Here is a 54,609-nt window from a genome sequence, read left to right as displayed (position 1 = left end):
GGCCACACGCTGTGACCCGCATCGACGGTGATCGCCGTCGTCACGATGATCGGCGGATAGGCCGGGATCGGAATGCCGCCCTGATCGAGGAACACGCTGACGAACACCACGAGCAATCCGTAGGCGGCAATCAGCTGCAGCAGCGTGTCCATGAACCTTCTTCACCGGCGTCGTTCGGGTGCAGCCATCTTAGGGAGCGCGCGTGCCGGCGAGGGAACCATTCGCGGCTCGCTGTGTTGCCCGGCTGAATGCGGACCACAGTGAAGCTGGATGGTTCCTGTACTAACGAGTTCTTTATTAAGCGGCGATTGTGACCGGGCTTGGATACTGGCCGCGACCGGATCTGGCGCCCTTGAGACATCGGATTCCCCAGTCAGCTCCGGACCCACAACAACATCAAAGGCTGAGACCTTCATGCACAAGAAACTGCTTGCCCTGACCCTGCTTGCTGCCCTGCCGTTCACCGCTTCCGCGACCGAGGGCCTGTCCTACAACTACGTCGAGGGCGGCTACGTCGCCACCAATACCGACGCCGGCGATGCCGACGGCTGGGGCATCAACGGTTCCGGCGCCATCTCCGACAACTTCCATATCTTCGGCGGCTTCACCAGCCAGAAGACGGACGACGAAACCATCGGCGGCGTGCGCTTCGACGGCATCGACGTCGACCAGTGGCGCGTCGGCCTTGGCTACAACTACCCGGTCGCGGGGAACACCGACCTGCTTGCCCGCGTCGCCTACGAGAGCTACGACGTGGAAGGCGACAACCTCGATGGCTTCAGCGCCGAAGTCGGCGTGCGCAGCGCGCTGGCCCCGAACTTCGAGGGCTACGTCACCGCCGGTTATGAAGACGGCGATGCCTTCGACGGCGACTTCTACGGTCGCGTCGGCGCGCAGGTGAAGTTCAACCAGAACTGGGGCGTGAGTGGCGACGTCAAGTTCGCCGACGGCGATACCCAGTACTTCATCGGTCCGCGCCTGACGTTCTAACCCGCCCGGGTGCAACGGGCCGGTCGTTCCCCTCCGGCCCGTTCTCTAGGTACCAGCGCCAGCTTCACAGCGCTAGACGCGACGTCTCTCTCTCCCCCGAAAACGTCGCGGATTGAAGCCCGGTCCTGCCGGGCTTCCTTTTGTCCAATGCGGTTCGATGGCTTGCAACAAACGCCGTGGAACTACGCAACTCGTGGATGGAAAAAAGCCCGGCTTCGGCCGGGCTTTTTTCTTGCGTGCTTGCAGCACGCGCGTGTCCGCAGCGGCGCGGCGGCGCCGTTGGTTTAGTCAGGGGTGACGACGATGGACCGCAGGGAATTCAGGATGTCGCGGATGCGGAACTGGCTCGCGCTGTTGCTGATGGCGATTGCGGCGATGGCGGCGGGAAAGACGCACGCGGTGGAACACCACGTCAGCGCAGAAGGTTCCACGCTGCGCATGCTGCGCTGAAGCTGAAGCCCGCCCGGCTCAGCCGAACAGGCCGGCCGGATATTCGGGCTTCTGCTCGCGCGCCAGCAGCTGGCGCAGGGCATCGGTGGGCGTGAGTTCGCCGTGCAACACGCGCTGCACGCCGCCGGAGATCGGCAGTTCTACGCCGTGCTTCGCGGCCTGGCGCATGACTTCGTCGGCGGTCTGCACCGACTCGACCACCTGGCCGATTTCACGCACCGCGTCGGCGATCGACTGGCCGCGGCCGAGCGCGAGGCCGAGGCGGCGGTTGCGCGAGAGGTCGCCGGTGCAGGTCAGCACCAGGTCGCCGAGGCCGGCGAGGCCCATCAGGGTCTCGGCCTTGCCGCCGATCGCCTGGTTGAGGCGCAGCATCTCGTTGAGGCCGCGGGTGATCAGGCCGGCGCGCGCGTTGAGGCCCAGCTGCATGCCGTCCGCCACGCCGGTCGCCACCGCGAGCACGTTTTTCATGGCGCCGCCGAGTTCGGCGCCAAGCATGTCGTCGCCGGTGTAGGCGCGGAACGCGGGGCCGTGCAGGACATCGGCCACCGCCTGCGCGAACGTGGCGTCGTCCGAATGCACGGTCAGCGCGGTGGGCAGGCCGAGGGCGACTTCCTTGGCGAAGGACGGGCCGGTGACCACGGCCAGCGGCACGTCCTCACCCAGTACTTCCGCCGCGACCTCGTGCAGGAAGCGGCCGCTGCCGGGCTCGAAGCCCTTGGTTGCCCAGGCCACGCCCGCACGCGCGGGCCGATGGGGCGCCACGGCCCGCAGGGTTTCGGCGAAGGCATGCGAAGGCACCACCACCAGCACCAGGTCGACGGCGCCGACGCAGGCGGCCAGGTCGGTGGTGGCGGTCAGCGTGTCCGGCAGGGCGATGCCCGGCAGGTAACGCGCGTTCTCGTGGTGGGCATTGATTGCCGCGATGCCGGCGGCATCGCGGCCCCACAGCACGGTCGTGCAACCGTGCCGGGCGATCAATGCGGCGAGTGCGGTGCCCCAGGAACCGGCACCGACCACCGCGACCGTTGCGGGCGCTGGCGCTACCACGCGGGGGCCGGAACCTGGGCCTGGATCAGGCGTTGCCGGCGGTCTCGGCGCCGGCCAGGTTGGAACCGTCGGTCGCCTGCTGGGCGGCGCGCTGGCGCAGGCCTTCGGCGTAGAGGGCTTCGAAGTTGATCGGCTGCAGGAAGAACGGCGGGAAGCCGCCGGACTGGATCAGGTCGCTGATCAGCTGGCGCGCGTACGGGTACAGCACGGTCGGGCAATGCACGCCGAGCATGCCGTCGAGCGTGGCGGCGTCGAAGCCGGACAGGCCGAACACGCCGGCCTGCTTCACTTCGGCGACGTAGATGGTCTTGTCGCCGACGGCGCAGGTCAGGTTGATGCCGAGAATGACCTCGTAGGCGTTCTCGTTGAGGCGCTGCACGGCCTGCTGCAGGTTCATCTGCAGCTGCGGCTGGGTCTGCTCGTTGTAGACGGCCGGGGCACCCGGGACTTCGAAGGAGACGTCCTTGGCGTAGATCTTCTCGACCGTGAACACCGGTCCGGTGGCTTCGGTGGCAGTGCCGTTGGCGATTTCTTCGGACATCGGTGTTACTCCAGCAGGAATTTCGGAAAAGACGGCGATTATGGCATGGCCGCATGGGACGGCCGTTTCAGCTCAGGCCGGGCAAGCACACGACTCGACGTGGGGCGGCCGCGGGCGGTTCGCAAGGGTTGCGCGCTCAGTTGCGCGCTCAGTGGCGACCCTTCACCAGCGGCAGGTCGGCCTGCTGCCAGGCGGCGATGCCGCCGTCGAGCCAGTGGACCTGCTCGAAGCCGGCCTTCTTCAGGCGCTTGGCGGCGTCCGCCGAGGCTTGGCCGGTGCGGCAGACGACCACGAGCGGCAGCGCCTTGGCAGCAGTCAGCAGCTTGTTCTCCGGATCGAACTGGCTGAGCTGGACCGACTTGCTGCCGGCGATGTGGCCCTTCTCGAAGTCGCCGCTCGGCGAGAGGTCGACCACCAGCGCGTTGTCGCGGTTGATCAGCGCGGTGAGCTCGGCCGGGCGCAACGCCTTGAAGCCGCGGAACAGGCGCGCGATCTCGGTGTAGATGATCGCCACGGTCAGGCCGACCAGGGCCAGCGACAACATCGGATTGCGTTCGGCGAACGCCAGCAGTTCTTGGAAGTCCACGGGAAGGCTCACTAAATTCCGCAGCCGGGTTCGAAAGGGGCGGCGATTGTCGCCCACGCGCTGCGGGGGCGCAAAAGCGCCCATCTGCCGGCCTCGGGAGTGCGCCTAGCGCGGGATCGCCAGTTGCGCGGCGGTCAACGGGGCGGCGGCCGGCGCGCTGTCGATCAGCGCATTGGCCGGCAACGGCTGGGCCGGATCGTCGAGGTGCGCGGCGACGCGGTCGAGCGCGGCGTACACGTACGGCAGCAGCGGCACGTAGCGCGCGCGGTAGTCGGGCAGCGCGAGGAAGGCGTCGAAGTGCTGGGCATGCCGCACCTGCCAGTAGCGCACGTCGCGGTCCGCGGCCCGTGCGGCCGCCACCCACGGCTGGCTGGTGAACGCCATCGGCACCAGGCCGTCGTCGACCCCATGGATCACCACGACCGGCAGCCCCGCACGCGGCAGGCCGGCCCGCAGTTCGGCGACGCCACGGCGCACGCGGTCGCCGTCGCCACCGGGCTGCGTCCACAACGCCCGCAGGCATTGCAAACCGGCAAGGGTGAAATCGGGCGCCGCGAGTTTGCCGTCGATGAGGCCGACCCCAGCGCCCGGCGGGATGCCGCTGCCATCGGACCACCAGGCCGCGCGTTCGCTGGCCGTCGCCGCGCGCGCGCTGAAGTCGGGATTCTGGGCGGCGAAGCCGTAGCCGCAGGGATGCTCGCCGGCGCCGTAGCGGCCGTAGGCGGAGGCATAGGTCGCCGCAACGGCGCGCCACAGGTCGAAGTCGACCGACAGCGCGCCCGCGCGCAACGCCGCCTCGCTCCAGCCGGAGGCGCGCAGCGCCTCGTGGGCCGCGCGCGCCTGCGCCTTTACTTCGCCTGCGGGCAGCACGCCGGCCGCGGCCAGCGCGGCGCACCGCACCGGCGCCATCGCGCGTGCCTGCGCCGACAGCGGCGAGGCTGGCAGGCCGTCGAGATCGAGCAGGGCGCAGGGCATCAGCAGCGCGGCTTCGGTGGTGAAGTCGTAGAGCGGTCGCGCGCCGGCGACGTTGACGTTGGGTTCGCCGGCGACGACCGCGTCGAGCCAGCCCTGATCGGCACCGCTGCCTTCCAGTTCCGCCGCGCGCAGTACCGCACCGCCGCCGTTGGAGATGCCGACCGCGATCACGCGCGTATTGGCGAAGGTGAAGCCGCGGTGCGGCAGTGCGTCGTTGAGGGCGAGCAGGGCGAATTCCGCCGCCTGCTTCACGTGCCGGCCCCAATCGGCCTCGGGATTGTCCTGCGAGTGCGCGTGCTTGAACGCGACGCCATGCGTGGCGGCTGTCGCCGGCTTGAACGCCAGCGCTGCAGCGGCGTCCGCGATCGTACCGTCGGGCGACACGCCCTGCCCGGCATCGAGATCGAAGTAATCGGTGCCCGCGCCCTTGTCGGTGTAGGCCACCGCGCAGCCCTTCGGCAGCGCCCATGGACCGGCCACGGCGATCGCGCCGTAGATGCCGCGCGAACCCGACGACGCGGCCACCACGATGCAGGGCCTGTCCGCATCGAAGGCATCGGGCAGTTGCAGCAGCACGCGGTGCGGCTGGCGCGCGCCGGGCACGGTGGCGAGCGCACTGAATTCGCGCCCCGGCACCGCGGCGGTGCTGCCATACCAGTCGCCGTACCCGCCGCCGGGCATGAGATCGGCGATGCCACGCCAGTTGCTCCAGATGGCGCGGCGGCGCAGTTCGGCCGCGGTGGGATGGGCGGGATCGGCGAAGGCGGGCGCCGTCGGCGCGCGCAGGCCGTCGCGGCCGAGCCCGGCGGTGAGCAGGTCGTCGCCACCACGGTGTTCGGTCACGCGCATGGCAGAGCTCAGCGTCGCAGTGGTCAGCATCGGTTCGCGCTCGCGATCGTGGCGGTTGGACGTGGCGCAGGCGGCCAGCAGCAGGCCGAGCGCCAGCACGGAAACCAGGTGGAAGCCGCGCGATGCGTCGCGGGCGTGCGGGTTCGATGGCACGGGCAGCATGGTCATGCCGCGACCCTAGCAAGCCGCACCGCTTGCGGCATCGTACTTTCGTACCACGTGGCCGCGGCAACCGCTTGCTAGTCTACGAGTCTCGCCGGCACCCAACTGAGTCGTCCCATGACCCCACGCTGCATCCTCATCACCGGTGCCGGCAGCGGCATCGGCGCCGGCATCGCCGCCGAACTCGCGCGCGCCGGCCACCACCTCGTCATCACCGACGTCAACCGCGACGCCGCCGAAGCTGTCGCCCAATCGCTGCGCGAGGCCGGCGGCTCCGCCGAGGCGCGTGCACTCGACGTCACCTCCGACGACAGCATCGCCGCCGCGCTGGCCGCGCTGTCGCGCCCGGTCGACGTGCTGGTGAACAACGCGGGCCTGCAGCATGTCGCGCCGCTGGAGGAATTCCCGATGGCGAAATGGGAATTCCTGGTCGACGTCATGCTGGTCGGTGTCGCCCGCCTGACCCGCGCGCTGTTGCCGGGCATGCGCGCGCGCGGCTTCGGCCGCATCGTCAACATCGGTTCGATCCATTCGCTGGTCGCCTCGCCGTACAAGAGCGCCTACGTCGCCGCCAAGCACGGCCTGCTCGGCTTCTCCAAGGTGATCGCACTGGAAACCAGCGATACCGACATCACCATCAACACCATCTGCCCGACCTACGTGAAGACGCCGCTGGTCGACATGCAGATCGCCGACCAGGCGCGCACGCGCGGCATCCCCGAATCGCAGGTGGTCAGCGAGGTGATGCTCAAGCCGATGCCGAAGGGCGTGTTCATCACCTTCGAGGAACTCGGCGGGATCACCACCTTCCTGCTGTCGGAGCACGCGCGCAACATCACCGGCCACACCATCGATGTGGATGGCGGGTGGACGGTGCAGTGACGGGATTCATGACGATCACGGGCTCGCCCCTACTCGTCATCCCGGCGAAAGCCGGGATCCATGTTGCTGTTGCCCCCGGCGCGTATCTGTTGGGCACTCGAACGTCAAAGTCAAAATGGATCCCGGCTTTCGCCGGGATGACGGCAAAAAAAAGACGCCTTCATGCCTTCTCTGTTAGTCGCTGACGACCACCCGCTGTTCCGCGCCGCGTTGCGCGGTGCCGCCGCCGATGCCGTCGCCGACCTGCGCGTGCGCGAGGCCGATTCGCTCGACGGCGTGCTCGCCGCGCTCGAGGCCGAACCCGACATCGACCTGGTGCTGCTCGACCTGCACATGCCGGGCAACCACGGCCTCGCCGGCCTCGCCGCGATCCGCGCCCAGCATCCTGGCGTCGCGGTGGTGGTGGTGTCGGCCAACGACGATCCGCGCGTGATCCGCCGCGCGCTCGACCACGGCGCCGCCGGATACCTGCCCAAGAGTTCGGGCCTGGACGAACTGCGCGAGGCGATCCGCAGCGTGCTCGCCTGCGAACAATGGCTGCCGGCCGCACTGCGCGCGACGGTGTCGCGCGCGCGGTCCTCGGCGCACGACGCCGACCTCGCCGCGCGCCTGGCCAGCCTGTCGCCACAGCAGTTCCGCGTGCTGGTGCTGGTGGCGCAGGGCCTGCTCAACAAACAGATCGCCGACCGCCTCGATGTGCAGGAACGCACCGTGAAGGCGCACCTCACCGCCATCTTCGATCGCCTCTGCGTACGCAACCGCACCCAGGCGGGCGTTGTGCTGCGCGAACTGGAACTGAGCGATCCGGCGCGGCAGATCGAGTAAGCGCAGGCGCGGCGTCAGGCGGGCACGGCCGCTTCCGCCAGCCAGTGCGATGCCGGCGCCGGGCGGGCGAACAGGAAGCCCTGCCCGTACACGCAACCCATCGCCTTCAGCACCTCGCACTGGTACTCGGTCTCGATGCCCTCGGCGACGATCTCCGCGCCGAGCGCGTTGCCCAGCGCCAGGATCGCCTCGATCACCGCCGAACTGCGTGGCGCCACGCCCGCCGCGAACGGCGTGATGAAGCTGCGATCGATCTTGATCATCTTCAGCGGGAACTGGTGCAGGTGGCCGAGCGATGAGTAACCGGTGCCGAAGTCGTCGAGCGCCGCTTCGATGCCGGTCTCGCGCAGGCGCTGCAGCGTGGCCGCCACGGCCATGGGATCGCTCAGCAGCGTGCCTTCGGTGACTTCCAGGCGCAGCCGACCTGGATCGAAGCCGACTTCGCGCGTCATCGCGAGCAGGCGGCGATCGAAATCGTTGTACTGGAACAGGCGCGGCGACACGTTGAGCGTGATGAAGCTGCCATCGCGCACCAGTTCGCGTCCCGCTTCCAGCGCCAGGCGGAACTGGCGCCAATCCATGGCCTCGATCAGGCCGCTGTCCTCGGCCACCTTGAGGAAATCGACCGGGGCCAGGATGCCGCGCTCCGGATGCCGCCAGCGCAGCAGGGCCTCGTAGCCGACGATGCATTCGTCGTCGAGCCGCACCAGCGGTTGGAAGTACGGCAGGAACTCGTCGCGGGCCAGTGCCCGGCGCAGCGCCTGCTCCATGTCGAGCACGCCCATCGCGGTCTGGTGCATGGCATCGTCGAAGAGGACGAAGCGGTTGCGGCCCAGGCTCTTGGCGCGGTACAGCGCCGCGTCGGCGTCGTGAAGGATGCGGTCGGCGGATTCGCAAGCGCCGTTGGCCAGCGCGATACCGACGCTCGCCGATACCCGCAACTCGCGTCCGGCGACCTGCATCGGCGCCGCCAGCGCTTCCAGCACGCGCTGCGCCACCTTGCACGCGGTTTCCGGCTGCGCCACGTGCTCGAGCAGGAGCACGAACTCGTCGCCGGCCAGGCGCGCCACCGTGTCGGGTTCGCGCACGCATGTGGCCAGACGGCTTGCGACCTCGGCCAGCATCTCGTCGCCGGCGCCATGGCCGAGGCTGTCGTTGACCACCTTGAAGCGATCGACGTCGATGTAGAGCAGGCCGAAGGCGTCGCGGCCGTCTCGGCGCACGCGGGCGATCGCGTGCTCGATGCGGTCACGCAGGTACACGCGATTCGGCAGGCGGGTGAGTGCATCGTGCATCACCTGGTGCTGCAGCTGGGCCTCGACCTGCTCGCGGACGCGGATCTGTTCGCGCAGCTCGAGGGTGCGGGCCTCGACGCGCTGCTCCAGCTCGGCATTGGCCTGCTGCAACAGTTCGGCCGAATGGCGGCGCTGCAGGCTGCTGGCGATCTGGTACGACACGAAGGTGAGCAACTCGGCATCGCGCTCGTCGTAGGTGCGGCCGGCTTCATAGCTCTGCACCGCGACGACGCCGATCGCCCCTTCCACGCCGAGCAGGGGCGCGCCCAGCCACACCTGGGTGGTCTCGTCCATCCGGGCGGGGTCGATCTCGCCTGCCTCGGCCAGCACACGCGCGCGCGGATGGTCGATCAGCTGCGGCCGGCCGCTGCGCAGCACGTATTCGGTCAGGCCGCGCCCCGCGCGCCGTGGCAGCCACTCGCCTTCGCGCTGGTCGGCGACGTACGGGAACCACACGCTCTCGCCATCGGGAGAACGCAGGGCGATGTAGAAATTCTGCGCATCGATCAGCTCGCCGACGATGGCATGCACGTGGCGGTAGAACGCCGCGCTGGTCTCGTCGAAGCTCGCCAGCGCGGCGATCCGGTACAGCGCGGCCTGCAGGCGTTCGCCGCGTTCGCGTTCGCCGACTTCGCGGCGCAGTTCCCCGTTGGCGCGTTCCAGCTGCTGGGTGCGCTCGACCACGCGCTGCTCGAGTTCGGCGCGGCCGCGCTTGCGCTCCAGCGCGGTGAGGATGTGTTCGGCAACGAACGCCAGCAGCGACATTTCCGCGGTGGTGTAGCAGCGTTCGCCCGTGTAGCTCTGCACGACCACGACGCCCTGGACCGCGCCGTCGCGCATCATCGGCACGCCGAGCCAATCGCTGCTGTCGGCGCCGTGCAGCACCAGTGGCCCCGACAACTGCCGGCGCACTTCCTCGGCCGATCCCATCACCGGGCGCTTGCCGTGGATCAGGTGCCAGGTCAGGCCGCGCTCGATGCGCGCCAGCGGGACCTCGTCGGCCTCCAGCGGCAGCGTGGCATCCATCACGTCGGCGAAGTAGAGGAAGCGCAGGCTGTCGCACTCGCGGTTGTAGAGCGCGATGTAGAAGTTTTCCGCATACATCAGGTCGGCGACGATGCGATGCAGGCCACGCAGCATGTCCGGCATGTCCAGGTCGGAACCGGCCATGTCGGCGATGGCGTAGAGCGAGCGCTGCAGTTTTTCCGCCTCTTCCAGCCGCACCAGGCTTTCGTGCATGCGCTGCAGCCGGAGCAGTTCGCCCAGGCGCGCGCAGATGCTCTCGTCGACCTCGGGGCACTCCGGCACGCCCTGCAGGACCGCGACGGTGCAGTCACCGTCGTCGTGTAGCACCCGCATCGAAGGCGAACTGGCACCCCAGCGCGCCTCGCGCAGGAAATCGATCGTCGCGGCCTCGACGCTGTCGGCGCCCGGGCGTTCCGGGTAGCTGCGGATGTCCAGCGGCCAGCGGGTCGACCAGTGCAGGCTGGCGCCGCGCTCGCACAGCAGGGGCACGTCTTCGAACAGGATCGTCGCCAGTTCCGCCGGCGTGGATGCGCGCAACAGGCGGCTGGCGAGGTCGGCCCGGTGCAGGCCGTCCTCGACGGTTCGGATGTTGCCGACCTGTGGCCCGGCCATTGGATTCCCCCTGATGCGCACGTTGGTTGCCCGTCTGGCAGCTCAGCGCACCAAAGATCGGGGCTGGCGCGAACGCCAACCAAGCGGCGCAGGCTAGGCGGTGCAGTATCGCCGTTCCGTGACCAGGTTCGCCAATTGCCCGCGTCGCCCGCTGCTGCAAACAAACCGTTTGCGCGACCCCCGCTAGCGCACCCGGCGCGCGGCCAGTACCCGGTCCAGCACGGATTTCAATGCCAGCGGCTTGAGCGGTTTGAGCAGCAGCGGAAGCCCGGCCTCGTGCACGGCGCGGCGCACGCCCTCGCCCGGGTCGGCACTGAGGATGACCGCCGGTCGGGCACCGTGGTGCGCGGCAAGGCGGCCGTGCAGGGCCACGCCGGTGTCGTCGTCATCGAGGTGGTAATCGAACAGCCAGGCATCGGCGGGATCGTGCTCGATCGTCGCCAGGGCACCGGTCCCGTGCCCGGCGACGCTCACGCGGCAACCCCAGCCTTCGAGCACGCGTCGCAGCGCTTCCATCGCCAACGGTTCGTTGTCGACGACCAGCACGTGCAGGCCCGGCAGGCTGGGTCGCTGCGGCAGCGACGCCAGCGCCTCGCGCACCTGCGCCGGCGCGACGGGCACGGTGATCGCGAACATCGTGCCGCGCCCGGAGTCGCTGCGCAGGGTCAGCGGCGCGCGCAGCAGCTCGGCGATGCGGTCTGCGATGGCGAGGCCCAGCCCCAGACCCTGGCCGGGCGCATCGCCGCCGCGGCGGAACTCCTCGAAGATCAATTCCTGCTGCTCGTGGGCGATGCCCGGACCGGTGTCGTGCACTTCGATGCGTGCACCCGCACCATCGCGACGCACGCCCAGCAGCACGCGACCGCTGGCGGTGTAGCGCACTGCGTTGGCGAGGAAGTTCTGCAGCACGCGGCGCAGCAGATGCGGATCGGTATCGATCCACAGCGTGTTCGGCACATGGCGGAATGCCAGCCCGCGCTCGGCGGCGAGAGCGCGGAACTCCGATACCAGCGGCTCGAGTACTTCGGCCAACGGCAGCGCACGCCGCTCCGGTACCAGGCCACCGGCTTCCAGCCGCGACATGTCGAGAAGGCCGGTTAGCAGGCCGGTGGTGGAATCCAGTGCGCCGCGGATCTGCGCGAGCGTGTCCTGGGCCTCCGCATCGCGCGGGGCGTGCTGCTCACCGAGCTGCTGCGCCAGCGCCTCGGTGAACAGATGCGCGGCGTGCAGCGGCTGCAACAGGTCGTGGCCGATCGCGGCGAGGAAGCGGCTCTTGGCGTCGTTGGCGGTTTCCGCCTCGCGCTTGGCCTGCTCGAGCAGCGTGGTGCGCTCGCCGACGCGCTGCTCCAGGGTTTCGTTGGCCTGCAGCAGTTCGGACTCGGCGCGGCGGAACGCGGTGACGTCGGTGAAGGTGGCGACGAAACCGCCGCCCGGCATCGGGTTGCCGCGGATTTCGATGACCTTGCCCTCGCCGATGCGGCCATCCGGGTGGTCATCGCCGTTGAAGAACACGCGCTCCGACAGGTGCGGCGAACCGGCACGCATGAACGCCAGCCGGCGCGCGAGTGCGTGCGGCAGGTTGCCCTTGTGCGCCATGCGCTGCAGCGCCCACGCCGACAGCTCCGCGATGGGAGTGCCCACGCGCAGCAGCGCGTCGGGGAAGCCGAACAGTTCGGCATAGCGGCGGTTCCATGCCACCAGGCGCAGCTGCGCGTCGACGACGCTGATGCCCTGGCTCATGTTCTGCAGCGCGGCTTCGAGCACGCGCTGGTTGAAGCGGAAATCCTGCGCAGCGGTATCGACGATCGCGGCGACGGTGTCGAGATCGTGGCCGTTGCCGCCTTCGCGCCGCGCAGCATCGAGCAACACCCGCGCCGAGGCCGAGCCCAGCACGGCGGCGAGTTCGCGCTCCATCGCGGCTTCCACCTCGTGCGGCACCGCGCCGGTGGCGGGCGCAGATACCAATAGTTCGGCGACGCGTTCGCGCGCCAGGAAGCGGCGGCCCGCCGTGCGCAGGGTGGCGGCATCGAGGCCGCGCGATTCGCGCCGCGCGGGCGTGGTGCGCCAGACGGCGACGAGGGCGGTGGTGAGCGTGCCGACGAACAGACTGGCGCCCACGGCGCGGCCGAGGCGGCTCCAGCCGGTCAGGCCGAACAGCGCATCCGGCGCCAGCCATTGCGCGTCGAACGGGCCCGCGCCGACCCAGGCCGGCGTCTGTCCGTGCGAAGTGGCCAGCACCGGCAACAGCAGGCACCACGCCCACACCACGAAGCCTGCAACGATCCCCGCGATCGCCGCGCGCGGCGGCGTGTGCGGCCGCCACACCGCGAAGGCCAGCGCCGGCGCCAGCGTCGCCAGGGCCGAGAAACTCACCGCGCCGACGTCGGCCAGCGCCGCGTTGCCGGCGACGATGCGGCCGTACATCCACGCCAGCAGCATGATCGCGACAATGCCAACGCGGCGCAGCAGCAGCACCGTGCCGCGCAGGTCGCCGCGGTCGCCACGTGTCCACGGCGTGCGCTTCCACGAGCGCCGCAGCAGCCCGGGTGCGAGCCAGTGGTTGCCGATCATCAGGCTCAGCGTGAGCGTGCTGACCACGACCATGCCGATCGCGGCACTCATGCCGCCGAGGAACGCGAACAGGCCGAGGCCCGCATGGCCCTGCGACAGCGGCAGTGCGAGCACGTACATGTCCGAGCTCACGCCACTGCCCAGCAACGCCTGGCCCGCGCGCGCCAGCGGCAGCACCGGCAGCGCGATCAGCACCAGGTAGAGCGGGAACAGCCAGCGCGCCGTGCGCACGTCGCGTTCGTCGCGGCACTCGACCACGGCGATGTGGAACTGGTGCGGCAGGATGAACATCGCGAACGCGCCGAGCAGCACCAGCGGCATGAAGCCGCCGCTGCTGGTCGGCGGCGGCACCGGCGCGGCGGCGGCGGGCAGATCGCCCAGCCCCCACCAGACGAATACGCCCAGCGCCAGCATCGCGCCGAGCTTGAGCAGCGATTCGAACGCCATCGCCAGCACCAGGCCGCGGTTGTGTTCGGCCGCGCTGACCCGGCGCGTGCCGAACAGCATCGCGAACAGCGCCATGGCCAGCGCCACGTACAGGGCGATGTCCTGCCACACCGGCACGGCCCCGCCGTTGCCGCCGCGCCCGGTCAGCACCGCGAAGCTCATCGCCATCGCCTTCAGCTGCAACGCGATGTACGGCACCAGCCCGAGCACGGCGACCAGCGTCACCGTCGCGGCCAGCCAGGTGTCCTTGCCCAGGCGCGTGGCGATGAGGTCGGCGATGGATGTGGCGTTGGTCTCGCGCGCCAGCTGCACCAGCCGCACCATCAGCGCCGCGGCGAGGGCGTACAGCAGGATCGCGCCGAGGAAGGTGGGCGGCAGCGGCCAGCCGTAGCGCGCGGCCTGCGTCACCGTGCCGTAGAAGGTCCACGAGGTGCAGTGCACCGCCAGCGACAGCGCGTACACATGGTTCCAGCGCGCGGCGAAGGCCTGCGGATGGCGTTCGCCGTATACGCCCGCCGCGAACAGCAGGCCCAGCCACAGCAGTGCGGCGAGGACGATCAGGCCCGCGCTCAGCATCGCGAAGCCAGGGTGGAGTCAGCGGCGGCGGACGGCACGGTCACGCGGCGAGGATAGCGTGGTCGCGCGGCGCGCCGGCCGCGATCGCACGCAGGGCGAGGCAAAAAGAAGCGCGGCGACGGAATCGCATCCGCCGCCGCGCAGTCCCGCCAGAGAGAGCAATCGTCAGAACTCGTAGCGCGCGGTCAGCGTGTATTGGCGCGGCGCCCCGTAGAAGCCGGTATACACACCGAGCGCCTGGTTGAGGTTGTAGCCGGTGGTGCGGTACTCCTCGTCGGCCAGGTTGCTGCCCTGCAGGGAGAACGACCAGGCATCGTTGAGCGTCCAGATGACGCCCGCATTGATCAGGCCGTAGGCGTCCTGGGTGATCGGCGGCCGCCCGAACGGCGCGATCGGCGGCGTGACCGTGCGGATGATCTCGGTGGTGGCCGTCACTTCGGTCTGGTAGCTGTAGCCGATGCGCGCGGACAGGTTGCCGCCGCCGGCCAGGTCGGTACGCCACTCGACGTTCAGCGCGCCGGAGAAATCCGGGGCGTTGGTGAATTCCTGCTCATCGGCGATGTCGATCGTGGTGCGCGTCAGCGGATCGAAGAATGCGAACTCGTCGTACTTCGCATCCAGCCAGGCCAGGTTGCCGGCGACGCGCCAGTGCTCGTTCGGCAGCCACTGGTACTCGGCCTCGAAGCCGTTGATCGTGCCCTTGCCGGCATTGGTGAAGTCGCCGAAGAAGCCGCCGGTCGGCAACGCAGTGAACACCGACAGCTGGATGTCCTTGTACTTGTTGTGGAACGCGGCCAGGTTGAGGAACAACGTCGAATCGAGGAAGGCCATCTTGCTGCCGACCTCGAAGCTGTCCACGACTTCGTCATCGAACGGCTCGGCCGAGCGCGGCACGGTCGTCGCCTGCGCACGGATGTTGAAACCGCCCGACTTGAAGCCGCGCGACGCCGATCCGTACACCATGATGTCCGGGGTGATCTCGTAGTCCAGCGAGATCTTCGGCGAGGTGTTCTTGAAGTTGATGGTCTTGTCGAAGTGCGCGGCGGCGGGGTCGTCGGTCGGATTGGCCGGCGTGCAATCGCGCTGGGTCGCGAACGTGGCGCTGGTGTAGCAGCGGTTGAGCACCTGGGCGCGCTTGTCCTCGTCGGTGTAGCGCGCGCCGACATCGAGCTTGAGTTGCTCGGTGAGGTCGAAGGTCCAGTCGGCATAGAACGCGACGCTCTCGGTGCGCACGATGCCCTGGGTATCGCCAAAGGACAGGTTGAAGAAGTTGTTGAGGACCTGCCCGCCGGCATCGCCGTTGAAGGCATAGATGCCCATCACGCCACGGGCGCGGCCGCCGGCGTCGTAGTTGGCCTGGACCTCGTGGCTGACCTGCTGGTCGCTATAGAACGCCTTGACGTCGGCGATCTTGGACTGGGTGGTATCGAAGTCGATGTTGGTCTCGGTGTCGGACTCGCGCTTGGCCAGCACGTACTTGAACGCCCAGTCCTCGTTGGCGCGCCAGTTCACCGTCATCGAGGCGCCCTTCATCTCGGTGTCGTTGATGTTGGGCATGCCGTTGCGCACGTCGTAGCGCGAGTCCAGCGGCAACACGCCCGGCACGAAGCGGTTAGCTTCCAGCATCTTCGCGCCGCGCACGCCGGACTGGTCGTCCATCCAGTCGAAAGCGAACTGCACGTCGAAGTTGTCGCCGGCGTAGGCGCCGAGCTGGCCGCGCAGGGCGAGGATTTCCTTGTCGCTGACGTCCTGGTGGGTGACGATGTTCTCGCCGAAGCCGTCGCGGTTGAGGCTGGCCACGGCGATGCGGCCGCGCAGGCCGCTGTCGGCACCGCCGATCGGGCCGCCCACGGCCGCCTTGACGTCGAGCTCGTTGTAGTTGCCCACGGTGATCGAGGCGTTGCCGTCGAACGCGTGCGGCAGCCCGCGCGAGAGGTACTTGATCGCGCCGCCGATGGTGTTCTTGCCGTACAGCGTGCCCTGCGGGCCACGCAGTACTTCCACTCGGTCGACGTCGAACACGTCGAGCAGCGCGCCCTGCGGACGGGCGATGTAGACATCGTCCAGGTAGATGCCCACGCCCGGGTCCACGCCCCATAGCGGATCGGACTGGCCGATGCCGCGGATGTAGGCGGTGACGGTGCTGCTGGAGCCGCGCGCGGCGTAGATGGTCAGGTTAGGCACCAGCGCGTCGAGGTCGGACAGATCCTCGACGTTGAGCTTGTCGAGCGCGTCGGCGGTGAAGGCAGTAACGGCGACCGGTACTGACTGCAGCGTTTCCTCGCGCTTGCGCGCGGTGACGGTGACGGTGCCCAGGTTGGTCGCCTTGGCGTCCCGGTTGGTGGCACCCGAAGGAGTCGCGTCCTGCGCCCACACCACCGGCGAGGAGAGTGCCGACACCAGCACCGAACCGATCGCCAGACTCAAATACTTGCGCTTCATCGCGTCCCTCCTACGGGTACGAAGTCATTGCGGCGGACCCCTGCCACCGTTTCCGCAAGGCTAGGGCCGGTTCTACGGGGGCGGCATCGTACCTTCGGACAATGGGCCGACCGCGGCGCGGTCACGACACTCGCGGCCTAGTGGAGCGCGCCGACTGCGGCGCGCGTGGAGTCGTGGATGTCCTTCCTGATCGTCTTGGCCGCGCTGTGTTTCCTGATGGTGGTGGCCTACCGCGGCCACAGCGTGATCCTGTTCGCGCCGGTGGCGGCGATGGGCGCGGTGCTGCTTACCGATCCGACGCTGGTGGCGCCGATGTTCACCGGTTTGTTCATGGACAAGATGGTCGGCTTCCTCAAGTTGTACTTCCCGGTGTTCGTGCTCGGTGCGCTGTTCGGCAAGCTGATCGAACTGTCGGGTTTCTCGCGCTCGATAGTGACCGCCACCCTGCGCGTGTTCGGCGCCGGCCGCGCGATGCTGTCGATCGTCGCGGTGTGCGCGCTGCTGACCTACGGCGGGGTGTCGCTGTTCGTGGTGGTGTTCGCGGTATATCCGTTCGCGGCGGAACTGTTCCGCCAGGGCAACATCCCCAAGCGCCTGATACCCGGCACCATCGCGCTGGGTGCGTTCACCTTCACCATGGATGCACTACCGGGCACGCCGCAGATCCAGAACATCATCCCGACTTCGTTCTTCGGCACCGATTCGTGGGCGGCGCCGCTGTTGGGCGTGACCGGTGCGGTGTTCATCCTCGTCGTCGGCCTGTCCTACCTGGAATGGCGCCGCCGTGTCGCGCTCAAGCGCGGCGAGGGTTACGGCGATCCGGCCACGCTGGTGAACGAACCTGCGGCTTTCGCCGGCACCGCACTCGCCCATCCCTTCGTCGCGATCCTGCCACTGGTGCTGGTGGGCGTCAGCAACAAGCTGTTCTCGGTGCTGATCCCGCACGGTTACGGCAGCAGCCACGAGTTCACCCCGGCGGTCATCGGCAACGCCGCGCCGGTGGTGCAGGAGATTTCCAAGGTGGCCGCCATCTGGGCGGTGCAGGGCGCGCTGCTGGTCGGCATCCTCACCGTGCTGGTGTTCGCGTGGCGGCCGGTGAAGGCGAACTTCGCCGAAGGCAGCAAGAGCGCGATCGGCGGCGCCCTGCTCGCGTCGATGAACACCGCGTCCGAATACGGCTTCGGCGCGGTGATCGCCGCGCTGCCGGGCTTCGTGGTCGTCGCCAATGCGCTCGCCGCGATCCCCAACCCGCTGGTCAACGAAGCGGTGACGGTCACGGCCCTCGCCGGCATCACCGGTTCCGCCTCGGGCGGCATGAGCATCGCGCTGGCGGCGATGGCCGACAGCTTCATCGCCAACGCGCAGGCGGCGGGCATTCCGATGGAAGTGCTGCACCGCGTCGCGGCGATGGCCTCGGGCGGCATGGACACGTTGCCGCACAACGGCGCGGTCATCACCCTGCTGGCCGTGACCGGCCTGACCCACCGCCAGTCCTACAAGGACGTCTTCGCGATCACCGTGATCAAGACCCTGGCAGTGTTCGTGGTGATCGCGACCTATTACGCGATGGCGTGAGCGCCGGCCGTGCGCATGGATTTAGTGCACACCACGCCGGCATTCGCGCGTCGCGTTACTGGCCGTCCCAAAGATCCGGCAGCGGGCTGGTCACCCACCACGCCTTGCCTTCCTCGTCCCAGCGCCAGGTCTCGCGGTAGCGGACGACGCGCTCGGCCATGGTGTGGCGGTTGATCACGCCGATCTCGATGTCGCGCACGGAGGTGCCGGCTTTGAAGTCGGTGCTGGTGCCGGTATCGCGGTACGAGGAGATCTGCACCTGCTTGTAGCGTTCCAGCTGCAGCGGCGTCACTTCGAGCTTCTCGCGCACCTTGGGATCGATCATGTTCATCGCCCCTTCGAAATCGCCCCAGCGGATCGCGCCCGACCACGCGTACTGCGACTTGTCGAGCTTGTCGCTCTGGGGCCCGAGGGTGGTGCAGGCCGCGAGGGCGAACAGGCACAGGACGAAGGCCGGCTTGCAGAGGGCTCGGAGCAGACGCGTCATGCGGGGATTCCCCAGGATGGATGCACGCATCGTAGCGCGCCCCGGCCCGCTGCGACTGCGACGCAAGCCCACGCGCCGCCGCGCTTGATCAAAGGTTGGTGGCGGGCTACTTCAGAATCGCGACATACCGCGCGGTGAAATCAGTAGCGATGCCCCCATCCGGCAGCAGCGTGCGTGCCACCAGGCCGATACGCGCACGCCCACGGCTGCGCAGGGTGGCGATGAATTCATCGGGATCGGACTCCGCCGCGGGTTCGGCGCTGACGTCGAGATCGGCGAACAGCGGCGCGAGGTAACGGATCTGGCTGTCGGCGACGAAAATGTCGGCATGTAGGCCCGCGCGTTCCACCAGCAGCGAGACCACGCCCCACGAGGCCAGCGTCATCATCGACGCAAGGCTGCCGCCGAAGGCGCAACCCTTGTCGTTGACGTGCACCGAAAGGGGCGCGTGCAACTGCAGGCGGCGGCCGTCGTAGCCGGCGATGGTCAGTTGCATCGATGCCACCGGCGGCATGGACTGGTAATGGACGTGGAGCTGTGCGAGTTCGGCGCTGTGGGGCATGGGGGAGACGCGTGCTAGTAAGCTGCGCGCATGTCCCGGCGCAGCACCCCGTCATGGTATGTGATCTCGCTGCGTCCCCGCGGCGAGCACGCTGCATTGCGCCGCGCGGCCGCACGATACGGTGCCGGATTGATCGCGCTGTCGCCCTGGAAGCTGCAACTGCGCGATGACGCCGCGGCGCGCGCGGTCCTGCGCGCGGCACTGGCGGCACCCCACGTCGTCTTCACCAGCCCGACCGCGGTGCGCGCGGCGCATGTGCTGCAACCTTTCAAGCCGCGGCGCGGGCAGCATTGGTGCGCGGTCGGCGCAGGCACGGCGGCGGCATTGCGGCGCGCCGGCGTCGACACCGTGCATGCGCCCACGCGCATGGACAGCGAAGGCCTGCTCGCCTTGCCGCCACTGCAGGACGTGTCCGGCGCCGACGTGGGGCTGGTGACCGCCCCCGGCGGCCGCGGTGAGATCGCCCCGGCCCTGCAGGCGCGCGGCGCGCGGGTACTGCGTGCGGACGTGTATGCGCGGGTACCGGTTCCGCCATCCGCGCGGGTGCTGCGGCAGCTGCGCGAGTCGGATGCGCCGCTGGTGCTGGCGATCAGCAGCGGCGAGGCATTGCAGCTCGTTTTCGCCGCGCTTCCCGTCGATCTCGCCGCGAAACTGCGCGGCGCGCGCGTGGCCGCCGCCAGCGAACGCCTGCGCGTGTTGGCGCAGGAGTTTGGCTTCGCCGACATCGTGGTCGCCCGCGGTCCGCGTCCGGCGGACCTGGCCGCCACGGCCGCGGCAGCGCTTCCGGTAGCATGAGACCCTGATCACGGATCCTGATCAGGAGCAGCGCCGCATCGTGGCCATGTCCCCCGAGCAACCTTCCGCGCCCCGCCGCAGCCGCACCGCGCTGTGGCTGGTACTGCTGCTCCTGCTGGCTGCCCTGGGCGGCTATGCCGGCTGGCACCAGTGGCGCGCGCGGGAACAGGCCGCCGTCAACAGCACGCAGCAGCAGGTCGACGCGCTGTCGGAACGACTCAACGCGATGCGCACGGAGCAGCGCGCGCAGGCACGCCGCCTGCAGCAGGCCGATTCGCTCAACCGCGTGCTGCGCGACGAACTCGACGGCATCACCCAGCGCGCAGCGCTGCTCGAAACCAGCGTCGAGCGGCTGGCCGACTCCGACCGCCACGGCGCGCAGGCACTGCGCCTGGATGAAACCGAAATGCTGCTGACGCTCGGCAGCCAGCGCCTGCAGATCGCCGGCGACCTCGATGGCGCGCGGCGCGCCTATGCCCTCGCCGCCGGGGTGCTCGACGGCATCGACGATCCCGCCTACCTCAGCCTGCGGCAGACGCTGCTGCAGGAACGCACCGCGCTGGATGCGCTCGGCGCCGATCCGCGGGTGCGGGCGATCGCGCAGCTCGATGCCTACACGCAGACCGTCACCGCGCCCGGCGGGCGTGAGGAGCGCGCCCGCGACGAGCGCGCGCCATGGTGGCAGCGCGCCTTCGGCAACCTGCTGCAGGTGCAACCGACCGACCGCGCCGTGGCGGTGCAGGCGGCCGACCGTGCGGCGGCGCTGGCCGGACTGCAACTGGAGATCTCGCTGGCGCGCGCGGCCGCCGAACGCCGCGACACCGCCGGCTATCGCGATGCCCTGCGTCGCGCCGACACCTGGCTGCAGCGCCTCGCCCCGGACTCCGCGGCGCGCACGCAACAGCGGGCGCAGCTGCAGGCGCTGGCGGCGCTGCCTCTTTCACTTTCCGTACCCACGCTCGGCAGCACCCTGCAGCAGCTGCGACAGCTGCGTGGGCGCTAGCCGGTCGCGGCGTATCGCCACGTCGTCGGCCAGACGACGAGCATGATCGGACTTCGCCTTCAGGTGCACGCGCCATGAACCTGTTCCGCAACCTGCTGTTCTGGATCGCCCTCGCCCTGCTCGGCGCGCTGGTCGCCCAGGTGCTCGTGCAGGATCCAGGTTACGTGCTGATCCGCTATGGCGGAACCGACTACAGCACGACGCTGGCCGGGGCCTTGCTGATCGCCATCGCCGTGCTGCTGGGAGCGTGGCTGGCCTGGAAAATGCTGAGCCTGCCCTTCGTCGCCTTCCGCCGTCATCGCAAGAAACAGGCGCGGGCCCGCCTCACCGACGGCCTGCTCGCCGTCGAACAGGGCCACTGGGCGCGCGCGGAGAAATCGTTGCTGCAGGCGTCGCAGAACGAGGACGTTGCCGCGATCGCGCAGCTCGCCGCCGGCCGCGCCGCACGCGAACGCGGCGACCTGGCCCAGGCCCGCCAGTACGTGGAACCACTGCGCACCCGGCAGCCGGCCGTGCACGCCATCGCCGTGGCCGAACTCGCGCGGGCCGAAGGCCGCCCTGCCGATGCGCTCGCCGCCCTCGACGTGCCCGCTGCGCAACCGCTACCGCCGCGTGGCGTGCTGCTGCGTGCGGAAACGCTGGCCGCGATGGGCCGCGCCGGTGAGGCCTATGGCCTGCTCGGTGCGCTGCGCCAGCAGCAGGTGCTCGGTCCGGAGCGCCTGGCCGCGCTGGAAGCGCAATGGGCCGAAGCGGGCCTGCGCGAAGCGGCCGATGCCAACGTGCTCGCCGATCGCTGGGAATCGCTGCCCAAACCGTTGAAGAGCGATGCCCGCACCGTCGCCGCCTACGCCGAACGCGCGGCGGCGTTGCGCTGGGACGACGCGGCCGCGAAGAGCATCGAGTCCGCGCTGGACGCGAAGTGGGACGAATCGCTGGCCGCGCTCTATGGCCGCCTGCCCGTGCCGCAGGACCGTGCGCGCCTGGATGCACGCCGCGCCATCGCCGAGCGCTGGGCGCAGGCGCGACCGACCAGTCCAGCCCTGCTGGTGAGCCTGGCCCGCATCGCCATGGCGCAAGGCCAATGGCCACAGGCGGAAGGCTTCCTGCACCGCGCCCTGGCGCAGGGTGCGGGCTCGGAGGCGTGGGAGGAACTCGGCCACGGTTTCGCCGCGACCGGCGACGAGAGCCGCGCGCGCCAGAGCTACGTCAACGCCTTGCGCGCCGCGCGCGGGGAAACGGTGAGTGAACTGCCCGGCCGCGACATGCGGCAGCGGATCTTCGACCAGGCCGCGGTCGAGGACCGCGACGAACACGGTGTACCGCGGTTGCGCACTTGAACGGCAGCGGCAGCGCCCCGCTCCCATCGAAACGCTTCCATCGAAACGAAAAAGGCGCCGCGAGGCGCCTTTTATCATGTCGATGCGCTCCGGCGCGCGCTCAGCGCTCCAGGATCGCGACCACGCCCATGCCGCCCGCGGTGCAGATGGACACCAGCGCACGGCCGCCGCCGCGTTCCTTCAGCTGCTTCGCCGCGGTGGCGACGATGCGCGCACCGGTGGCGGCGAAGGGATGGCCCGCGGCGAGCGAGGAGCCGACCGGATTGATCTTCGCCGGGTCGATGCGACCGAGCGGGGCGTCGAGGCCGAGGCGACTGCGGCAGTAGTCCTCGCTCTCCCAGGCACGCAGCGTGCACAGCACCTGCGCGGCGAAGGCCTCGTGGATCTCGTAGATGTCGAAGTCCTGCAGGGTCAGGCCGTTGCGCTTGAGCATTTCCGGCACCGCGATGGTCGGCGCCATCAGCAGGCCTTCGCCGTGGACGAAGTCGACCGCGGCCACGTGCGCGTCGCGCAGGTGGCACAGCACTTCATGGCCGCGCGCGGCGGCCCACTCTTCCGAGGCGAGCAGGCACGCGGCGGCACCGTCGGTGAGCGGCGTGGAGTTGGCGGCGGTGAGCGTGCCGCGACCGGAGGTCTTGTCGAACGCCGGCTTCAGCGACGCCAGCTTTTCCAGGGTGGAATCCGCACGCAGGATGTTGTCGCGCGCCACGCCGCGAAAGCTGACGACAAGGTCGTCGAAGAAGCCGCGCTCGTACGCCGCGGCCAGCTTCCTGTGCGACGACAGCGCCCACTCGTCCTGCGAGTCGCGCGCGATGTTCCATTCCTTGGCCATGTCTTCGCAGTGGTCGCCCATCGACTTGCCGGTGCGCGGCTCGGCGACGCCGGGGAAGTCGGGCTTGAGTTCGCGGAAATGGAAACCCTTGAAGGCGCGCAGCTTGTCCTGCGTGGTCTTGGCCATCGCGGCATTGAGCAGGCGCCGGCGCAGGTGCCGGCCGTACACGATCGGCACGTCCGAGGTGGTATCGGAGCCGCCACCGACGCCGACCTCGATCTGGCCGGTGGCGATCTTGTTGGCGATGGCGACGATGGTGTCGAGCGAGGTGCCGCAGGCCCGCTGCATGGTGATGCCCGGCGTCAGTGGCGAGAGGCCGGAGGAGAGCGTGGCTTCGCGGCCGAGGTTCCAGTCGCTGGAATGCTTGATCACCGCGCCCATCGCGACTTCGCCCAGCTGCTGCCCGTGCAGGCCGAACTTCTCGACCAGCGCGCCGAGCGTGCGGACCGACATGCCGAGGTTGCCGACGTCCGCGTAGGCGGTGTTCTGGCGGCAAAACGGAATACGGACGCCGCCGAGCACGGCAACGGGACGGATGGATCGCATCGGGCACCTTCGGATGTGGGGGGACGCGGCCGCGCGGAGCGGCCTGGTCGGAACGGCTATCTCGAAATCCACACCGTCCGCCATACTCTTGCGGACGGTGACAATGGTCGCGAGTGTAGCGCCGCCTTCGGGCGCGACCAACCGCACGGCCGACCATTTCCAGCCCGCCCAGCCTCCGCCCGACTTCGAGATCCCCCACTCCGCATGACCAGCGCCATCGACGACGCATCCGCCCGCCGCGACACCGCCCAGCCCGTGCACGTCCTCGGCGCGTTGGCGCTGGAGCTGCGCGGCGATGCCGCGGTGGCGCGGGAAGCGCTCGCCCAGGCCACCGCCGGCGAGCTGGGCGCCCTGATGGCCCGCGACCTGGCCGGGTTCGCGCCGGAAGCGGCGCAGCTGCAGCTGGTCATGGTGGGCGCGCATTACGATCCGGTCGAACTGCTGCGCCCGGGCTGGGCCCTGCATCGCGAGCTCGACCAACTGTCGGCCCGCGCGCCGGGCGACGCCGCCGGGCGGATCATTGCGTTCGGTGCGCACGACGGGCAGCTGCCCGGGGCGCTGACGCCCTCGCCCGACCATGCCGGCGGCCCGCTGCGCCTGGTGCCCTTCATCCTTGGCGGCGCGGACGGCCTGGTCGCACATGTCGGCGACCGCTTCGAACGCGAACTGATCGAACGCGGCATGGCCGGCGCCGCCACCGCGCTTGCCGCGCAGGAGGCGTTCGGCATGCAGATCGAACACGCGCGCTACCTCACCGCGCACGATCTCGCGGCGATGACCGCGTTGCAGTACGAGCACGCCGGCCTCGCGCCGCTGTGGCCGGTGCTGGAAACCGCCCTGCTCGACCCCGACGGCGAAGCCTGGCTGGATGCGCCGCCGGAGCCACTGCTGCATTACGCCGACGGCGAGGCGCGCATCGCCATGTTCGAACCGCGCGCATGGAAGCAGCGCTATGCCGCCGGCGCGCCCTGCGATACGCCGGACAGTCGCGCGAAGCTGGAACGCCAGCACCAGCACTTCCAGGCACGGCAGAGACAGATCGCCGCGGTGCTGGGCGCGCACGGCGTCGCGGTGAACTTCGTGCATTGCGCCGAGGACGAGGACCCGCGCGCGGCGTTGTAGCGCGTGCCGGCAACTCACCTGCCTCCGCCCTCGCCGCGGCGCCGGTTACGGCACCAACTGGATCACACCGCAGGCCACGCGCGCCCCGGCATTGCCGGCGGGTTGCGTGACGTAATCGTCGGGCATCGCATGCACGACGATCGCGCGCCCACCGATGTCGGTATCACCGCCACCCAGGCTCACGCCGAGCGCGTGGACGTCCACGCGCGCCACGCCGCGGGCGTCGGCGACGAAGTTGTCCATGTCGCCGCCATGGTGCGGTCCGCTGCCGACGCGGCCGTGTGGTTGCTGGGCGGGATTGAAATGGCCGCCGGCGCTGATGGCGTCGGCCGCGCTGCAGTCGCCCTTCTCGTGGATGTGGATGGCATGCGTGCTGCCGGGCGCGAGGCCACCGATCTCGCCGGTGATGCGCACGCCGTCGTCGATCGGCGCGGCGGTGAGCTTGCCGCTGACCAGGCTGCCGGAGGCAGGCGTGAGCGTGATGGTGGCGCCCTTCGCCGTCGAAACGGCGGGCCCGGTCGCGCGCGACGATGCCGAGGAGCCCGGCGACGACGGCGTACTGGCGCAGGCCGCCAGGGCGAGCAGGGTGGCCGGGACTGCCACTCGGAAAACAAGCGCGGTTCGCATGCGGGATCTCCTGGGGCGGGGTCGCCCGAATCTAATCCAAAGCCGCTTCGCGCCGTGTGTGCGCCGGTCAGCGCCGCTTGCGCCCCGTGCCCAGCTTGCGCGTCAGGGTGTTGCGGCCCAGGCCCAGGCGGGCGGCGGCCTCGGCCCGGCGTCCGCCGGTGTGTTCCAGCGCCACGTCCAGCAGGACGCGATCGAAGCGCTCGCGCGCCTGGGCGTGGATGTCCGCGCGTCCGGCCGCGAGTTGCGCCCGCGCCCACTGCGCCAGCGCCGCATCCCAAGCATCGGCTGCAGCGGCGTGGTCCGCGACCGCGGTACTCGCCGGCAACGCGGTCTCGACATCCGCCGCGCCGATGTTCTCGCCCGGCGCGAGGGCGGCCAGGCGCCAGCACAGGTTTTCCAGTTCGCGCACGTTGCCCGGCCAGTCGTAGGCAAGCAGGCGTTCGATCGCGGCCTTGCCCAGGCGCTTGGGCGGCATGTCGAAGCGGCGCGCCGCGGCGGCGAGGAAGCGCGTGGCGAGCAGCGGCACGTCGTCGCGGCGTTCGCGCAGCGGCGGCAGGCGCAGGCGCACGACGTCGAGGCGGTGCAGCAGGTCGGCGCGGAAGCGGCCTTCGCCGACCAGCGCTTCCAGGTCCTGGTGCGTCGCCGCGATCACGCGTACGTCGACCCGGATCAGTTCGCGGCCACCGACGCGGAAGAATTCGCCCTCGGCGAGCACGCGCAGCAGGCGCGTCTGCAGCGGCAGCGGCATGTCGCCGATCTCGTCGAGGAACAAGGTGCCGCCATCGGCCTGCTCGAAACGGCCCGGGTGGCGGCGCGTGGCGCCAGTGAAAGCGCCGGCCTCATGGCCGAACAGTTCGCTCTCCAGCAGCTCGGACGGGATCGCGGCGGTGTTGAGCGCGACGAAGGGCTTGGCGGCGCGGGGCGACTCGCGGTGCAGGGCACGCGCCACGAGTTCCTTGCCGGTCCCGGTTTCGCCGGTGATCAGCACCGACAGCGGCGCCTGGGCGAGTCGGCCGATGGCGCGGAACAGCGCGCGCATGGCCTCGGTGGTGCCGACCAGTTGCGGACCGTCCGCGCCCACGTCGTTGCCGTTTTCGCCCGGCACGTCGGCGCCCGTCCCTGCGGACGCCGCCGGTGCGCCGTTGCGCACGGGCAGGGCCCGCGCGGCGAGCGCCACGGCGTCGTCGAGGTCGAACGGCTTGGACAGGAATTCGTGGGCGCCGCCGCGGAACGCGCCGGCGGTGCTGGCGATGTCGGTATAGGCACTCATCACGATCACCGGCAACTCGGGATGCGTGGCCTTGAGTTTTTCCAGCAGCACCAGGCCGTCGTCGCCGGGCATGCGCACGTCGGTGAACAGCAGGTCGGGCGCAGCGCGCGTGCGCAGCGCGGCGAGTGCGTCGGCGGCGTTCTCGAAGCCGTCGACGTCGTAGCCTTCGTCGCGCAACGCGGTGGCGAGGACGAACCGTACGCTGCGGTCGTCATCGACGATCCAGATACGGGCCTCACGCGCCATGGGGGTTGCCCTCGTGGGTGTCACCTTCCAGAGAGATCGGCAGCAGCACGGTGAACACGGTGTGGCCCGGTCGCGAGCGGTACACCAGCGAACCACGGTGCTCGCGCGCGACCTGCTGCGCGAGCGCGAGGCCGAGGCCGCTGCCTTCCGCACGCCCGGACACCAGCGGCAGGAACAGGCGCTCGGCCAGTTCCTCCGGCACGCCACGGCCGTCGTCGCTGATCTCCAGGCGCAGCGCCAGCGCATGCGGTTCGTCGCCGATGCGCGCGGCGTGCTCGGCACGGGTGCGCAGGGTGACGTTGACCGCACCGGCTTCGATCGCGTTGCGCACCAGGTTCCACACCGCCTGGGTCAGGCGGTCGGCATCGCCGGTGAGTTCGGGCAGGCTGGGGTCGTAGTCGCGGGTGAGCTTCACCGCCCAGCCGGCGTCGGCTTCGGCCAGGCGCAGCACGCGTTCGAGCACTGCATGGATGTTGAGCGGTTCGTGCGGGCGCGCCGGCGTCGGCGAGAGCAGGCGCTCGAGCAAGGCGGTGAGGCGCGCGACCTCGGCTTCGATCAGGGCGACCAGTTCGCGCGAGTCGCGGTCGTCCTCGCTGCTGCTGGCGATGCGGCGCGCAAGCAATTGCGCCGCCCCCTTCAGCCCCGCCAGCGGATTGCGCAGCTCGTGGGCGAGGCCCTTGAGTGCGGCCGACAACGCGGACGGCAGGGCGACCGCGGGATCCTCGCCGGGGAATTCCTCGACCGGATGCGCCTCGACCAGCCACCCGGCTTCGGTGCGCGACAGGCAGACGTCGGCGAAGCGCGGTTCGTCGTGGCCGGGAAACGCCAGCGCGAGCCGGCGCAGGCGGGCGAAGTCGCGCGGTGTTTCGCCGGATTCGGCGAGCGCGCGCGACAGCATCTCGCCATCCACTTCCAGGGCCGCCAACGGCACGCCCGGCAGGCGCCGACTGCTGACCCCGAGCCAGCGCGCCAGCGCCGGGTTCGCCCCGAGAATCACGCCGGCCGCATTGGCCCAGGCCAACGGGGTCGTCAGGCTGTTGCTGTCGGGAGCCGGGGCCGTCATTGCACCATCTTAGTGCAAAGACACGCCTGCACATCCGGAGGCGGGTGCTTCTGTCGGCTGGCTAATCGCATGCCCGCCTCAGTGCTCGTACGCCGCTTCACCGTGCGAGGAAATATCCAGGCCTTCGCGCTCGGCCTCTTCGGACACGCGTAGGCCGACGGTGTACTTCACGACCACGAAGCTCACCAGCGCGACCGCGCCCGATACCAGCACGGTCACGCCCACGCCCTGCAACTGGATCCATACCTGATGGGCGATGTCGTAGTCGGGCGACGCTGTTTCGCTGACGTAATCCCATACCCCCGCGCCGCCGAGCGCCGGCGACGCGAACACGCCGGTGAGCAATGCACCGAGGATGCCGCCGAGGCCGTGCACGCCGAACACGTCGAGCGCATCGTCTGCTCCCAGCAGTCGCTTCAACCCGCTCACGCCCCACAGGCACGCCACGCCGGCGAGCGCACCGATGACCAGCGCGCCGCACAGGCCGACGAAGCCTGCAGCGGGCGTGATCGCGACAAGTCCGGCCACCGCGCCCGAGGCCGCGCCGAGCATCGATGGCTTGCCCTTGCCCATCCACTCCAGCGCGGTCCAGCCCAGCACTGCCGCTGCGGTGGCGAGGAAGGTGTTGACGAAGGCCTGCGCTGCGATGGCATTCGCTTCGAGCGCGGAACCGGCGTTGAAGCCGAACCAGCCCACCCACAGGATCGACGCGCCGACCATGGTCTGCGTCAGGTTGTGCGGCTTGATCGCCTCGCGGCCGTAGCCGATGCGCCGGCCGGTGAGATAGGCACCCACCAGGCCCGCGGTGGCGGCATTGATGTGCACGACGGTGCCGCCGGCGAAATCCAGCGTGCCCTTCGCGAACAGGAAGCCGGATCGCGCCAGCACGCCCGGCACGGCGGCGTTGCTGGTGAACGCGTCCGGCCCGGGGAAGAACCACACCATGTGCGCCATCGGCGCGTAGGCGAAAGTGAACCACAGCACGGTGAACACCAGCACGCCGGCGAACTTCACCCGTTCGGCGAAGGCACCCACGATCAGGGCGCAGGTGATGCAGGCGAATGCGCCCTGGAACACGAAGAACACCAGCTCCGGTATGTACACGCCCTTGCTGAACGTCGCCGCCAGCGCACTGGCGGTGAGTCCTTTCGCGAACAACCGGCCGGTGCCGCCAACGAACGCATTGCCCGGCGTGAACGCCAGCGAGTAGCCATACAACACCCACAACACCGCCACCAGCGCGAACACCAGCAGGCACTGCATCAGCACCGACAGCACGTTCTTGCTGCGCACCAGCCCGCCGTAGAACAGCGCCAGGCCCGGCAGGGTCATGAAGATCACCAGCGCCGAGCACACCAGCAACCAGGCGATGTCGCCCTTGTCGACTGTCGGTTGTGCAGCGTGCGCCGCCTGCTGGGCGAATGCGATCCCCGGAGCGGTGAGCACCAGCACGACGGCGATTGCGACACGACTACCCCATCCCGCGCGCTGCCGCCCGTCCGGCCTGCGGATGATCGCGGTGATCGGCTGCATCGCTCGGCTCCCATGGCTGTCGGTAAACGCTTGCGCCGGCGATCGCCTTCAAGCCACATGCGCTCCGCGCCCGTGGCGGCATGGCGGTGGCATGCGAGTGACATGGCGAAGGCGGCGACGCGTTTCGCGTGCTGCAGCCCGCAGGGATGGCCGCGGGTAGGCGTGGTGCGCGTTCGCGGGGACGGCCGCGAAGGGAGGTGATGCACTCGCAACGAGGTGCGAGGTGGACTCAGTCGAGCCGATACATCCAGGCGTGCAGGGATCGCCGCACGCCGGAGTTGAAGCACGCGGCATGGGGAACGGCCATGCCGCGCTGTTACCGGTGGAGCCGCCCCTCTCCGCCAGGAGAGGGGCGTTGACGCAAAGGAACCTGGAACCTTAGATCGTGTAGTACATCTGGTATTCGAGCGGGTGCGTCGCCGCGCGGAAGCGCGTGACTTCCTGCATCTTCAGCGCGATGTAGCTGTCGATGAAGTCGTCGGTGAACACGCCACCGGCCTTGAGGAATTCGCGGTCCTTGTCGAGCGCTTCCAGCGCCTGGTCGAGCGAATGGCACACGGTCGGGATGTTCTTCTCTTCTTCCGGCGGCAGGTCGTACAGGTCCTTGTCGCTCGGCGCGCCCGGGTCGATCTGGTTCTTGATGCCGTCCAGGCCGGCCATCATCAGCGCGGCGAAGGTCAGGTAGCCGGAGTTCATCGGATCGGGGAAGCGGATCTCGATGCGGCGCGCCTTCGGGTTGGACACGTACGGAATGCGGCACGACGCGGAGCGGTTGCGCGCCGAATAGGCCAGCATCACCGGTGCTTCGTAACCCGGCACCAGGCGCTTGTAGCTGTTCGTGGTCGAGTTGGCGAACGCGTTGATCGCGCGGGCGTGCTTGAAGATGCCGCCGATGTACCACAGCGCCATCTGCGACAGACCGCCGTAGCCGTCGCCGGAGAACAGGTTCTGGCCGCCCTTGGCGAGCGACTGGTGCACGTGCATGCCACTGCCGTTGTCGCCGACCAGCGGCTTGGGCATGAACGTCGCGGTCTTGCCGTTGCGGTGGGCGACGTTCTTGATGATGTACTTCATCGTCAGCAGTTCGTCGGCCTTCTGCACCAGGGTGTTGAACTTGGTGCCGATCTCGCACTGGCCGGCGTTGGCGACTTCGTGGTGGTGCACTTCGACTTCGATGCCGACCTGCTCCAGCGTCTTGCACATCTCGGCGCGGATGTCGTGCAGCGAGTCGAGCGGGGCGACCGGGAAGTAACCGCCCTTCACCATCGGCCGGTAGCCGGTGTTGCCGCCTTCGTATTCGCGCCCGGAGTTCCACGCCGCCTCTTCCGAGTCGACATGGAAGAAGGTGTGGCCCATGTCATTGGCGAAACGGACGCTGTCGAAGATGAAGAACTCCGGTTCCGGACCGAAGAACGCGGTGTCGGCGACGCCGCTCGACTTGAGGTAGGACTCGGCGCGCTTGGCGATGCCGCGCGGATCGCGTGTGTAGGCCTGCATGGTGGCCGGGTCGAGGATGTCGCAGGTCAGGACCAGGGTCGGATCGGCGGTGAACGGATCCAGGAACGCGGTGGAGGCGTCGGGCAGCAGGACCATGTCCGATTCGTTGATGCCCTTCCAGCCGGAGATCGAGGAACCGTCGAACATCTTGCCGTCTTCGAACAGGCTGGCCTCGACGATCGACTTGGGGAAGGTCACGTGGTGCTGCACGCCGCGCATGTCGGTGAAGCGCAGGTCGACGAATTCGACCTTGTGGTCCTTGATGAGTTTTTCGACGTGTTCGAGGGACATGCTGGGCTCCGGGGCTGGGATCGGTGGCGGTGGGCCAAAGCGGCCCGTCGGGATCCTTCAACGCAAGCGGCGTGCCAAGCTTTCGATCCGCATAAGCAGCTGATCTGCAAGGGTTTCACCCCGAGGTCAATGACTCGTGCGCGCCAACTTGGGGCGGAATATCCGCAGTCGCACCGGATTGGTGCGATCGCGCCCGTCGGCTATGCTTGCGCGCCTTCGCCGGGCCGGCCGCGTGCGCTGCCTGGCACGACGGCGCCCACTTCGACATCAGTCCATTGCCCATGTCCAACCTGTTCGCCGCCCTGCTGCTCGGGATCATCGAAGGCATCACCGAATTCCTGCCGATCTCCAGCACCGGCCACCTGCTGATCGCCGAGCGCTGGCTCGGGCACCGCAGCGACCTGTTCAATATCTCCATCCAGGCCGGCGCGATCCTCGCCGTGGTGGTGATCTACCGGCAGCGGTTGTGGGACCTGGCCACCGGCTTCTTCAGCGAGCATGCAAGCCGCGACTACGCGGCCAAACTCGCCGTCGCCTTCGGGGTCACCGCGGTGCTCGGCCTGGCGATGAAGAAACTCGGCTTCCAGTTGCCCGAAACCGTCACGCCCGTCGCCTGGGCGCTGGTGATCGGCGCGGCGTGGATGGTCGCCGCCGAACACTTCGCCGCGCGTCGCGCGGCGGTGCTGGGCGAACGCGCGGCGATCACCTGGACGGTGGCGCTCCTGGTCGGCCTGGCGCAGGTGGTGGCCGGCATGTTTCCAGGCACCTCGCGCTCGGCCGCGACCATCTTCGTCGCCCTGCTGGCCGGTACCACCAGCCGTGCGGCGGCGACCGAATTCGCCTTCCTGGTCGGCATACCGACCATGTTCGCCGCCACTGGCTACGAGCTGATGGAGGTGATCGGCACGGGTGAAGCCGCGCACGAGGACTGGCGCGCGCTCGCTGTCGCCTTCGTCGCCTCGGCGATCACCGCCTTCGTCGCGGTGAAGTGGCTGCTGCATTACATCCAGAACCACCGCTTCACGGCGTTCGCGGTGTATCGCGTCGTCCTCGGCGTGGCGTTGCTGCTGCTGGTGCCGGCTGGCCAGTAGTTTCGAAATCTTCCAGGGGGAATTCACCATGACGGTCAGGAATCTTGTTGGCGCCTTCGGCCTCGCGATCGCGATGCTGGCATCCGCCCCGGCCAGTGCCGGCGTCTACAGCGATGATCTCGGCAAGTGCCTGGTCAACGCCTCCTCGGCCGAGGAGAAGCAGCAGCTCGTGCAATGGATGTTGTTCTCCATCGCCTTGAACCCGACCATCCAGCCGTACGCGAACATCACACCGGCGCAGCGCGATGGCGCCAACAAGGCCGTGGCCAAGCTGTTCGAGAAGCTGCTTGGCGAGTCCTGCAGCAAGGAAACGCAGCAGGCGATCAGATACGAAGGCAACACCGCCTTTGCGGAATCGTTCAGGCTGCTTGGCCAGGTGGCCGGCCAGGAGATGTTCGCGTCACCGGACGTGGCTGCCGGCTCGGCGGAATTCACCAAGCACCTCGATGTGGAAGCGCTGCAGAAGAAGCTTGGTCTTCCCGTCAGGTAAGGATTGGCAGCGCGTGGAAGCCGCGCTTGTCAGTCCTTGACCGTGGGATTGAGCGAATAGGTGCCGTAGATCGCGGTTTCGTCCAGCACGTGCCCCTGCATCGCCTGCAGGACGTCATTGGCGGTGAAGCGTTCGGGCACGTCCAGCTTCGCCACGTCCAGCGCGAACAGGCGGAAGAAGTAGCGATGCAGGCGCAGGTCATGCGGCGGCGGGAACGGGCCGTCGTAGCCGCGCCAGTCGCCGCGCATGTCGGCGTCGTTGGCGAACCAGCCGGTGTAGTCGTTCAGGCCCTGGCGGCTGCCCGCGGGTCCCTCGGGCGCGGCCTTGCCGTGCGCGACCACGCCGTCGCTGCAGCTGCCGGCGGCGAGCGTGCGCACGTCCGCGGGCACATCGACCATCGCCCAGTGGGTGAAATCGGTGCGCGGCTGGTCGGCCGGGATCTGCGCCGGCGCGATGTCGGTCGGCACGTCCGGATCGATGCACAACAACGCGAACGATTGCGTCCCCGCTGGCACATCATCCCAGGCCAGGTGCGGATTGCGGTTGGCCGCGAAACCGTAGCCGTCGGCCGTCGGCTGGCCGGCGGCGAATTCGGCGGGGACGCGCGCGCGGTGCGCAAAGCTGTCGCTGTGGATCTTCATGGTCTGCGCTCCCGGGTGGCGTGGAAAACAGTGCTTGAAGGCCACAGCGACCGCGTCGCGGCACAGTCGCTGCGGACGGCGCGTTGCGACGCGCCGCGGTGATCAGTTTTGCGGATAGCCCAACCGTACCGCGACCGGCGTCAGCATGGCGAATGCCGCCGACAGCGGTTCGGCATACGCGCGCCAGTGGCCCGGGGCGAAATGGCGGATGCCCGCGCTCGGCATCGGCGCGAGGTTGATCTCCAGGGCCTCACCTACCGCCGTCGCCAGGGCGACCGGGTCGTAGGCGATGTCGTCGAGCTTGAGCAGGCGATGCGGGAACAGATCACCCGCGTGCAGGTCGGCCACCTGCGCCAGCGCGTCCGCGAGCCAGCGCGCCGCGGCTTCCGGCGAGGGCACGGCGAAGCGCTGCGGCGCGTCGAACGCCAGCCATTCCAGCAGCATGTCGCGCGGGTCGCGCACGGCGATCATCAGCACCGCCTCGGGCAGGTGCGGGCGCAGTGCATGCAGCAGCGCGTTGTCCCACAGCGCCAGCCAGTCGAAGATCTGGCCATCGTGGATGCCACGGGCCGGCAGCCCGGCGCGCCATTCGTCGACGAGGGCCTTGCCATCGAGGCGGCCATCCAGCAGTTCGAACGGCGTGTCGTAGCGTTGCAGCGGATCAGTCGGCGGTTGCGGACCATAACGGTCGACCCGCACCGGTCCGTCGGTGAAATCGAAGTTCAGGGCGATGCGATCGACCAGCGAACCGGGCGCGCCCCACAACAGCAGGACGCCGGGGGCAGGATCGGGCAGCGGCGCCAGCGGGGGCAGGTCGCCCAGGGTTGTGGTCAACGGCGGCAACGGCGCGCGCTGGTCGGCGGCGTCGGCATGCAGCGCCGCCCAGGTGGCCGCGGCTTCCGCGGTTTCGCCGGCGGCATCGAGGCAGCGGCCCAGCAGCTGGCGCAGCAGCGGGCGGGCGTCGGCCGATTCGGTGCGCGCCAGCAGCTCGCGAACGCGCACGACCGCGGCGGCCGGGTTGTCCTTGAGCAGGCGATCGACGATGCGCAGTTCGGCCGGCGCATGCCCGGGCGCCATGGCGACGATCTGGTACGCGATCGCATCGGCTTCCTCGGTCTCGCCGGCGTGGTCGTGGATCGCGGCGCGGGCCTGCAGCGGAAGGATGTGATCGGGTCGGGCTTCGAGCCAGCGTTCCACCACCGCCAGCGCTTCAGGGCCGGCGAACGCCTCGAACAGCAGGCGCGCGCGCCACAGCTGGTCGTTTTCCGGGTAGTTCGCCAGGGCGGCATCGAGGGTGGTGCGCGCGTCCTCGGCGGCATTGCCGCGGCGCCACGCCTCCACCAGAGCTTCCAGGGTGCGCTGGTCGTGCGGCATGGCGGCGAACGCCGCCTTCAGCGGCTCCAGCGCGCGCTCGGAGCGACCGGCTTCGAGTTCGAGTTCGCCCACCACGCGTTGCAGGCCCGGCGTGACTCCGTCGCCTTGCAGCAGCGCGGCGGCTTCGTCGGCGGCCTCGGCGGCACGGCCCTGGCGACGGACCAGGTCGGCGATCAGGCCGCGCAGCGCGACCGAATCGGGCTGGTGCTCGAGCTGCTTGCGGAAGGCCTGCTCGGCGAATGCGTAGTGGCCCTTGGCGATGTAGGCGAAGCCGAGCGCGTTGCGCACCGTGACGTCGTCCGGCGCGGTCTGCGCGGCCTGCGACAGGATCGCCAGCGCGCGGTCGGCATCGCCACGGCGCAGCATCACCATGCCTTCGATCGCGGCGACCAGCGGGTTTTCCGGCGCGATGCGAGCGGCGAGCTTGGCGGCGCGTTCGGCTTCGGCGAGGTCGCCGCGCGACAGCGCCAGCTGGCCCTGGATGATGTAGGCGGGGAACTGGTTGGGGTCGAGGCCCACGGCGCGGGCGAGGGCCGCCTGCGCACCGTCGAGCTGGCGCGTATCGAGCAGCAGGCCGGCGCGTTCGACGTGCAGGCTGGCGTCGTCGGGCGCCAGCGCGAGCGCGGCGTCCACGGCGCCCAGCGCGGCCCCGCGATCGCCGCTCAGGTGCAGGGCGGCGCCGAGCAGGCGGTGGGCCATGGCGTCCTGCGGGTTGGCGGCAACGGCATCACGGGCGGCGGGCAGCGCCTCGGCGGCGGCGCCACGGCGCAGCGCGTCGATCAGGGTCTCGTACATGGGTGTGCTTCAGTAGGAATTGCAGGGAGTCGGCGATTGTAAGCCGCGCGGCGAACGCGCGCGGGGCCGGCCGCTGCCGCTCAGGCCGCTGGCGCCTGGGCGGTGGTTGCCAGCCGTTCGGCGACCCAGCGTTCGGCGAATCCGTCCAGCCGTGCGTTCTCGAGGAAACCGCAATGACCGCCCCATGGCGCGATCTCCAGCCGGGCAGTGGGCGGCAGCTGGAGGTGGTGGAAGTCTTCCACCGGGATCACCGGGTCATCGGTGGCCATCAGGATGCTCACGGGCACCTGCAGGCCCGCCAGCCGGCTGCCGGCGATGGAATAGCCGTCGAAGTAGTTGTCGAGGGTGCCGAAGTCGGTGTGGCGTTCGACCAGCCATTGCGTCAGCGGGCGCATGCGCAGGCTCAGCACCTGGCTGTCGAAGGCATGCAGCTGCGGGAACAGCGCGCGCTTGCGCGCCAGCGAGCTGCGCCACTTGCGCTCGAAGTACCACATGTACACGCGCATCCCCTGCTCCATCGCCTCCATGGTGCGCGCCGGGTCGAGCACCGGGCACACCGCGGCGACGTGGGCGATGTCGAGCCCCGCGGCCGGCGCGCGCAGCGCCAGGCGCAGGGCGAAGTTGCCGCCGAGCGAGTGCCCGGCCACCACCAGCGGCCGGCGCGCGAAGCGCCGCGCGACATCGCAGGCCGCGCGCACGACTTCGTCGATGCGATTGGAGTGGAACAGGCCTTCGTTGAGATGGTGGGTGTCGCCGTGGTCGCGGAAATTGAGGCGGAACACCTCGAATCCGTGGCGCAGCAGCTGCGCCGCGGTCAGGCGCATGTAGCTCGAGTCGGCGCTGCCTTCCCAGCCGTGCAGCAGCAGGGCGAGGCCGCGTGGCGGCACGCCGGGGATTGCGCTGTGCACGCCCTGCAGGCGCACGCCGTCGCCGCCATCGATCAGGTGCACCGTGTCGACCGCGCCGCAGGCGCGCAGCGCGCGTTCGCCGTGCAGGCTCCGCAGCGCGCTGGTGCCCAGCAGCGACTGCACGTGCGCGTTGCGCAGCCAGCGCGACGGACGATAGTCGGCGACGGTCAGCATCGGCTGCGGCGGCGCGGCTGGCGCTACGGATTGGAGGGTGGCGGCCGCGCTGAAGTCCTCGAGCAGGTTGCGTTCTTTTGGATCGCCGCTGGTGCGCTCGGCGTCAAAGCCCGCCTCGAACCCTGCATCACGTCCCGTCACTTCAGCCTTCCATCGCCGCGATGATGCGGCCGCGCGCCAACTCGGCGATGCGCCGGCGGCCATCGGCCTCGCCCGGCGCGATCGGTTCGAGGAAATGCACCTCGGCCAGGCGCGCGGGTTCGCCGAGCAGGCGCACGAAGTTGCCGAAGAAATTTTCGCGCGGCTGGAAGGCGACCACGTGCTGCGCCGATCCTCCTTCTCCATAACGCAAAGCCACCGGCTGTACGGGCACGCCCGCCTCGACCGCCGCCAGGAAGATGCGCGCGTGGAATGGCCCGATCTCGCGGCCGCCGCGGGTGCCGCCCTCGGGAAACACGCCCACGCTGCGGCCATTGCGCAGGCGCGAGAGCATTTCGTGCAGCACGCCGCCCAGGGATTCGGTGCTGCCGCGGGCGTGGAAGATGGTTTCGCCGCGCTGCGCCAGCCAGCCCACTACCGGCCAGCTCTGGATCTCGCGCTTGGCGACGAAACCCATCATGCGCTGGCTGTGCAGGGTCTCGATGTCGATCCAGCTGACATGGTTGGCGACGAACATGGTGGCGCCCGGCAGCGGCGTGCCGACGCGGCGCAGGCGGAAGCCGAATACGCGCATCAATCCCGCCGACCATGCGCGGATGGCGCGATGCTCCAGCGATTCGTTGCCCCAGCGCAGTGCCGCGGTGACGGGCGTGGTCAGCAGCATCGTCAACGGCAGGTGCACGACCAGATGCCACGCCAGCATCGGCACGCGATAGAGGTATCGGCAGGCGCGCGCCACTCGCGCCCCGGGCGCGAGGGCGCCGGAAGTGGGGGACGGCGCAGTCATGGCACGCACGATACCGGGTTAAGGCGGCAATACGGGAGTCGATGTTGCGATCTGCCGCATTACGCGGGTGCAGCGCCGCTCCGACCCGCGCTAGGGCCGCCCCACCACCGCCAGCGTCAGTCGCGAGATGCACACCAGGCGCCCGGCTTCGTCCTCGATGCGGATTTCCCACACTTGGGTGCTGGCGCCGACATGCAGCGGCCGCGCCGTCCCGGTGACGAAGCCCTCGCGCACGCCGCGCAGGTGGTTGGCGTTGATCTCGATACCGACCACGCCCTTGCCTTCGGAAGCGCACAGGCCGCCGGCGGTGCTGCCCAGGGTCTCGGCCAGCAGCACCGAAGCGCCGCCGTGCAGCAGGCCATGGGGCTGGAGGGTGCGCGCATCGACCGGCATGGTGGCGCGGACGAAATCGGGGCCGAGCTCGATGAACTTGATCCCCAGCGGGATCATGGCCGTGCCCTCGGACATGGCGTTGAGGTCGGCGAGGGTGGTGTCGCCGCGAAACAGCGGCCGGCTGGGACGGGGGGCGGGGTCGGTCATCGCCAGACGATACACGCTGCGGTGAGGCCGGCGGACGGTACTACCGGCCAGCGCGCAGGGAGAGGGAGAAGACCTGCGCGCCGGCCGGGACCGCGCCCACGGAGAGGGGACATCCTTGTCAGGTGCAGCCTTGTCAGGTGCAGCCTTGTCAGGTGCTGCCTTGTCAGGTGCTGCCTTGTCAGGTGCTGCCATCGCGCGGGGGCGGCGCGATGGCGCGGAAGTCAGGCACAACGGAACAGCGGGGCAAAGCCGTTGCTGGTGTAGCGGCGGTCGCGACCGTAGCCGCTGCTGTTGCCATAGCCGACGCCGAAATCACGGTCGCGGTGCACATGGCGGATGGGGGCGGCCTGCGCGGCGCCAAGGGCGGCCACGGCAACGGCGGCCAGGGTGTCGGGGGTGGGGCGGGTTTCGGTGGAAACGGTGTTCATGACGATCTCCTCGGGGCTGGGCGGGGCGGCGAGCACAGCCACCGGAGTGGGTGCGCGTTACGCGCAGCGGAACAGGGGCTGGAAGGCGCTACTGGAATAGCGGCGGTTGCTGGCGTAGCCGCTGCTGTTGCCGTAGCCGACGCCGAAATCGCGTTCGCGGTGCAGGTGGCGGACCGGGGCGACCGGGGTGGCGGGGGCGGACTTGGCGGAGTCGGCGCGGCGGGCTTCGAAGGTGCGGATGTTCATGGCGGTTTCCTTGGGGGCGGGGGTGTGTGGCTTGGTGTGTTGGTAAAGTACAACACCGCATCGATAATTCACCTGTGCCGGAAGTCACCCCACCGACGGCCTAGGGGTCACTTCCGACGGAACTCCCTGATTCAGATGCCTTTTCGGTCGGGAGCGTTGCTGTGACTGATGGCCTACTCCCCTATCCGGGGGACGCCGGCGGGCGGATTCAGGTCGATTCCGGGGCGGCCGGGGCCACCGAAATCAGGACGCCCAGCTCGCGGCCGGAGTGCGGATCGCTCGAATACGGGTGCGTCTGCGCCAGGAACCCGGGTTGCGACCGGACCCGCGCGAGCCAGGCGCACACCTGTGGATAGGCCTGCAGCGGAAACCCGGCCTCGTCCGCCCGGCTCGTGTAGGCGAACAACGCGATATCGGCGATGCCGTAACGGTCGCCCGCAATGAAGTCGTGCGTCGCCAGTTCGCGCTCGAGGATCCCCAGCGCGTTGCGGCCGGCGCTGCGCTTGAGTTCGACCAGCGCCTGCGGCCGGCGCGGCAGCTTGCCCGTCAGGGTCCAGTGCCGCAGCGCGCCGATCTGGCTTTCCACGCGCTCCTGCTCGAAGCACAGCCATTGCCACACCTTGGCGCGGGCGAACCCGTCATCGGGCAGGTACGGCGTGCCCTGGGCGAGGAACATCAGGATCGCGTTCGATTCGGCGAGGCAGCGGCCGTCCTCCAGTTCGATCGCGGGCACGGTCCCGGTCGGGCTGATCGCACGGAATTCGGCGCTCGCGCCTTCGCCCTCGAAGATGCTGACGTGACGCGTGCGGTATGGGCGCTGCACGTGCGCGAGCAGCTGTCGCACCTTCCAGGCGTTCTGCGAAGGCGGGTAGTCGTAGAGCGTGAGCATGGACGGACTCGTCTGGGGAGGAGGCGCCAGTGTCCGCAGCCCGCGCGCGCGGCGATATCCGATTCCTGCGCCGGCGCGCGCACGCACGTAAAATCGCACCATGACCATGCAAGACCTGCCGCTGGGCCGCCACGTCGATTACCCGCGCGAATACGACGCCGCGCTGCTGTTCGCGATTCCGCGCGCGCTCGGCCGCGGCCACATCGGCATCGATGCCGACAGGCTGCCCTTCATCGGCAGCGACCGCTGGCATGCGTACGAACTGAGCTGGCTCGATGCGCAGGGCAAGCCGCGCGTGGCGACGGCGACGTTCGAGGTGCCCGCCGACTCCCCGCACCTGATCGAATCCAAGTCGCTCAAGCTCTACCTCAATTCGTTCAATGCGACGCGCGTGGATAGCGACGCGGTCGTCCGCGAACGCATCGCGCGCGACCTGTCGCACGCCGCGGGGGCCCCGGTCGCGGTCAGCTTTGGCCTGCCGCCGATCGACGAGAGTGAAGCCGGTGAATCGATCGACGAACAGGCCGTCGCCATCGACCGCTACGGCCCGCCCGACGCCACCCTGCTCGCCGCCGATGCCGGCGACGTCATCGAGGAAACCCTGAGCAGCGCGCTGCTCAAGTCCAACTGCCCGGTGACCGGCCAGCCGGACTGGGCACGCTTGGTGATCCGCTATCGTGGTCCGCGCCTGGATCGCGCCGCCCTGCTGCGCTACCTCGTCTCCTTCCGCGACCACGCCGAATTCCACGAGCAGTGCGTCGAACGCATCTTCACCGACCTGCTCGCACGCACGCGCCCGCAATCGCTGTCGGTGGAAGCGCGCTACACCCGCCGCGGCGGGCTCGACATCAATCCGTGGCGCGCCACGGCGGACAGGCAACGGCCACCCGTCGGCCGCGACAGCAGGCAGTAGGAAGCCGGTTCAGTTTTTTCCTTCTCCGCCATATTTCCTTAACAAGGATCGTGCCACCGTTGCCCACGTCGACAAGACACAGGGGAGGAGCCCCTCCATGAGCAACGAGAAGAAGCCCGACTTTTCCAACGTGCAAAGCGGCTCGGGCAGCACCGAGCAAAGCAAGCCCGATTTCTCCAATGTGCAGTCCGGCGCGTCCTCGACCGAGCAGATCACCGGTGGCGGCGGCGGTACCGGCGGCGCGGGCACAACCACATACACGGTGGCCAAGGGCGACACGCTCTCGCACATCGCCAAGGCGCATTACGGCCAAGCCAGCAAGTGGCACGCGATCTTCGAAGCCAACCGCGACCAGCTCGACGATCCGGACAAGATCTTCCCCGGCCAGGTGCTCAAGCTCCCGGCGAGCGAAGGCTGACCTTCGGACGCTTCGCATCTCGTCTTCGCACCTCGCCGAGCCCACCGGTTTCGAAGCCTCGTTCAAACGCACGCCTGCCTCGACCTGTTTCGACTCCGCTCCTTTCTCACCGCACACGTCTCCTTTCTCACCGCACACGTCGTCACCGCACAAGTCGTCATCGCACAAGGAACGCACGCATGAACAACCGCAACCGCATCTCCTCTGTCCTGCTGATCGCGCTGCTCGGCACCATCGCCCTGGTCGGCTGCAAGAAGAAGGAAGAACCCGCCCCGATGGCGACTACGCCGCCGCCGGCCACCACTCCGGCTCCGGCTCCGGCACCGATGCCCGCCCCGATGCCCGCCGGCGCATCGGTCAGCACGGTCGATCTCGGCAGCGCCGTGGGCGCCGACATGAAGGTGAGCGCGCCCAAGACCACCTTCGCCCCGAAGGACACCATCTATGTCTCGATCGGCACCAGCACCAGCGACCCCGCCGCCAGCGTGCCGAGCAAGCTGGGTGCGAAGTGGACCCACGTGGACAGCAACCAGACCGTCAGCGAGGACACCCGTGACGTCACCCTGACCGGCATGGGCAATACCGAATTCCACATCGCCAAGCCCGATGGCTGGCCGACCGGCAAGTACAAGGTCGACGTCATGCTCGACGGCAACGTCGTGCAGACGCGCGAGTTCGAGGTCAAGTAAGCACCGTCTCTCTCCGCCCCGCTGCTGGCGGGGCACTGAAGTCCGGGCGCGACGCACAATGTCGCGCCCTTTTTTTGTCCGCCCTCGCCGGGTTCAGCGCGCCGGGAATTCGCCGTCGAGGTAATACCAGCGTCCGTCTTCGCGCACGAAGCGGCTGATCTCGTGCAGGCGCACCGCGGCCGCGCCGCCCACCCGGTAACGCGCCACGAATTCGACGGTGGCGCGATCGGGGTCGAGCAATTGGTGCCGCTTGACCTCGAGCCCGAGCCATCGCGTCGCGCCGGCATCGCCGAAATCGAGCGCCTGCGGCCGCGTGGACGCATGCCAGGTCGCGAGCAGGTAGGCCGCGTCGCCACGCACGTAGGCGCTGTAGCGCGAACGCATCAGCGTTTCGGCGCTCTGCGCCACGGCATCACCGCGATGCAGGGGCGCGCAGCATTGTGCATAGGCACGCGCGGACTGGCAGGGACACGCTTCGGTCGCGTTCATCGCCGCATTGTCGCGGCGAGGCGCGGCTGGCGTCATCCGTCCTGCGTGGCCACGTCCCATGTGCCAACGGGATCGCGCACCCGCGGCAACGCACATCGGCGCATTGCCGGTGCCGGCGCGCCAGCGCGGCCGCGAACGACTACCCTGTGCACCCCCGTACCTCGCCCCCTCCGCCATGAAAGTCCCCAGCTACCTCGACGATGCGCAGATCGAACGCCTGTCCGACCTGCTTGACCAGCGTGCCGTGCCGTTCAAAGGCTTCAACCTGGAGGCGCTCGATGGTTACCTCTCGGCCCTGGCGGTGTCGCCTGAAGACGTACCCGTCGCCGAGTGGCAGCCCGCGGTGTGGGGCAAGCCGCCGCGCTGGGCCGACGAGGCCGAACGCGCGGAAGTCGAAGCGCTGCTGCTGGGCCACTGGAACATGGCCAGCCAGCGCGTGCGCTTCGACGACGACGACCTGCCCGAACACCTCGCCCCGCTGCTGTGGCTGCCGGAAGAAGCCGAGGCCGAGCTTCCCGATGAACTCGATGTCGGCCGCGACTGGGCCTTCGGCTTCTTCCGCGGCGTCGAACTGCGCGAAGCCGCGTGGGAAAAGTGGCTGGACGAACACGACTGGATCGAGGAGATCTTCGCGCGCCTGGACCAGCTCGCCAGCGGCGAGGTGATCGGCGAGGATCCCGAGGCGCCGGGCACGCCGGTCGGCTATCGCGAACGCCTGGAAGTGATCGCGTCGTTGCCGGGCATGCTCGCCGACCTGCACCACCACCGCATCGACGCGCTCACCCCGCGCGAACCGGTCCGCAAGGACGCCACGCCGGACCGCAACGCGCTTTGCCCATGCGGCAGCGGCAAGAAGTATAAGAAGTGCCACGGCGCCTGAGCTGAGCCCAGGCAGGCGCGAGCCGCGAATGCCAGTGACGCTCCCATGGCGCCGATGCGCGCTGGCAGCGATGTCACGCGCGGAAGGCACGCACCGCCTGCACGCGGCGGAATCGACGCGATTACGCGCGATTACTTCCGGGCCACGTCCGCCGACTTCTTCTGCACGACCGGCTTCAACGGCAGCAGCAGCCCCGCTGAGTCCACCGCCGGCAGCAGTCCACGCCGGTCCGCGGTCGGGCTCTGGCCGGGACACTTGGCGTCGGGGAAGCCGAAGCGCGGCTCCAGCGCGCGCCCGCATTCGTCGAGCACCTCGAAGGCCTTGCCCGGTTCCAGGCATTCGCCTTCGAACGCACGCAGCCATGCGTCGCGGCGGCGCGCGAAATCCTCACCACAACTGCGAGTGACGCGGATGCGATCGAGGTCGTCCTGCACCGCGTTGCTGCCGGACAGACCGTACTCGCGCAATTCGGCCTCGCTGAGCAGGCGCAGGCGGCGGTTGGCGACCGTCATCATCAGGTCGGCGATGCGCGCATCGGCGCCGTTGCGGGCGAGGTAATCACGCACCTGTCCGCTGACGTCCTTCAATTCCGCGCTGAGTTCGGCGCGCGACGTCGCCATCGACTGGTCGCGGAACAGCCGGTGTACGCCGACTTCACCGGCGATGGAACGCGTATCGCCACCGGCCAGGATCAGCACGCACGAGCTGTGGCAGTACGAGCCTTCGCGCACCCAGATCGCCCAGCGCTGGTCGGCCATGCTGTCGCCGGCGCGGATCGCCTCCTCGACGTGGCCGCCGGAGGAACTGATGTCGAGGATGCGGACCGGGATCTCCATGCGGTCGGCGATCGCCGACAGGCGCTGCATCAGCGCGGTGAAGCCGGCGTCGATCTTGCCTTCATAGCGCACGCGCACCACGCCCTTGGGCTGGCACGGCGTGAGCGCGTCGACGACCGCGAAGAAGGTCAGTGCCCCCAGGGCCTCGCCATCGCCGAGCGCGGCGTAGTCGTAATCGCAACTGATCCACGCCTGGCCGGCGTCGAGCTCGGCGGTGGGCCAGTAGGTGGTCTTCAGATAGTCGGCCGGCGCCATCTCGGTCACCGGCGCGGCGGAGATGTGCCGGGCGGGGCCGGCGCTGGCGGCGTCCTCGGCGAGGGTGACCGGTGCCTGCACGGGCGCCTGTCGCTGGCAGGCAACAGCGGCCAGCCCCAGGGACAGCAACAAAAGACTTCTTGCCAGTAGACGTTTCAACATGAGCACATCACCAAACCTGCGATACCGAAGCTGCACCGCCGTTGCCAGTACACCGCGCCGGCGCCCGCGCGGCAAGATGTTGTTGTGCCTTTGTGAAGGCGTAATTGTGAATCCGTGCAGTCAGTTTCCGGTCTGTGCATGAACATGCTTTGACCCTGTCCAGATGAACGCGGGTATCCGGCGGACCCGGACGCAACGGTCCGTTCCGGAAGCGCCGCACCGCTTTGCCCCGGCCTGCCTGAACCGCGACAATGGCGGGTCTGCCCGCCCGCGGTCCGCGCCGCCGGCCAGCCACGGCCACGCGCCGCCCCTTTCGAACGACCGAGCCTGCGAGCCCCCCTCATGTCCAATGCCCCGAAGATCCTCTACACCCTGACCGACGAAGCGCCGTTTCTGGCCACCGCGTCGCTGCTGCCGATCATCGAGGCCTACACCGCCCCCGCCGGCATCACGGTGGAAACGCGCGACATCTCGCTCGCGGGCCGCATCCTCTCGCACTTCCCCGATTTCCTCCGCGACGACCAGAAAGTCGCCGACGACCTGGCCGAACTCGGCCAGCTCGCGACCACGCCGGAAGCCAACATCATCAAGCTGCCCAACATCAGCGCCTCGGTGCCCCAGCTGCTGGCCGCGATCAAGGAGCTGCAGCAGCAGGGCTACGCGCTGCCGGACTACCCGGAGGAACCGCGCGGCGAGCGCGACAACGAGATCAAGGCCCGCTACGACCGCACCAAGGGCAGCGCGGTGAACCCGGTGTTGCGCGAAGGCAATTCCGATCGCCGCGCGCCGGCGTCGGTGAAGGCGTATGCGCGCAAGCATCCGCACAAGATGGGCGCCTGGAGCAGCGATTCGAAGTCGCATGTCGCGCACATGGATGCCGGCGACTTCTACGGCAGCGAGCAGTCGGCAGTGATCGCGCAGCCGACCACGCTGAAGATCGAAATGATCGGCAGCGACGGCCGCAGCCAGATGCTCAAGACCGGGCTCAAGGTAAAGGCCGGCGAAGTGGTCGACGCGTCGGTGATGAGCACGCAGGCGCTGGGCGAGTTCATCGATGCGCAGATCGACGATGCCAAGGCGCAGGGCGTGCTGTTCTCGCTGCACCTGAAGGCGACGATGATGAAGGTCTCCGACCCGATCATGTTCGGCGTCGTGGTCAAGCGCTTCTACGACCAGGTGCTGAGCAAGCACGCCGCCGTACTCGAACAGATCGGCTTCGACGCCAACAACGGCATCGGCGACCTGGCCGCACGCCTGCCTTCGCTGCCCGCCGACCAGCGCGCCGCGATCGAAGCCGAGCTTGCGGCCGTGTACGCCACGCGCCCGGGCCTGGCGATGGTCAATTCCGACAAGGGCATCACCAACCTGCACGTGCCCAGCGACGTCATCGTCGACGCCTCGATGCCGGCGATGATCCGCGACAGCGGCCGCATGTGGAACGCCGAAGGCAAGCTGCAGGACACCAAGGCGGTGATCCCTGACCGCTGCTACGCCGGCATCTACCAGGCCGTGATCGACGACTGCCGCGCGCACGGCGCATTCGATCCGGCGACGATGGGCAGCGTGCCCAACGTCGGCCTGATGGCGCAGAAGGCCGAGGAATACGGCTCGCACGACAAGACCTTCCAGATCGCCGCCGACGGCACCGTGCGCGTCAGCGACGAAGCCGGCCACGTGCTGATGGAACACGCGGTCAAGGCCGGCGACATCTGGCGCATGTGCCAGACCAAGGACGCGCCGATCCAGGACTGGGTAAAGCTCGCGGTCAACCGTGCGCGCCTGTCGCACACGCCGGCGGTGTTCTGGCTCGACAGCGCACGCGCACACGACCGCAACGTCATCGCCAAGGTCGAGCAGTACCTGAAGGACCACGACACCAGCGGCCTCGACATCCGCATCCTGTCACCGGTCGAAGCGATGAAGTTCTCGCTGGCCCGCATCCGCCAGGGCCAGGACACGATCTCGTGCACCGGCAACGTACTGCGCGACTACCTCACCGACCTGTTCCCGATCATGGAGCTGGGCACCAGCGCCAAGATGCTGTCGATCGTGCCGCTGATGAACGGTGGCGGCCTGTTCGAAACCGGCGCCGGCGGCAGTGCGCCCAAGCACGTGCAGCAGTTCGTCGAGGAGGACTATCTGCGCTGGGATTCGCTGGGTGAATTCCTCGCCCTGGCCGCCTCGCTCGAGCACCTGGCCGAGACCACCGGCAACGCCCGCGCGAAGGTGCTGGCCGACGCGCTCGACGCGGCCAACGCCAAGTTCCTCGACACCGACAAGTCGCCCTCGCGCAAGGTCGGCGGCATCGACAACCGCGGCAGCCACTTCTACCTGGCGATGTACTGGGCGCAGGCGCTGGCTGCACAGAGCGACGATGCGGCGCTGCAGGCGAAGTTCGCACCGTTGGCGCAGGCACTGACCGCGAACGAGGCCAAGATCGTCGCGGAGCTGATCGCAGTGCAGGGCCGGCCGGTCGACATCGGCGGTTACTACAAGCCGGACATGGCCAAGCTGTCGGTAGCGATGCGCCCGAGTGCGACGCTCAACGCGGCGTTGGCGGCGTTGTAAGTCGTCACCGCTTCAGCGCAGGAAAGCAAAGCCCGGCCACTGCCGGGCTTTTTGCTTTTTGCACGCACATCGCCGCGGCGACCTCGACAGTTGCTGGGCGCCGGATGCGCTCGGGTGGTCCGATGATGGATGTCAGTTGCCGCTTTCCTTTGCCGGGAGCACCGGGAAGCGCAGGCGATAGACGTATTCGAAAACGGGCTGTTCGTTGTGGCTGCAGCGCCCGTTGTTCACCAGCAACGGCTCGCCTTCGGCCACCGGGGTGAACGTGAAGTACTGCGGGTTGTAGAAGTGGCCGCTGCCAGGCAGCAGGGCGATAGTGAAGTGCTGGAGCGTTGATTCCGCGCCGAGCTGCTGGTCCGGGTTGCCGAAGGACACCGGCCGCGATGTTTCCACCGTGCATTCGAGCTTGCCGTCCGCCCCGGCGTTGCGGTAGTCGAACTCGAACCCGACCCAGGTGCACAGCTTGTCCTCGCCTGCAGTTGCAGCGGCCCTGGTCGGTGATGAGGATTTCCTCCGTGGGCTGGCAGATCCAACCGTTGGGGCCGTCCTCGATCGCGCTGTGGGTACAGGCCAGGCCCGACCTGAAGTTGGATATCTCCAGCTCCTGTGCCGGCACGTCCAACTCCTGTGCCGACACGGCGGGAGACAGCAGCAGCAACAACGGCAGCGCGATGCGCATCTCGTCTCCCCTCAGGTTCGTGGCTAGCGGACGTAAGGCAGTTCGGTGTTGCGGTTGCGTTCGCGTTCGCGCTGCTCGAACAACCGGTTGGCCTTCTCCTCGGTCATCTCGTACTTCGGCGCCACGTGCGGCAGCAGCAGGCGCAGCCACGCCTTGTCCACGCGGCGCGCCTCGGCCGGGCAGGCCTTGGCCCGCGCTGCGGGCAGGTCGCCGTCGGTGACGATGCCGAGGTAGCGCGACGGGTTGCTGCCGTAGACCAGGCATTGCAGGTTGAAGTAGCGCTGCTCGCCCAGCGCATGCTCGTCGGCGTATGCGTCGAGGTTGTATTGCCCGGTGCTGCGCGCCAGGAACCAGTTCGACGCCATGCGCAGGTTGTCGCTGACCTGGCGCGAGGATTCGTTGATGCCGGCGAAGCGTTGCATCAGCGTGGTCGCGAGCTGGTCGACCGCGTCTTCCTCGCGGCCGGTGATCGGGATCTCGAGCATGTCGATCAACGCATGGCCGGTCTCGTGCAGCAGGATGAAGCGCAGGTTGGCGGCGAGGTATTTCTGGGCGTAATCCTCGCCCAGGTCCTGGTCAGCAGCGAGCTGCTGGCCGCGCTCGAGCAGCACCTTCATGGTTTCGTAGCACATCACCACTTCGGCGCGTTCGGGCGAGTAGAACGCATTCGGCTCGCGGCATTCGGCCATCACGAACTTGATCGGGCGCGGCAGCATCAGCATGCCGTCGATGGCCTTGATCTCCGGCAGGTGGCGCAGCAGGTCGCCGTCGTGGGCGAGCTTGTAGAACGGCTCGAGCTCGGCCGTCTTCGGTGCCACGTACTCGTAGGCGAAGTGGACACCATCGGCCTTGCCTTCGGCATTGGCGACCTTCTTCATCACCGCCGGCTTGAGCGCGGCGAGTTCGTCGGCCATCGCCTTCTCCGCATCGGCGCGGCCTTGCGCGCGCGCGGTGGCGACGGCCTTCTCCTGCCGCTTCACCGATAGCAGCGAATAAAGAAAGGCACCGCTCACCAGGCCCAGGGCCACCGAGAGCAGGACGATCAATCTGAGTTTCATGCGCTTCCCCGAGGCGGACGTGGCGGGCGATGCGCTCGAAACGCCACTCGGCGCGCCACGACGGGATCGTAGCGAGTCGGCCGTCACGGCGGAATACACGCCCACGTCCCGGATCTGTGCCCCGGACGGCAGGAAGGGCGCCATTGGCGCCCTTCCGCGTTTCCTCATCCTGACCGCGGCTGCGCGCGGGTCAGGCGGCCTGGTCGTACTGCCGCATCACCAGCTCGTCGCCGATGCGTTCGATCGCGTATGCGATCAACGCGGGTGCTGGTTCGGCGGTCTTGGCATCACGGCGCCGGCCATAGCGCCGGGCGAAGGCGGGCGTGCGGTAGCTGCGTGGCTCCCGGCCCGACAGGGCCTCAAGCATGGTGGCGTTGACCAACTCGTTCTTGAACAGGTTCATCTCTGCGCTCCGTAGGGGGGCCATTCCGACATGGAGCTGCCGTCCTGGCGCGGGGCTGGTGAAGCAGGCGCAGCTTGCGCGGTGCAGATGACACCCGGGTGCACGCCGCCTTGCAGCGGCGTGAACCTTCTATCGCTCAGCGGCAGCCACCGGCGGCACGGGCCTCGATGGACGCGTCCTGGCGCTGGCCGAAGCGGCGCTCGGATGCCGCGCGGTTGCCGAGTTCATCGGCGAATTCGTTGGCGGCGGTGGCGGCGCCGTAATGACGTGCGTCGATGAGCACCGGGGATGCCGGCTGGTCGTTGTCGATCAGGTAAAGCAGGCCTTTGAACAGGTTCATGGTCGTCTCCAGATTCAGTAAAGGTCGATCAATGCAGTTCGGTGGACGTGGGGCCCGTGCGCGGGTCGGAGCCCGTCGCGGCGACATCCTCCGCGCTGGCTTCGGGGGCCTCGTCGGTGAGGTCGCGGGCCAACGCGACGTCAGCCACGGCGCCCTCGAGGAACAGCAATCCGGTCCAGATGTTCATTTCCCACTCCCAGGCCCATTTGGCCTATCTCTTGAAGTGAGGTGTAATCTACGGACTTGCAGACCGCTGAAAAAGCGACGATTCTGCAAGCCAGCCTTGAAGGAGATTCAACATGAGTCGGCCTCCTTTGCATGCCCTGCAGGGCTTCGTGATCGCCGCCCGTGCCGGCAACCTGTCGCGCGCGGCCGAGGCCCTGCACCTCACCGTGAGTGCGCTCAGCCACCAGATCCGCGGGCTGGAAGAACGCATCGGCCAGCGCCTGTTCGTGCGCGTGGCGCGCGGCGTCGAACTCACTGCCGATGGCCAATGCCTGTTCGACCGGGTATCGCCGCATTTCGATGCGATCGAACAGGCGCTGCAGCCGTACCGCGCGCGCCGCGACGATGTGTTGACCATCACCCTGATGCCGTCGTTCGCCTCGAGCTGGCTGGTGCCGCGACTGCCGCGCTTCCTCGCCGCGCATCCGCAGATCGAGATCAACCTGCAGTCGACGGTCAACAAGGTCGACTTCGAACGCCAGACCGACATCGACGCGGGCCTGCGCTACGGCCCCGGCACCTGGCCGGGATTGTGCGCAGTGCACCTGTTCGACGACTGGGTGGCGCCGACGGTGAGCCCGGAGCTGCTGCAACGGCTCGGGCATCCGACCCTGGAAACGCTCGGCGACTTCCCCTTGCTGGGCGCGCCGGGCGGACGCTGGAGCGACTGGTTCGAGCACTTCGGCGGCACCGCGCCCAAGCGCTTCGTCGCCAACTTCGACGACTCCGAAACGCTGCACCGCGCCGCGGTGGAAGGCCTCGGCATCGCCCTCGGCCGCCTGACCCTGACGCGGCCGATGGTGGAGGCGGGGCGACTGGTCACCCTGTTCGAGGAGCGGCTGCAGGCCGAGTTCTCGCACTACCTGGTGTTTCCCGAACGCTCCGAGCGCCATCGCGGCCTGCAGGCGTTCCGCGACTGGCTGCTGCAGGAAGCGCAGGACTACGCGGCCTCGGCGGAATGCGTGCTTGCGCGCGCGAAGGGGAAAGGGAAAGAGCCGCGCAAGGTCGCGATCCCCAAGGCGGCGCGCAAATCCGGCACGGCTTGAGTGCGCCTGGCCTGTACGCGCTTGCCTGGAATAGGTGCGGACAAGGGATGCGATGGCGATCATCGCGTCCTTGGGGGTAGGCTGCGCCCACTTTCCGCATGGAGCTCCGCCGCATGAAACGCCTGTTGCTCGCCGCCCTGATCCCGGCCGCACTCGTCGCCTGCACGACCGCAACCCCGGCCGCAAGCGCCGAAGTCCACGCCGCCACCGCTGCGCCCGCGGCGTCTGCCGACATGGCCAGCATCGACGCCGCGCTCGCCGGCAACTGGCGCGATGCGAAGAACAGCGCGCGCGACCAGTACCGCCACCCGCGCGAGACACTGGCGTTCTTCGGCGTCGGTGCCCACGACACCGTCATCGAGATCACGCCCGGCGGCGGCTGGTACACCGAAGTGCTCGCGCCCTACCTGCGCGATGGCGGCCACTACGTCGCCGCGGTATGGGACGACGCAATCCCCGGCCAGCCCGGCTACCGCTACAACCTCAACAAGACGCTGCGCGCGAAGATCGCGGGCAACCCGGCGGTGTACGGCACGCCCGACGTGCGCGTGTTCGATCCGAAGGCGCCGGTATTCGGCCCGGCCGGCTCCGCCGACACCGTCCTGACCTTCCGCAACGCCCACAACTGGGTGGCCGACGGCAATGCCGATGCCTACTTCAAGGCGTTCTTCGACGTGCTCAAGCCGGGCGGCACGCTTGGCGTGGTCGACCACCGCGCCAAAGCCGGCGCGGACCTGGAAACGATGAAGAAGTCGGGTTACCTGACCGAGGCGCTGGTGATCGGCTATGCGACCAAGGCCGGCTTCGTGCTCGAGGCGAAAAGCGAGGTCAACGCCAATCCCAAAGACACCACCGACCATCCCAATGGCGTGTGGACGCTGCCGCCGAACAACAACCACGATGCCGCCGACGATGCCAAGTACAAGGCCATCGGTGAAAGCGATCGCATGACGCTGCGCTTCCGAAAGCCGCGCCGCGACTGACTGCAGTTGCGATGGAGTTCGTGCCGTCGCAACGGCCGGGGACAGTCAAGCGACGGCGCTTTTCCAAAATCAAAGATGCTCATCGCCTTCAACAAACCCTATGGCGTGCTGTGCCAGTTCACCGACAACAGCGCGCCGGCATCGGGCAAGCCGGCGCGGCGCACGTTGGCCGGATTCGACTTGCCGGCCGGCGTGTACGCCGCCGGCCGGCTCGACTTCGACAGCGAGGGGCTGCTCCTGCTCACCGATGACGGTGCGCTGGCGCACCGCCTGACCGATCCGAAGCACAAGCAGCCCAAGACCTACTGGGTGCAGGTCGAGGGCGACCCGAGCGCGGAGCAGATGGAAGCGTTGCGCCGTGGTGTCGAACTCAATGACGGCCGCACGCGTCCCGCGCGGTGCCGGCGCATGGAGGCGCCCACGCTATGGCCGCGCGACCCGCCGGTGCGCTTCCGCAAGACCGTGCCCGATGCCTGGCTGGAACTGGGCATCGGCGAGGGCCGCAACCGGCAGGTGCGGCGCATGACCGCCGCGGTCGGATTGCCGACGCTGCGGCTGGTGCGCGTGGCCATCGGCCCGCACCGGCTCGATGACCTGGCGCCGGGCGCCTGGCGGCAAATACACGGTCTTCACGGGACGTGACGAATCTTTCCTGACTCGTTCATATAACTGACTGCGCCGACTCCGGGCATTCTGCTACTTTCAAGGGCCGGTTCCATCGGCACGTGAAGGCTTGGAGGCTTTCGCCATCCCATGAATCCCGTCGCCCAACACGGCCGCATCCTTGTCGTCGACGACCAGCCGGTCAACCTGCGCGTGGTTACCAGCCTGCTGGAACGCCAGGGCTACGAGGTTGTCGGGGCCGGCAATGGCGATGAAGCACTGGCGCGTTATCGCGAAACCGCGCCGGACCTGGTCCTGCTCGACATGATCATGCCCGGCATGGACGGGTTCGATGTACTCAAGGCACTGCAGACCTTGCCTCCGCCGGTGGCGCCGGTGGTGTTTGTCACCGCAGCGCAGGATCGCGACATGCTGTTGCGGGCATTCGACGCGGGCGTGGTCGATTACGTGACCAAGCCGTTCCTGCCCGAGGAACTGCTGGCGCGCGTGAATACCCACATGGGCCTGAAACTGGCGCGCGACCGCCTCGCGCGAGTCGCGTCCGAGCGGGAAGAACTGGTGAACCTGGTCGCGCACGACCTCAAGAATCCGCTGAGCAGCGTGCTGTTCGCGAGCGAACTGCTGCTCAGCGACAACTGCAAACCCGAACGCGTGCCGCACTACTTCACCCTGATCCGCGAAAGCGCGCAGGATGCGCTGGGTTACATCCGCGAATACCTGGAGTCGCGCGAGGGCGCGGCGGCGCCGCGTACCGACACCAGCGCGGGCCTTGCCGATGCGCTCGATTGGCTGCTGCGGCGCTACAGCATGCAACTGGATGCGCGCGGCATCCGCGTGGTCACGGTGCCGCCGCCGGCGGGGGCGCGCGTGGCGATCGACGAACGCGTGCTGCGCCAGGTCGCCGAAAACCTCGTCTCCAACGCGCTCAAGTACGCGCCCGACTGCGAACTCACCCTGGCCGTGCGCACCGGCGCACCGGGCTACTGGCAGCTGATCGTCGCCGATCGCGGTCCCGGCATTCCGGCGGCGCAACAACGCCTGTTGTTCAAGCCGTTCACGCGACTGCAGGACGGCAACGACGGCATCTCGTCCGGCCTGGGCCTGGCGCTGGCCAAGCAGATCATTGCCAAGGCCGGCGGCCAGCTCTGGTACGAGACGCGCGAAGGCGGTGGCGCAAAGTTCGTGATCGAACTGCCGGAAGCGACCACCTGCGTACCCGCGATGCCGGTCGCAGCGGGCAAATGAGCACCTGCCGGCCATTGCCGGAAGTCCCACCGCAACCTGCCACCCCATCGCTTCGCGCGTTTCGCCGCCGGCTCAGGTATCCGCCGACCTCTCCGTGCTGGCGCGCGACGCGCGTCCACCCGCGCGCGTCGTCCGCGTGCGTTTCGCGCCATTGCCGCGGCGCGCATCGACGCGCCGTGCGTTGCCTTCGATCGGCTCGCGTTCGCTATTGCCCTGTTCCGCGCGCTTGGCGCGCTGACGCGCCGCAAACCAGAGCACGCCTGCGCCCACGACCGCGGCCGCGACCAGCGCCGGATTGCGGCGGGCGAACTTGCCCGCCACGCGCGCGCCGGTCTTGAGCACGCCCAGCTTCGCACCCGCTTCCAGGAGATGACCGGCCTTGGGCAGGGCCTGGCGGACGTTGTCGCCCATGGAGCCCGCCAGTTCCAGCGCACGCTCGGAAATCGATTCAAACCTGTTCATGGTGCCCTCGGCGGCGCGTTCGAAAACAGACCGCCAGTATCCGCGTGGATTCGTGGACTCGGCGTGAGCGGTTGCCGCAGGCGCGATCAGCGCCGATCATCGGCGGCAATCTCCTGCATCGCGGCCCGCCATGATCCGCCTTCTGTCCCAAGTACTGAATGCCGGTGAACTTCAGGCCGTGCGCGAACTGCTGCCCCAGGTGGGATTCGGCGACGGACGCATCACCAACCAGTCGTCGCAGGTGAAACGCAACCTGCAGGCCTCGCAGGAGGACCCGGTCAACGCCCGCATCGCGCAACTGGCGCGCGATGCCCTGGCCCGTCATCCCGACCTGCGCATCCACGCGATGCCACGCACGATGGCGCGGGCCACGGTGGTGCGCTACGAGCCGGGCATGACCTACGGCTGGCACGTGGACGAGGCGCTGTTTCCGTCCACGCCGCCCATGCGCAGCGACTTGTCGTGCACGATCTTCCTCAACGAGCCGACGGAATACGACGGCGGCGAACTCATGATCCAGCTTGGCGCGCAGGAACTCGCCTACAAGCTCAATGCCGGCGACGCGATCCTGTATCCGTCCACCACCATCCACCAGGTGGCACCGGTCACGCGCGGCGTGCGCATCGCCGCGATCACCTGGCTGCACAGCTGGATCGCGGACGCGAGCCAGCGCGAACTGCTGTCGCAGCTCGACGAGGCCCGCGCGATCGCCGTGCGCGGCGCCGCCCCGGGCGATCCGCGCCTGCAGGT

General features: G+C 69.0%; 52 protein-coding genes and 1 pseudogene (2 of these 53 cut by a window edge). 21 read left to right on the top strand and 32 right to left on the bottom strand.

All coding sequences use genetic code 11. The annotated features are described in order from the left end of the window. A protein-coding gene (locus ACXJJ9_RS10690; protein ID WP_457097160.1) for a rhodanese-like domain-containing protein crosses the window boundary here: on the bottom strand, positions 1 to 152 show its beginning. Its footprint begins 787 nt before the window's first position; only the first 152 of its 939 coding nucleotides appear in the window; it begins with the start codon at positions 150 to 152; its stop codon lies off the left edge, out of view. Between the two features lie 262 nt (positions 153 to 414). On the opposite strand from ACXJJ9_RS10690, the gene ACXJJ9_RS10685 reads away from it, so the two are divergent. Beyond that, positions 415 to 990 carry an outer membrane beta-barrel protein gene (locus tag ACXJJ9_RS10685; RefSeq protein WP_457097159.1) on the top strand — a complete coding sequence of 192 codons (576 nt, stop codon included), beginning with the start codon at positions 415 to 417 and terminating at the stop codon, positions 988 to 990. 468 nt (positions 991 to 1,458) lie between these two features. Here the strand turns inward: ACXJJ9_RS10685 and ACXJJ9_RS10680 are convergent, their stop codons facing one another. The 4 genes from ACXJJ9_RS10680 to ACXJJ9_RS10665 all read right to left on the bottom strand — a co-directional run bounded on the left by ACXJJ9_RS10680 (position 1,459) and on the right by ACXJJ9_RS10665 (position 5,606). Continuing rightward, positions 1,459 to 2,487, bottom strand: coding sequence for an NAD(P)H-dependent glycerol-3-phosphate dehydrogenase (locus tag ACXJJ9_RS10680; RefSeq protein ID WP_457097158.1), 1,029 nt, complete (start codon positions 2,485 to 2,487; stop codon positions 1,459 to 1,461). A gap of 25 nt (positions 2,488 to 2,512) precedes the next feature. Continuing rightward, positions 2,513 to 3,028, bottom strand: a complete 516-nt coding sequence (gene secB / locus ACXJJ9_RS10675; protein ID WP_457097157.1) for a protein-export chaperone SecB — start codon at positions 3,026 to 3,028, stop codon at positions 2,513 to 2,515. A gap of 148 nt (positions 3,029 to 3,176) precedes the next feature. Next, the gene (locus ACXJJ9_RS10670; protein WP_457097156.1) at positions 3,177 to 3,614 is read right to left on the bottom strand and encodes a rhodanese-like domain-containing protein; all 438 of its coding nucleotides are present in this window, start codon (positions 3,612 to 3,614) and stop codon (positions 3,177 to 3,179) included. Between the two features lie 105 nt (positions 3,615 to 3,719). Beyond that, positions 3,720 to 5,606: a 3-hydroxybutyrate oligomer hydrolase family protein gene (locus tag ACXJJ9_RS10665; RefSeq protein WP_457097155.1), complete on the bottom strand. Its 1,887-nt coding sequence runs from the start codon at positions 5,604 to 5,606 to the stop codon at positions 3,720 to 3,722. Between the two features lie 111 nt (positions 5,607 to 5,717). On the opposite strand from ACXJJ9_RS10665, the gene ACXJJ9_RS10660 reads away from it, so the two are divergent. Together ACXJJ9_RS10660 and ACXJJ9_RS10655 are read left to right on the top strand one after the other, a co-directional pair. Next, positions 5,718 to 6,482 carry a 3-hydroxybutyrate dehydrogenase gene (locus ACXJJ9_RS10660; protein WP_457097154.1) on the top strand — a complete coding sequence of 255 codons (765 nt, stop codon included), beginning with the start codon at positions 5,718 to 5,720 and terminating at the stop codon, positions 6,480 to 6,482. 162 nt (positions 6,483 to 6,644) lie between these two features. Continuing rightward, the gene (locus ACXJJ9_RS10655; RefSeq protein WP_457097153.1) at positions 6,645 to 7,307 is read left to right on the top strand and encodes a response regulator transcription factor; all 663 of its coding nucleotides are present in this window, start codon (positions 6,645 to 6,647) and stop codon (positions 7,305 to 7,307) included. 14 nt (positions 7,308 to 7,321) lie between these two features. On the opposite strand, the gene ACXJJ9_RS10650 is transcribed toward ACXJJ9_RS10655, so the two are convergent. The 3 genes from ACXJJ9_RS10650 to ACXJJ9_RS10640 all read right to left on the bottom strand — a co-directional run bounded on the left by ACXJJ9_RS10650 (position 7,322) and on the right by ACXJJ9_RS10640 (position 16,276). Further along, positions 7,322 to 10,240 carry a putative bifunctional diguanylate cyclase/phosphodiesterase gene (locus tag ACXJJ9_RS10650; protein ID WP_457097152.1) on the bottom strand — a complete coding sequence of 973 codons (2,919 nt, stop codon included), beginning with the start codon at positions 10,238 to 10,240 and terminating at the stop codon, positions 7,322 to 7,324. A gap of 183 nt (positions 10,241 to 10,423) precedes the next feature. Further along, the gene (locus ACXJJ9_RS10645) at positions 10,424 to 13,834 is read right to left on the bottom strand and encodes a hybrid sensor histidine kinase/response regulator (protein WP_457097151.1); all 3,411 of its coding nucleotides are present in this window, start codon (positions 13,832 to 13,834) and stop codon (positions 10,424 to 10,426) included. Positions 13,835 to 13,999: 165 nt separating this feature from the next. Continuing rightward, complete coding sequence (locus tag ACXJJ9_RS10640) at positions 14,000 to 16,276, bottom strand: TonB-dependent receptor (protein ID WP_457097150.1); 2,277 nt, start codon at positions 16,274 to 16,276, stop codon at positions 14,000 to 14,002. Between the two features lie 177 nt (positions 16,277 to 16,453). Here ACXJJ9_RS10640 and ACXJJ9_RS10635 point away from each other — a divergent pair, with 177 nt between their 5' ends. Then, on the top strand, positions 16,454 to 17,851 hold the full coding sequence (locus tag ACXJJ9_RS10635; RefSeq protein WP_457097149.1) for a GntP family permease: 1,398 nt from the start codon (positions 16,454 to 16,456) through the stop codon (positions 17,849 to 17,851). 55 nt (positions 17,852 to 17,906) lie between these two features. On the opposite strand, the gene ACXJJ9_RS10630 is transcribed toward ACXJJ9_RS10635, so the two are convergent. Both ACXJJ9_RS10630 and ACXJJ9_RS10625 read right to left on the bottom strand, forming a co-directional pair. Then, positions 17,907 to 18,338, bottom strand: a complete 432-nt coding sequence (locus tag ACXJJ9_RS10630; protein WP_457097148.1) for a hypothetical protein — start codon at positions 18,336 to 18,338, stop codon at positions 17,907 to 17,909. A 106-nt stretch (positions 18,339 to 18,444) separates the two neighbouring features. After that, positions 18,445 to 18,900 carry a YiiD C-terminal domain-containing protein gene (locus ACXJJ9_RS10625; RefSeq protein ID WP_457097147.1) on the bottom strand — a complete coding sequence of 152 codons (456 nt, stop codon included), beginning with the start codon at positions 18,898 to 18,900 and terminating at the stop codon, positions 18,445 to 18,447. A 30-nt stretch (positions 18,901 to 18,930) separates the two neighbouring features. Here ACXJJ9_RS10625 and ACXJJ9_RS10620 point away from each other — a divergent pair, with 30 nt between their 5' ends. The 3 genes from ACXJJ9_RS10620 to ACXJJ9_RS10610 all read left to right on the top strand — a co-directional run bounded on the left by ACXJJ9_RS10620 (position 18,931) and on the right by ACXJJ9_RS10610 (position 22,035). Then, the gene (locus tag ACXJJ9_RS10620; RefSeq protein ID WP_457097146.1) at positions 18,931 to 19,695 is read left to right on the top strand and encodes a uroporphyrinogen-III synthase; all 765 of its coding nucleotides are present in this window, start codon (positions 18,931 to 18,933) and stop codon (positions 19,693 to 19,695) included. Between the two features lie 46 nt (positions 19,696 to 19,741). Next, positions 19,742 to 20,698 (top strand): uroporphyrinogen-III C-methyltransferase, encoded by a 957-nt coding sequence (locus tag ACXJJ9_RS10615; protein WP_457097215.1) that lies wholly within the window; start codon positions 19,742 to 19,744, stop codon positions 20,696 to 20,698. A gap of 74 nt (positions 20,699 to 20,772) precedes the next feature. Then, positions 20,773 to 22,035 (top strand): heme biosynthesis HemY N-terminal domain-containing protein, encoded by a 1,263-nt coding sequence (locus tag ACXJJ9_RS10610; RefSeq protein WP_457097145.1) that lies wholly within the window; start codon positions 20,773 to 20,775, stop codon positions 22,033 to 22,035. A 100-nt stretch (positions 22,036 to 22,135) separates the two neighbouring features. Here the strand turns inward: ACXJJ9_RS10610 and ACXJJ9_RS10605 are convergent, their stop codons facing one another. Continuing rightward, positions 22,136 to 23,413, bottom strand: a complete 1,278-nt coding sequence (locus ACXJJ9_RS10605) for an acetyl-CoA C-acetyltransferase (RefSeq protein ID WP_457097144.1) — start codon at positions 23,411 to 23,413, stop codon at positions 22,136 to 22,138. A gap of 204 nt (positions 23,414 to 23,617) precedes the next feature. On the opposite strand from ACXJJ9_RS10605, the gene ACXJJ9_RS10600 reads away from it, so the two are divergent. Next, positions 23,618 to 24,535: a hypothetical protein gene (locus tag ACXJJ9_RS10600; RefSeq protein ID WP_457097143.1), complete on the top strand. Its 918-nt coding sequence runs from the start codon at positions 23,618 to 23,620 to the stop codon at positions 24,533 to 24,535. A gap of 45 nt (positions 24,536 to 24,580) precedes the next feature. On the opposite strand, the gene ACXJJ9_RS10595 is transcribed toward ACXJJ9_RS10600, so the two are convergent. From ACXJJ9_RS10595 to glnA, 5 genes are all read right to left on the bottom strand, one after another. Further along, a complete protein-coding gene (locus ACXJJ9_RS10595) occupies positions 24,581 to 25,162 on the bottom strand; it encodes a superoxide dismutase family protein (RefSeq protein WP_457097142.1) in 582 nt (193 codons plus the stop codon). A gap of 67 nt (positions 25,163 to 25,229) precedes the next feature. Beyond that, entirely contained in the window at positions 25,230 to 26,678 is a 1,449-nt protein-coding gene (gene ntrC / locus ACXJJ9_RS10590; RefSeq protein WP_457097141.1) for a nitrogen regulation protein NR(I), read from the bottom strand. After that, the gene (locus ACXJJ9_RS10585) at positions 26,668 to 27,741 is read right to left on the bottom strand and encodes a two-component system sensor histidine kinase NtrB (RefSeq protein ID WP_457097140.1); all 1,074 of its coding nucleotides are present in this window, start codon (positions 27,739 to 27,741) and stop codon (positions 26,668 to 26,670) included. The genes ntrC and ACXJJ9_RS10585 overlap by 11 nt, the downstream gene beginning before the upstream one ends. Positions 27,742 to 27,819: 78 nt before the next feature. Further along, positions 27,820 to 29,274 carry an ammonium transporter gene (locus ACXJJ9_RS10580; protein ID WP_457097139.1) on the bottom strand — a complete coding sequence of 485 codons (1,455 nt, stop codon included), beginning with the start codon at positions 29,272 to 29,274 and terminating at the stop codon, positions 27,820 to 27,822. Positions 29,275 to 29,652: 378 nt separating this feature from the next. Beyond that, on the bottom strand, positions 29,653 to 31,062 hold the full coding sequence (gene glnA / locus ACXJJ9_RS10575) for a type I glutamate--ammonia ligase (RefSeq protein WP_457097138.1): 1,410 nt from the start codon (positions 31,060 to 31,062) through the stop codon (positions 29,653 to 29,655). A 281-nt stretch (positions 31,063 to 31,343) separates the two neighbouring features. On the opposite strand from glnA, the gene ACXJJ9_RS10570 reads away from it, so the two are divergent. Then, positions 31,344 to 32,153, top strand: a complete 810-nt coding sequence (locus ACXJJ9_RS10570) for an undecaprenyl-diphosphate phosphatase (protein WP_457097137.1) — start codon at positions 31,344 to 31,346, stop codon at positions 32,151 to 32,153. A gap of 28 nt (positions 32,154 to 32,181) precedes the next feature. Beyond that, complete coding sequence (locus ACXJJ9_RS10565) at positions 32,182 to 32,643, top strand: hypothetical protein (protein ID WP_457097136.1); 462 nt, start codon at positions 32,182 to 32,184, stop codon at positions 32,641 to 32,643. A gap of 29 nt (positions 32,644 to 32,672) precedes the next feature. Here the strand turns inward: ACXJJ9_RS10565 and ACXJJ9_RS10560 are convergent, their stop codons facing one another. From ACXJJ9_RS10560 to ACXJJ9_RS10540, 5 genes are all read right to left on the bottom strand, one after another. After that, a complete protein-coding gene (locus ACXJJ9_RS10560) occupies positions 32,673 to 33,284 on the bottom strand; it encodes a YbhB/YbcL family Raf kinase inhibitor-like protein (protein ID WP_457097135.1) in 612 nt (203 codons plus the stop codon). Positions 33,285 to 33,386: 102 nt separating this feature from the next. Beyond that, on the bottom strand, positions 33,387 to 35,453 hold the full coding sequence (locus ACXJJ9_RS10555; RefSeq protein WP_457097134.1) for a tetratricopeptide repeat protein: 2,067 nt from the start codon (positions 35,451 to 35,453) through the stop codon (positions 33,387 to 33,389). Between the two features lie 80 nt (positions 35,454 to 35,533). Beyond that, positions 35,534 to 36,532, bottom strand: coding sequence for a YheT family hydrolase (locus ACXJJ9_RS10550; protein WP_457097214.1), 999 nt, complete (start codon positions 36,530 to 36,532; stop codon positions 35,534 to 35,536). 145 nt (positions 36,533 to 36,677) lie between these two features. After that, on the bottom strand, positions 36,678 to 37,481 hold the full coding sequence (locus ACXJJ9_RS10545; protein WP_457097133.1) for a lysophospholipid acyltransferase family protein: 804 nt from the start codon (positions 37,479 to 37,481) through the stop codon (positions 36,678 to 36,680). A 90-nt stretch (positions 37,482 to 37,571) separates the two neighbouring features. Next, complete coding sequence (locus ACXJJ9_RS10540; protein ID WP_457097132.1) at positions 37,572 to 38,021, bottom strand: hotdog fold thioesterase; 450 nt, start codon at positions 38,019 to 38,021, stop codon at positions 37,572 to 37,574. Between the two features lie 115 nt (positions 38,022 to 38,136). On the opposite strand from ACXJJ9_RS10540, the pseudogene ACXJJ9_RS10535 reads away from it, so the two are divergent. Next, a pseudogene (locus ACXJJ9_RS10535) lies at positions 38,137 to 38,196 on the top strand (hypothetical protein); the annotation flags it as partial. Positions 38,197 to 38,242: 46 nt separating this feature from the next. Here ACXJJ9_RS10535 and ACXJJ9_RS10530 read toward each other — a convergent pair. The 3 genes from ACXJJ9_RS10530 to ACXJJ9_RS10520 form a co-directional block, all read right to left on the bottom strand. Continuing rightward, complete coding sequence (locus ACXJJ9_RS10530) at positions 38,243 to 38,449, bottom strand: hypothetical protein (protein WP_310054954.1); 207 nt, start codon at positions 38,447 to 38,449, stop codon at positions 38,243 to 38,245. Between the two features lie 57 nt (positions 38,450 to 38,506). Continuing rightward, positions 38,507 to 38,695, bottom strand: coding sequence for a hypothetical protein (locus ACXJJ9_RS10525; RefSeq protein WP_457097131.1), 189 nt, complete (start codon positions 38,693 to 38,695; stop codon positions 38,507 to 38,509). 208 nt (positions 38,696 to 38,903) lie between these two features. Further along, a complete protein-coding gene (locus tag ACXJJ9_RS10520; protein WP_457097130.1) occupies positions 38,904 to 39,584 on the bottom strand; it encodes a glutathione S-transferase family protein in 681 nt (226 codons plus the stop codon). Between the two features lie 100 nt (positions 39,585 to 39,684). Between ACXJJ9_RS10520 and queF the strand changes: the two genes are divergently transcribed. The 3 genes from queF (at position 39,685) to ACXJJ9_RS10505 (ending at position 41,604) form a co-directional block, all read left to right on the top strand. After that, positions 39,685 to 40,497 carry an NADPH-dependent 7-cyano-7-deazaguanine reductase QueF gene (queF, locus tag ACXJJ9_RS10515; RefSeq protein WP_457097129.1) on the top strand — a complete coding sequence of 271 codons (813 nt, stop codon included), beginning with the start codon at positions 39,685 to 39,687 and terminating at the stop codon, positions 40,495 to 40,497. 97 nt (positions 40,498 to 40,594) lie between these two features. Beyond that, positions 40,595 to 40,915, top strand: a complete 321-nt coding sequence (locus ACXJJ9_RS10510; protein WP_457097128.1) for a LysM peptidoglycan-binding domain-containing protein — start codon at positions 40,595 to 40,597, stop codon at positions 40,913 to 40,915. A 179-nt stretch (positions 40,916 to 41,094) separates the two neighbouring features. Beyond that, the gene (locus ACXJJ9_RS10505; RefSeq protein WP_310054949.1) at positions 41,095 to 41,604 is read left to right on the top strand and encodes a hypothetical protein; all 510 of its coding nucleotides are present in this window, start codon (positions 41,095 to 41,097) and stop codon (positions 41,602 to 41,604) included. 93 nt (positions 41,605 to 41,697) lie between these two features. Here the strand turns inward: ACXJJ9_RS10505 and ACXJJ9_RS10500 are convergent, their stop codons facing one another. Continuing rightward, positions 41,698 to 42,129, bottom strand: a complete 432-nt coding sequence (locus tag ACXJJ9_RS10500; RefSeq protein WP_457097127.1) for a YchJ family protein — start codon at positions 42,127 to 42,129, stop codon at positions 41,698 to 41,700. A gap of 139 nt (positions 42,130 to 42,268) precedes the next feature. On the opposite strand from ACXJJ9_RS10500, the gene ACXJJ9_RS10495 reads away from it, so the two are divergent. After that, a complete protein-coding gene (locus ACXJJ9_RS10495; RefSeq protein ID WP_457097126.1) occupies positions 42,269 to 42,973 on the top strand; it encodes a UPF0149 family protein in 705 nt (234 codons plus the stop codon). A gap of 131 nt (positions 42,974 to 43,104) precedes the next feature. Here ACXJJ9_RS10495 and ACXJJ9_RS10490 read toward each other — a convergent pair whose 3' ends face one another. Then, positions 43,105 to 44,226 carry a hypothetical protein gene (locus ACXJJ9_RS10490; RefSeq protein ID WP_457097125.1) on the bottom strand — a complete coding sequence of 374 codons (1,122 nt, stop codon included), beginning with the start codon at positions 44,224 to 44,226 and terminating at the stop codon, positions 43,105 to 43,107. A gap of 342 nt (positions 44,227 to 44,568) precedes the next feature. Here ACXJJ9_RS10490 and ACXJJ9_RS10485 point away from each other — a divergent pair, with 342 nt between their 5' ends. Beyond that, complete coding sequence (locus ACXJJ9_RS10485; RefSeq protein ID WP_457097124.1) at positions 44,569 to 46,794, top strand: NADP-dependent isocitrate dehydrogenase; 2,226 nt, start codon at positions 44,569 to 44,571, stop codon at positions 46,792 to 46,794. 132 nt (positions 46,795 to 46,926) lie between these two features. On the opposite strand, the gene ACXJJ9_RS10480 is transcribed toward ACXJJ9_RS10485, so the two are convergent. The 5 genes from ACXJJ9_RS10480 to ACXJJ9_RS10460 form a co-directional block, all read right to left on the bottom strand. Then, positions 46,927 to 47,187, bottom strand: a complete 261-nt coding sequence (locus tag ACXJJ9_RS10480) for a hypothetical protein (RefSeq protein ID WP_457097123.1) — start codon at positions 47,185 to 47,187, stop codon at positions 46,927 to 46,929. A gap of 309 nt (positions 47,188 to 47,496) precedes the next feature. After that, positions 47,497 to 48,531: a DUF4344 domain-containing metallopeptidase gene (locus tag ACXJJ9_RS10475; protein ID WP_457097122.1), complete on the bottom strand. Its 1,035-nt coding sequence runs from the start codon at positions 48,529 to 48,531 to the stop codon at positions 47,497 to 47,499. 190 nt (positions 48,532 to 48,721) lie between these two features. Beyond that, the gene (locus ACXJJ9_RS10470; protein ID WP_457097121.1) at positions 48,722 to 48,934 is read right to left on the bottom strand and encodes a hypothetical protein; all 213 of its coding nucleotides are present in this window, start codon (positions 48,932 to 48,934) and stop codon (positions 48,722 to 48,724) included. Between the two features lie 136 nt (positions 48,935 to 49,070). Further along, entirely contained in the window at positions 49,071 to 49,274 is a 204-nt protein-coding gene (locus ACXJJ9_RS10465) for a hypothetical protein (protein ID WP_457097120.1), read from the bottom strand. 28 nt (positions 49,275 to 49,302) lie between these two features. Then, positions 49,303 to 49,461 carry a hypothetical protein gene (locus ACXJJ9_RS10460; protein WP_457097119.1) on the bottom strand — a complete coding sequence of 53 codons (159 nt, stop codon included), beginning with the start codon at positions 49,459 to 49,461 and terminating at the stop codon, positions 49,303 to 49,305. Positions 49,462 to 49,573: 112 nt separating this feature from the next. On the opposite strand from ACXJJ9_RS10460, the gene ACXJJ9_RS10455 reads away from it, so the two are divergent. From ACXJJ9_RS10455 to ACXJJ9_RS10440, 4 genes are all read left to right on the top strand, one after another. Further along, positions 49,574 to 50,545, top strand: a complete 972-nt coding sequence (locus ACXJJ9_RS10455; protein ID WP_457097118.1) for a LysR substrate-binding domain-containing protein — start codon at positions 49,574 to 49,576, stop codon at positions 50,543 to 50,545. Positions 50,546 to 50,658: 113 nt separating this feature from the next. Beyond that, a complete protein-coding gene (locus ACXJJ9_RS10450; protein WP_457097117.1) occupies positions 50,659 to 51,528 on the top strand; it encodes a class I SAM-dependent methyltransferase in 870 nt (289 codons plus the stop codon). A gap of 75 nt (positions 51,529 to 51,603) precedes the next feature. Further along, a complete protein-coding gene (locus ACXJJ9_RS10445) occupies positions 51,604 to 52,170 on the top strand; it encodes a pseudouridine synthase (RefSeq protein ID WP_457097116.1) in 567 nt (188 codons plus the stop codon). 111 nt (positions 52,171 to 52,281) lie between these two features. Then, on the top strand, positions 52,282 to 53,397 hold the full coding sequence (locus ACXJJ9_RS10440) for a hybrid sensor histidine kinase/response regulator (RefSeq protein WP_457097115.1): 1,116 nt from the start codon (positions 52,282 to 52,284) through the stop codon (positions 53,395 to 53,397). A gap of 72 nt (positions 53,398 to 53,469) precedes the next feature. On the opposite strand, the gene ACXJJ9_RS10435 is transcribed toward ACXJJ9_RS10440, so the two are convergent. Further along, positions 53,470 to 53,859 carry a hypothetical protein gene (locus ACXJJ9_RS10435; RefSeq protein WP_457097114.1) on the bottom strand — a complete coding sequence of 130 codons (390 nt, stop codon included), beginning with the start codon at positions 53,857 to 53,859 and terminating at the stop codon, positions 53,470 to 53,472. 130 nt (positions 53,860 to 53,989) lie between these two features. Here ACXJJ9_RS10435 and ACXJJ9_RS10430 point away from each other — a divergent pair, with 130 nt between their 5' ends. Continuing rightward, a protein-coding gene (locus tag ACXJJ9_RS10430) for a Fe2+-dependent dioxygenase (protein WP_457097113.1) crosses the window boundary here: on the top strand, positions 53,990 to 54,609 show its 5' portion. It continues 52 nt past the right edge of the window; the window shows 620 of its 672 coding nt (coding positions 1–620); its start codon is at positions 53,990 to 53,992; its stop codon lies beyond the right edge, outside the window.

This window comes from Lysobacter sp. P5_B9, assembly GCF_054049835.1.
This window is presented reverse-complemented; position numbering and strand designations above follow the sequence as displayed.

Excerpts from the sequence above, each read along its gene's own strand:
- ACXJJ9_RS10685 (WP_457097159.1), top strand. The coding sequence starts at position 415 with ATGCACAAGAAACTGCTTGCCCTGACCCTGCTTGCTGCCCTGCCGTTC.
- secB (WP_457097157.1), bottom strand. The coding sequence starts at position 3,028 with ATGTCCGAAGAAATCGCCAACGGCACTGCCACCGAAGCCACCGGACCG.
- ACXJJ9_RS10665 (WP_457097155.1), bottom strand. The coding sequence starts at position 5,606 with ATGACCATGCTGCCCGTGCCATCGAACCCGCACGCCCGCGACGCATCG.
- ACXJJ9_RS10660 (WP_457097154.1), top strand. The coding sequence starts at position 5,718 with ATGACCCCACGCTGCATCCTCATCACCGGTGCCGGCAGCGGCATCGGC.
- ACXJJ9_RS10655 (WP_457097153.1), top strand. The coding sequence starts at position 6,645 with ATGCCTTCTCTGTTAGTCGCTGACGACCACCCGCTGTTCCGCGCCGCG.
- ACXJJ9_RS10650 (WP_457097152.1), bottom strand. The coding sequence starts at position 10,240 with ATGGCCGGGCCACAGGTCGGCAACATCCGAACCGTCGAGGACGGCCTG.
- ACXJJ9_RS10645 (WP_457097151.1), bottom strand. The coding sequence starts at position 13,834 with ATGCTGAGCGCGGGCCTGATCGTCCTCGCCGCACTGCTGTGGCTGGGC.
- ACXJJ9_RS10640 (WP_457097150.1), bottom strand. The coding sequence starts at position 16,276 with ATGAAGCGCAAGTATTTGAGTCTGGCGATCGGTTCGGTGCTGGTGTCG.
- ACXJJ9_RS10635 (WP_457097149.1), top strand. The coding sequence starts at position 16,454 with ATGTCCTTCCTGATCGTCTTGGCCGCGCTGTGTTTCCTGATGGTGGTG.
- ACXJJ9_RS10630 (WP_457097148.1), bottom strand. The coding sequence starts at position 18,338 with ATGACGCGTCTGCTCCGAGCCCTCTGCAAGCCGGCCTTCGTCCTGTGC.
- ACXJJ9_RS10625 (WP_457097147.1), bottom strand. The coding sequence starts at position 18,900 with ATGCCCCACAGCGCCGAACTCGCACAGCTCCACGTCCATTACCAGTCC.
- ACXJJ9_RS10620 (WP_457097146.1), top strand. The coding sequence starts at position 18,931 with ATGTCCCGGCGCAGCACCCCGTCATGGTATGTGATCTCGCTGCGTCCC.
- ACXJJ9_RS10615 (WP_457097215.1), top strand. The coding sequence starts at position 19,742 with ATGTCCCCCGAGCAACCTTCCGCGCCCCGCCGCAGCCGCACCGCGCTG.
- ACXJJ9_RS10610 (WP_457097145.1), top strand. The coding sequence starts at position 20,773 with ATGAACCTGTTCCGCAACCTGCTGTTCTGGATCGCCCTCGCCCTGCTC.
- ACXJJ9_RS10605 (WP_457097144.1), bottom strand. The coding sequence starts at position 23,413 with ATGCGATCCATCCGTCCCGTTGCCGTGCTCGGCGGCGTCCGTATTCCG.
- ACXJJ9_RS10600 (WP_457097143.1), top strand. The coding sequence starts at position 23,618 with ATGACCAGCGCCATCGACGACGCATCCGCCCGCCGCGACACCGCCCAG.
- ACXJJ9_RS10595 (WP_457097142.1), bottom strand. The coding sequence starts at position 25,162 with ATGCGAACCGCGCTTGTTTTCCGAGTGGCAGTCCCGGCCACCCTGCTC.
- ntrC (WP_457097141.1), bottom strand. The coding sequence starts at position 26,678 with ATGGCGCGTGAGGCCCGTATCTGGATCGTCGATGACGACCGCAGCGTA.
- ACXJJ9_RS10585 (WP_457097140.1), bottom strand. The coding sequence starts at position 27,741 with ATGACGGCCCCGGCTCCCGACAGCAACAGCCTGACGACCCCGTTGGCC.
- ACXJJ9_RS10580 (WP_457097139.1), bottom strand. The coding sequence starts at position 29,274 with ATGCAGCCGATCACCGCGATCATCCGCAGGCCGGACGGGCGGCAGCGC.
- glnA (WP_457097138.1), bottom strand. The coding sequence starts at position 31,062 with ATGTCCCTCGAACACGTCGAAAAACTCATCAAGGACCACAAGGTCGAA.
- ACXJJ9_RS10570 (WP_457097137.1), top strand. The coding sequence starts at position 31,344 with ATGTCCAACCTGTTCGCCGCCCTGCTGCTCGGGATCATCGAAGGCATC.
- ACXJJ9_RS10565 (WP_457097136.1), top strand. The coding sequence starts at position 32,182 with ATGACGGTCAGGAATCTTGTTGGCGCCTTCGGCCTCGCGATCGCGATG.
- ACXJJ9_RS10560 (WP_457097135.1), bottom strand. The coding sequence starts at position 33,284 with ATGAAGATCCACAGCGACAGCTTTGCGCACCGCGCGCGCGTCCCCGCC.
- ACXJJ9_RS10555 (WP_457097134.1), bottom strand. The coding sequence starts at position 35,453 with ATGTACGAGACCCTGATCGACGCGCTGCGCCGTGGCGCCGCCGCCGAG.
- ACXJJ9_RS10545 (WP_457097133.1), bottom strand. The coding sequence starts at position 37,481 with ATGACTGCGCCGTCCCCCACTTCCGGCGCCCTCGCGCCCGGGGCGCGA.
- ACXJJ9_RS10540 (WP_457097132.1), bottom strand. The coding sequence starts at position 38,021 with ATGACCGACCCCGCCCCCCGTCCCAGCCGGCCGCTGTTTCGCGGCGAC.
- ACXJJ9_RS10530 (WP_310054954.1), bottom strand. The coding sequence starts at position 38,449 with ATGAACACCGTTTCCACCGAAACCCGCCCCACCCCCGACACCCTGGCC.
- ACXJJ9_RS10525 (WP_457097131.1), bottom strand. The coding sequence starts at position 38,695 with ATGAACATCCGCACCTTCGAAGCCCGCCGCGCCGACTCCGCCAAGTCC.
- ACXJJ9_RS10520 (WP_457097130.1), bottom strand. The coding sequence starts at position 39,584 with ATGCTCACGCTCTACGACTACCCGCCTTCGCAGAACGCCTGGAAGGTG.
- queF (WP_457097129.1), top strand. The coding sequence starts at position 39,685 with ATGACCATGCAAGACCTGCCGCTGGGCCGCCACGTCGATTACCCGCGC.
- ACXJJ9_RS10510 (WP_457097128.1), top strand. The coding sequence starts at position 40,595 with ATGAGCAACGAGAAGAAGCCCGACTTTTCCAACGTGCAAAGCGGCTCG.
- ACXJJ9_RS10505 (WP_310054949.1), top strand. The coding sequence starts at position 41,095 with ATGAACAACCGCAACCGCATCTCCTCTGTCCTGCTGATCGCGCTGCTC.
- ACXJJ9_RS10500 (WP_457097127.1), bottom strand. The coding sequence starts at position 42,129 with ATGACGCCAGCCGCGCCTCGCCGCGACAATGCGGCGATGAACGCGACC.
- ACXJJ9_RS10495 (WP_457097126.1), top strand. The coding sequence starts at position 42,269 with ATGAAAGTCCCCAGCTACCTCGACGATGCGCAGATCGAACGCCTGTCC.
- ACXJJ9_RS10490 (WP_457097125.1), bottom strand. The coding sequence starts at position 44,226 with ATGTTGAAACGTCTACTGGCAAGAAGTCTTTTGTTGCTGTCCCTGGGG.
- ACXJJ9_RS10485 (WP_457097124.1), top strand. The coding sequence starts at position 44,569 with ATGTCCAATGCCCCGAAGATCCTCTACACCCTGACCGACGAAGCGCCG.
- ACXJJ9_RS10475 (WP_457097122.1), bottom strand. The coding sequence starts at position 48,531 with ATGAAACTCAGATTGATCGTCCTGCTCTCGGTGGCCCTGGGCCTGGTG.
- ACXJJ9_RS10470 (WP_457097121.1), bottom strand. The coding sequence starts at position 48,934 with ATGAACCTGTTCAAGAACGAGTTGGTCAACGCCACCATGCTTGAGGCC.
- ACXJJ9_RS10465 (WP_457097120.1), bottom strand. The coding sequence starts at position 49,274 with ATGAACCTGTTCAAAGGCCTGCTTTACCTGATCGACAACGACCAGCCG.
- ACXJJ9_RS10460 (WP_457097119.1), bottom strand. The coding sequence starts at position 49,461 with ATGAACATCTGGACCGGATTGCTGTTCCTCGAGGGCGCCGTGGCTGAC.
- ACXJJ9_RS10455 (WP_457097118.1), top strand. The coding sequence starts at position 49,574 with ATGAGTCGGCCTCCTTTGCATGCCCTGCAGGGCTTCGTGATCGCCGCC.
- ACXJJ9_RS10450 (WP_457097117.1), top strand. The coding sequence starts at position 50,659 with ATGAAACGCCTGTTGCTCGCCGCCCTGATCCCGGCCGCACTCGTCGCC.
- ACXJJ9_RS10445 (WP_457097116.1), top strand. The coding sequence starts at position 51,604 with ATGCTCATCGCCTTCAACAAACCCTATGGCGTGCTGTGCCAGTTCACC.
- ACXJJ9_RS10440 (WP_457097115.1), top strand. The coding sequence starts at position 52,282 with ATGAATCCCGTCGCCCAACACGGCCGCATCCTTGTCGTCGACGACCAG.
- ACXJJ9_RS10435 (WP_457097114.1), bottom strand. The coding sequence starts at position 53,859 with ATGAACAGGTTTGAATCGATTTCCGAGCGTGCGCTGGAACTGGCGGGC.